This is a genomic window from Psychrobacter halodurans, from assembly GCF_017498075.1.
In the GTDB taxonomy this organism is placed as follows: Bacteria; Pseudomonadota; Gammaproteobacteria; order Pseudomonadales; family Moraxellaceae; genus Psychrobacter; species Psychrobacter celer.
The window spans coordinates 1-57671 of the sequence record NZ_JAGBKN010000010.1 but is presented as its reverse complement, the minus strand read 5'-3'; the positions used below and the strand labels follow the sequence as shown (position 1 = coordinate 57671).

Sequence of the window (57671 nt, the reverse complement as noted above, 5' to 3'; positions counted from 1 at the left end):
ATCGGGCGATGAGAAAGTTACGAAACTGAGTTGCGCTATCTTTAAAGACGTTTTTAGGATTACTATTGACTGGAGTAGAAGGCGTAGCAATTTCAAGAAAACTATCTTTCATACGCTCAGTTAAACTTTTAAACTGCTTCACATTACTATTACTAGAAGACACTCTAGCAAACTGCTCTGATTTATTTTGAAGAATTAGTATTTGTCTCCTAATGAAACTATGTTTTGATTTGCTTTCTTCAACATCTCTTCTAAAAAAATTATCAATTAAAAATATTAGATACTTTATAATATCTTGTATTTTCTTTGATATTGTAGTGTAGTTTACTTCTAATGGTTTTTTTATTCTTATCAGACCATCATCATGCTTGCTATTATTTTCAAGATATATAAAAAAACTATCAATCTCTTCAATAAATATTTCAGCATTATATTTACTTTTATAGAACGATAAACAAAAATTTTCGTTAAACTTTTCCTTCCAAAAAGCATACCAAAATTTCAATGCGTTTAAGTTACTCTGTTGAGTTGAAAGACTTTTAAGTCTCAATTTTGACATGACGTAAAGTAGAGGGTAGAGACATGGAGAGCGTGTTTCTTCATCAATCAAAATGTACCTTCGATTGTTAGATGGGTTAGATAGTTTGACTAGACTAACTAAAAACATATGGCTCTATCCTTATTCGAGACAGCTATATATAGTTTTTATATGAATTGAGAGCATCAGGTGCAATTTGTCAAACACCCTTCGATCCTACAGCTCAAAGATTATTATTGATAATTTTTGCAAGAATACTGTTATAAAGTTATGATTGACTTAGAAGGTTATTTAGGGTTTATAGGGTATAATACAGCTTTGTAAATTAACTGTATAGTTAACTATTGTAATTAGGGGCTTAATCAATTGAATAATATTTTTTTAGCTGAAGAACGTCTACGACTCGGGTTTAAAGCAAAAGAAGTGGCAGATTTTGCGGGGATAGCAATCCCAACGCAGTCTAATTATGAGAAAGGTAAACGCAGTCCTGACACAAGATACCTTTATGAAATATCAAAGCTAGGTTTTGATATTCATTATGTGGTCACAGGGAAACGTAGTGTCGATGGAGTATCTAAAGATGATAGATCTTTATTGGAATTATTTAATAATGCCCCTAAAGCTGTCCAAAATTATATAAGGTCAGGTTTGTATATGACCCAACCTCGCAAAATGCTTATCCCAAGTGTTATTGAACCCGATGTAGCTGATACTATTGAATACTCTGCCGATCAAAAGTTAATTGAGAAAGATTAAATGAGTATTCACAGCTCATAGGTTTTTCATGAAAAACCCTAAGATCTCTTTTTGGGAGAGTTTCTTAGTTCATCTATATAATCAGCCCAATTTTGCATCATTAGTACTCTGGTATTAATTTCATCTAATCGGTTATAAGCGCCACCATGTGTATCCTTTATTCGATGTCCTAATTGCAGTTCAGTCACGATATCTGAATAACGTAGCTCAGGTTGTTCCATAAGTAAGGTTTTGGCCGATGCTCGGAATCCATGAGCGCATTGAATATCTTTGTATCCAAGCCTATGGAATATCTGTACTAGAGTCGCTTTACTAATATAGTTATTGCTTGAGGCACGCAGTGATGCAAATACATATTCTTTATGACCTGTGATTACTTGTATTCTTCGTAAGCGTTCAATTACTTGACTTGCTAAAGGCACAACTAAGTGCGATACCATATCCTCACGGCCTTCGCCTTTAGTAGGAGAGAACGCCCACAGTTTATTATCCCAATCTATATCTTGCCAGCGCATAGAGCGCAAATCGATACTACGTACGAAGACATATGGTAGTAGATTCATTGCCTCCAATGTGATTTTACTTGCACCTTTAAAATTGGACATGTCATTTAGAAGGGTTGCAAACTGATCAGGCTTGGTAATGGCTGGTAAGTGATTGCCTGAGCTGGCAGGTGCAAGCTCACCTCGGGTGTCAATCGCCACATTTCTATCGCACAACCCTCGAGCAACAGCAAACGAAAAGACTTTTTCAGTATATAAACGAGTGCTTGCACCAACGAAAGTCGCTTGATTGTCATTATTCTGAATTGACTCACACACACTCAGTATCATCTCGCTGGTGATATCGTCCATTCTCAAGTCGCCAATTTCACGACACATATATCCCAGACATAAATCCCAAAACTTGAGGGTTGACTCACTAAATGACGGTTTTTTAGATTTGCCTTGATTGTGACCTGATGTTTTGTGTTCTCGCCATGCTTGGGCAATGTCAGAAAACGTAGCATTTTTTAGGTGAGTATACTTATTAGTTTGCTCTTTTTGCTGGATAGCTTTAGGGTCAGAACCTTTTGCGATCGTATTAAGGATGGCTTCTGCTTTATACTTAACTTCATGTAAACTGATCTCCTCAATCTTACCTAACATCATCCTAGGGCGTTTGCCCTCGATATGTGGATGGGAATATCGCAAGTAGTATTCCTTTTTACCATTTGGATAAATACGCAGACTTAAACCAGTCACACCTGAGACACTGACCGAATAATCCTTGTCTCGGCATTCAAGCTTATTGATATCGTTTGCATTATTGATAGTCATGATGTGTATCCGTAATTTCTCTAAGGTAAATGAGTTATGATTATTGATCTAATATCTATATGCTGAGGTCCAGAGCAATTTTTCAGTAGGTTTATCAAGTTAAGGAAAGCAGCATGGAATATTATTGGACACTGCTATGGACACTGGTGTTCGCTAATTTTTTTAGAAAAACCTTATGTAATAAAGGTTTTAACACTTAATTATCCCCAAGTGAGGGTTGGGGATAATTATATTATAGTGCAGAAGGAAGGAGTAAGCTATTTTTTTGTTAATATATATGGCGTTTGAAGGAATAAACTTCACATAGATTAAAAGTAAGAGTGCTGTTTGCTATTGCCAATAGAGTCCTTCGACATACTTGCACGAAAAACCGTGCTCCTGTACTTGCACAGAATACCTTAATCAGGGTGATAGTACTGTTCTGTGCAAATTTGGAAGGTATCAACTCAATGCTTTAGATTAAGATATCTCAGGAAGAACGAGAGATGGTGAAAAGACCAATGAATGTTTCACTAATCTGGAATGCTTTTTTAATGACTATAAGTAAAAGCGTATTACGACGTAGTTAGCTACGATAATAGCAGCTATAAGGTGTGTCTAGATTGGACCTACTGAGATGCCAAGTAGGCGCATTGTCAGAGCTTGTATGCGTGCTTATCAATGATATAGAGTAATAGGCATTCAGAAAGGTTGTTGCTTTTATTTTGAGCTGATTGTCACTTGGTGACGAATACTTCTGTACCTAACGTAGTTCAAGCACATTCGTATTAATAAGGAAGTCGGCTAAGCTATCAACAATCGATTGATGAGTGATTTGGTTATTAGGCGATAATTAGGAATGACAGATTATTCAAAGGGCTTATTGTGCAGGATGAAGGTAGTAAACTTAGCAATGATGAGTAGAACAAGTTCATCAAATAGGTTAACTAGCGACATGGTTTAATACGTTAAGCTCGATTACATATACAATAGGATCAGTGATAGCTCTGTACATTGATTCCTTAAGATAGCTCAGCTAGTAACTGTATTAGTGGTAATAAAGATGACTTTATGAATAGTTAGTACATATGAGAATTAATCAATCATCAACCAATCTTGATAAAGATTAATCATATAATTATAATCCCATGAACTTATCATCGGGTACCGTCCCTTTAACATAATATACATTATGCGAAAACAAACCAATGCTTTTAATAGGTTACCGATAAGCTTTTTATACGTCTTTTTTATACATATTGATTCAGTGATTCGACGATATTATTTTACCGACTCAACACCAGAAACCCTCTTTACTTTTTTTGATAATCCCAGCAAATCATCAATCCGTCACCAATCCATTACCATACTTTTCTCAAACTAACGGCAGGCTTTTAGCAAGTGCTCACGCAGCGATTTTCCTTGATCAGTTAATATCACGTCTGCCACTTGGCAATTTTTATTATTACAAGTCAAATCATAATAGACATCGCCGCCTTGTGCCAAGCTGACTTTAACCAGCCCTTTATCGGTGATAGCAAACTGCGTGTCTTGCTGATAATCAGGATCCTGTGAGTTCCATAGTACATCGTAACCCACATGACAAGACATTTGCGCTGTCTCAAAATATGTTTGCTCTAACTGCATGGCGTTTTGCAGCGCTGTATTGGCGTATTGTTGCAGGACGACTGGATTATCCATCCCTTCATTACGGATGTCTTGCTCATACATATGGCGAATGGTTTGTAATTTTTGCGCGTTATATGTCTGCACGCCTGTTGTCGTATTACTCTTTGTAACATTACTTGCTGCATGAGCAAACGTCGCAAATCCTGCTGCGAGCGATATCAGCATGGGTATCAATGATTTAGTAATCTGCATGGGTCAATTTATCCTATTTTTTTACACAAATAGATATTAACCATTACATCACACCCATATGAGGACTGTGCTGTCTTATCGTATCATTCAGGTTGAGATGATTAACGATTGTCGCTTTGCATGCTCCCAGTAACGGCTATCATAAGGACATAATATGACCCTATTTGCAGCGTTGAAGACCCCTTATTTTTCGATAATGACAGGTGGTATGTTCGCCTTTGTATTGGCAGCAACAGGCTGTCAATCCTCAGCTGAGTCCACTGTAAATGCATCGGCGCAATCCACCAACACCCCCATAACCACAGACATGAGCCAGCAAACGCTCAGACAGCAAGCGTTACGTATCCAGCGTGCACTTGCCAATAACGACTATGCCAGAATCACCAAAGACATTCATCCAACTCGTGGTGTGCGTTTCTCCATGTATGCCTATGTGCGCCCTGACTCTGATAAAGTCTTTAGCCGTAAACAGTATGCACAATATTTACAAGACTCAAAGATTCGCTTTACTTGGGGTGAGCGTGACGGCATTGGTGAGCCATTAATCATACCGCTACCAGAATACTTAGACACTTGGGTAAAGGCCAAAACCTTTAATGATGCTGCCCTTAGCATCAACGAGTTTCAAAAAAGCGGCAACAGTATCAACAACTTAAAAGAGATATATCAAAACTCTGATGTCGTTGAGTTTTACTATAAAGGTAGTGATGAGTACAGCGGCTTAGACTGGCGGGCATTGCGCTTGGTGTTTGATGACTATCAAGGTAAACGCTATCTGGTAGCTGTTATCACTGACCAGTGGACGATTTAGTGCATTTATAAGCAAATAGCAGCTAAAACAGCAGGATACTGACGCTCAATCATGGTGCCCTGCCCTTTTTTGCGGTAATTTTATCCGTATATTCATATTTTTTATATGTATTTTAAAGCTTGTATGGTCGACTCGCTTTAGAACAGATGCAGAGCAATTGACAATACCTTGTTATCCCGTGCTGGGCGTATCTCGAGGCGAATAACCAAAATATTGTTTATAAATGCGAGAAAAGTAACTTTGATCGCCATACCCGACCCTATGAGCGACCTCTTCAATGGTGACATAGCTCTTTGATTTTAAAATATGATTGGCCTGCTTTAAACGCAGCATCTTGACCCACTCTGAAAAGCTATAAGGTAGCTCAGCAAAAAGCTTGTGCAAGTATCTAACAGAGATATGACAAGCTGCAGCGACAGTTTTTGGGCTCAAATCAGGGTTTGCTAAATTTAAATTCACATAATGCTCGATACGTTTGAGATGCACAGACTGTATCGCTGACATCTCACTCATCATCACTTCTTTGGGTGCGCTTAATGTCAAGACAATCAGGTTTAGCAGCTGCTGCTCTAGTATCTTTATCTCCAAATCAGCCAGCTTTTGATGATGAATTAGCGTCAAAATTTGCTTCATCTGAAACACCAGTAACCTGCCTGCACCTTCATCGATAGACAAGCTGCGGGCAAACTGCCGCTCTATAGTAGGTATTTGCGCCGACAGTAAGGCTAACGGTACTTTTATCACATACAATGACGCCTCATACAGATGATAAAACTCATAAGGTAAGTTGGACAGCTCAATAAAAAACTGGCCACGTTTGGCGCTCAGTGAGCGTTTTTTTTGAATAAAGCGCACATCACCTGTCAGCGGAAACGTGATTAAAATACTGTCATCGTAATCAGCACTTTGGGCACCACGATCATAGTATACGGTATTGGCATGATAATGCGAGACACCGATATCGAGCAGCTTGGCATGCTGCAAAAACCCTAAAAACTTATTGGGCTGCCGAAAGCTCACGTTTAGATCAAAATAGGTGTCATTAATGGTGCGCTTCCAGTCAAAGGCATTTAGGCTCGTCTGCGCTTGAGAGGCGCTATCTGCTGACGTAGAGAGCATGGGCAACAAAGAAGGTGCTATAGCGGCATCAAGCGTGCTTGCAAGAGGATTCAGATGCGATGAGACTGGGCCGGTATGCTCATGCCAGCGTGAAAGGTTATCTGGTTGACGGTTTGCATTCATCCTTGAACACTCAATATTTGGTATACAACTGTACTGCTATCCTAGCAGCTAATAATGAAGGATCCTATTTTATATTATAAATACAGCCAAAAAGGCATCAAGTACTGAACCCAGTTCAATACTTGATGCCTTTACTAATGTTAAAAAATACTAAAAGAAAGTTAAAAGAAAGTTAGCCTTATGTTTTATGCAGCACGGGTGAGTTTATAGGTACCTGTTTCGTGCAGCTGGGCTTGCCAGCCATCCTTGATGACCACGGTGGTGGTTGGCTCTTGGATAAGCGCAGGACCTGTGACGATTGCGCCAGCTCCGAACTGCTCACCATCGTAGATAGGTGTGTTGATCCAATCATAAGACTGGTCAAACAGCATCTCACGATGGCCGATTTGGGCTTGGCTGATACCCCCCTGCTGAGGCGCAAGCGTCGGCAGCTTCGGTTTACTGATTTTGCCAATCACCGCCACCTCGATATTGACCAGCTCGACTTTACTATCACGCTCATCATAGGTATATAGCTCCTTGTGACGCTGGTGAAATGACTCTAAGATAGTATTTACGCTTTCAGCATCGAGCTTGCCGTTGGGTATCAGTACATTACACTCATGCACCTGACCGACGTAGCGCATCTCCATGGTACGCTCGATAGAGATGTCTTCATCGGTAAAGCCGTCTTCTAGTAACTTTTGCACGCCCTCTTCTTCAAGACCTTGTAAAGTAGCATTTAGACCTTGAAGATTTGCCTCTGGCGCTAAAATCATCATTTGCGTCGCCAAGTAGTTGTATTTAATATCAGAGATAATTTGACCAAAGGCGCACAAGCAAGACGCAATCTTAGGAATTAAGATAGTACCGATACCCATCTCTTCGGCCAGCGCAATAATATGCATACCACCAGCGCCGCCTGCACAGACAAGGGCAAAGTCACGAGGGTCATAGCCCTTTTCAATGGTAATACGGCGAATGGCATTAGACATGTTTTGGTTGACGATGGCGCTGATGCCAAAGGCGGCATGCGCCAGATCAATCTTCAGTGGATCAGCGATGTGGGTCTGTACCGCTTGCAGCGCTTTGTCTTTATCCAAGGTCACACTACCGCCCAACACCGCATTGGGCTGCAGATAACCCAATACCAAATTGGCATCGGTCACCGTGGGCTGCTCCCCGCCTTTGCCATAACACGCCGGCCCAGGGGTTGCGCCTGCACTCTGCGGGCCGACCTCAAGCATACCAAAAGTATTGACATGACCGATAGAGCCGCCACCTGCACCCAAGGTCTCGACATGAATCATCGGCACGCCAATACGGTTGCGCAAAAAGTCTATATCACGATTGAGGCTGGTTCTGCCTGACTTTGCCATGGTGATATCAAAAGAGGTACCGCCCATATCGACGGTGATGATATCGTCAATACCAAACGGACTGGCGATATACAGACCTGCTTGCGGCGCTGACGCTGGCCCTGAGTTGATGGCATTGACTGCCCGCTCACGCATAATCTCGCCAACCGCAAGCCCGCCGTTTGATTGAAAATAGCGAACGGGCTGCTCTGCCCCGAGCGCCTTAAAATAATCATCAATCTTATGCACATAAGAGGCCATAACAGGGCTTAGATAAGCATTGACTAGCGTCGTTGAAGTGCGGGTGTATTCTTTGATCTGCGGATAGACATCGCTGCCACAGCAGACAAATACGCCTGGCATATGCTGCTCGATCAGCTGCTTTGCGCGCTGCTCATGCTGGGTATTGCGAATAGACCAGACAAAAGAGATGGCCACTGCCTTGACGTCTTTTTCTTTCAATACTTTGATCGCATCGAGGACGTCTTGCTCATTTAGCGGCTCATGCTCGGTACCATCGGCTAAGATACGGCCGCGTATCGGTAGCCGGCAGTCACGAGTGGCTATCTGCGGTGCTGGCGGATAGCTGGCATCATAGCGATGCCCTTCTTCTTTATGCCCTAAGCGTATCTCGATACTGTCTTCGTGGCCTGCGGTGCATAACAGCCCGACTTTTACCCCCTTCATCTGAATCAGGGCGTTGAGTGCCACAGTGGTACCGTTGATACATAGGTCGCAGGCTTGGATAATATCCTCAATAGGACGGTCAAACTGGTCAGCAATTTGCTGCAATCCATTGGCGATGGCTAATGTGCCATCTTCTGGCGTGGATGGTGCCTTAAATAGATGTACATCGCCTGTTTTTTCGGCCAGTACAAAGTCAGTAAACGTCCCGCCAGCATCAACGCCAATTCGAAAATCATTTTTCATAAGTTATCCTTAACTCAAGTTATTTAATATTAGGTGGTTTATAATTTTATGCTGTTAGCTTCAACTGCTGGCGCTGCAAATGACGACGTAAAGCGTCCGTCTCTGCTTCATGAACTGTCAGCGTTTGTGGGTCAATAACCACCCCGTACTCAGTCTTAGCCGCTGCTACTGATATGATTCTTTCTTCTACATCTTTTAATACTGCGGGTATCGAGCGTGCAAATGAGCTACCGTAGCCGCCACCACCAGGATTGGTATTACGCGCCCGATCACCAGGCTGAATCTCAGTCACGGTATTTTGCTTATATAAGTCAGTGACACCGCCCTTATGGATAATCTCTAAGCGTCCTAATTTAAGCTCGGGTGAGATTTGCTCCGCACCAGCGGCCCCCATCGTTGGATGCTCACGGCCTTCACCAAAGGCGACTACCGTCATCTCATGACCCAATGGCTCAACTTCCCATACCGTGCCACAGCCGCCGCGATACTCGCCTGCGCCGCCACTGTCTTCTGCCAGACCATATTTATGAATCAAGATAGGATATTGATACTCAAGTAGCTCGATATCACCTGAGCTTAACGCACCAAAGCAGCATAAGGGGCCGCAAGCATGCCAGCCGTCCATTTGCTGAGTCGCGCCAGCACCAGAGATGATCGAAGCTAAAATCATAGTGACGTATTGCTCGCCCGTCTTTGGGTCGATACCTGAGATATTGATGCCAGAAGCATGACCCCAAGAGGCGATCACCCGATCTGGGGCAGCATCTTCAAAGGCCATACGCACCGCATCGGTTAAGGTTTCCATCGGCGTGGTGGTACAGTTGACATGTGGGGCTGGCTCTTTGGCATTACACAGGGTGCCATGCTCGCCCAAGTCCACCGTGACACAGCGGTACAACCCTTCGTTGTACGGCGGATCTACTTGCGCAAACATCATCAGCCCCAGCAGCACACCAGACATCGAGTTGCCTGCATAAGAGTTGATGAAGTAAGGCACTTGCGGCGGGCTGGTAATCTTGATATGTACATCGCTGTCTGTGATCTCAATATCGGCGCTGATGGTCAAGTCGCCCAGACCATGCCCGGAGTCCTCTAGCACCGCCTCGCCATGATACTGACCATCTGGGATAGATGAGATCAATGAGCGCATATGGGTATCCGCCATGTTTTTTAGCTCTTCGATTGCCGCCCGTACGGTCTCGACGCCATACTTGTCTAGCAGCGCAATCATGTTACGCTCACCGACCGCACAAGCGCCAAACTGGGCATTGAGATCGCCTTCTTGGTTGCGACGAGAGCGCATATTGCTGTGAATTAAATTGATAACGTCATGACGTTTGACGCCCTTTTCCCAGATTTTGATGGGCGGGATACGTAAGCCTTCAGCATAGATTTCTTTAGCATCTGGGTTGTAGCCTGCTGGTACTGGGCCGCCAATATCCGTGACGTGACCTTTACACACGGTCCAAAACACCAACTCGCCCTTATAGAAGACAGGCTTGTACATACAGCAATCTAGGATATGACTGCCCATCATCACTGGATCGTTGTGATAAATGACATCGCCTTCGTGGATGTCATCACCATAATATTCGGCAACGGCTTTCATGGCTGGCATGAGTGAGCCTAGATGGATAGGAATATCCTGCCCCTGCAAAATCATCTCAGGCAGATGATCAAACAAAGCGTTGCTGTAATCGTGAGCTAGGTTGAAGACACTAGAGCGGGCGGTTTTTTCTAAGGTGGTTGTCATCTCACGCTGTGCCGTTTCTAGGGCACCACGTACGACGGACAAGGTAATAGGATCAATTGAAGTGTGAGCGTTGCTCATGTGAGACTCCCTGTCTGATAAGTAATAAAAGATATGAACGGCTGTGCACGGCCAATGTGGCCTATAACACTGAAAAACCCTCATTCTTTGTCTGGCTGTCATCCATCCTAATGACTAAGCTTTTTTACTATAGCGGGGTTTTTAGCAAATAGATTGGCTGACAGTGCAGGGTTTTTGACTGTGAGTGCACATTTATTATCAAAAACATCATCCAAGGCATGTTTTATCTTATCGAGTCATTAAAATCTGAGAGAGGTTTTACGCATAAAAAAGCCATACATCGTAGGTGATATATGGCTTTTTTATGCGCGTTTTGCTGTTTATATTGATAGGATGAGTACACCTATGACTTACGGTTTTGCTATAAAGACTACAGCGGTGTTTGCTGAAAAAACTTCACCATAATGTCATAAATATCAGGATAAGCGTCTATCAGCTTTTGCGGGGTCTCAAAAAACACTTCGCTAAGCACCGCAAAGAACTCCGCTGGGTTGGTCGCGCCATAGCGATCCAGTCCTGACTTGCGATGTTTTTGAAAATCTTCAAAATCACGGCTCATAATCTCAGTCCAGCGCGTCGGATCCATATCAGGCTGCATGGGCGGAAAGCCATTGGCGCTACCATTTAACATATCGAGCTTGTGCACAAACTCATGAATGACGACGTTGTGACCATCGCGCTCGCCTGAGTGTTTGGCGTCCTTCCATGACAGAATGACAGGGCCACGCAGCCATGCCTCTCCGCTACGATGTTGAGCACCCTCATGGATAATGCCAAACTCATCTACTGTTTTAGCCTGGCTTTTGTACGAGCCAGGATAGATGATAATAGACGACCAGCCTTTGTACCATTCCAGCCCAAGGTTTAAAATCGGTAGGCAGGCCTGCAAGGCAATAGACAGTATGACTTTATCGGTAATCTCAAAACCCTGCGCACCGGTAATCGACTTGTCATCTAAGAATAACGTCGCCAGCTCAAACAGACGGCTCCTTTCGTCCTCATTTAGTCTATCAAGTATCACAATGCGCTTGGCAGCTTGGCTCCAGTCAGCCTCGGTAAATTCACTGTTGTCTAGTATGCGCTGCTCACGCCAGTCTTTTATTATCTCGAACATATTGATTTTCCTTAACGTTAAACGATATGCAATGATGATAATACTGCGCCAATTAACACTATATCAATAAAAACGGTGCAGTTTGGCTGGTCTTTGATGTTGCCACATCCTCAGGTATACCTTGAGCAACGACTTGCCCGCCTGCATCCCCTGCCCCTGGGCCAATATCGATAATCCAGTCGCTATTGCTGGCCACTTGCATATCGTGTTCAACCATAATGACGGTATTGCCTGCCTCGACGAGCGCGTCCAATTGCGCCATCAGCATCGACACATCGGCAGGATGTAGGCCAGTGGTCGGCTCATCAAGGAGATAAAGCGTATCGCCACGCTGGGTACGTTGTAGCTCGGTGGCAAGCTTGATACGCTGCGCCTCGCCGCCCGACAGTTCAGTCGCTGGCTGCCCCAGACGCAAGTAGCCAAGACCAACTTGCAAGAGAGCATCTAAAGCACGTAATATCGAGACTTCTCCATCAAAAAACGTATAAGCGGCTTCTACCGTGAGATCCAGCACTTCAGCGATGTTTTTATTTCGATAAGTGATTGCCAGCGTGTCATTATCATAGCGCTGACCGTGACAGACTTGGCAAGGCGCATAAACACTCGGCAAAAATAACAGTTCGACACTGACAAACCCTAGACCTTCACAGTTGGGGCAGCGACCCTTTGGCGTGTTAAAGGAAAAACGTCCCGCATCATAACCGCATGCTTTGGCCTTCGCCGTTGCTGCAAATAATTTACGGACATCATCGAACAGCCCTGTATAGGTGGCAAGGTTTGAGCGCGGCGTACGACCAATGGCTTTTTGATTGATATCAATAAGGCGGCTGACTTTGTCCATACCAGAAATAATTTGGCCTTTAGTGACCGTCTCAAACTCCTGCTCTAACAAATCCGCTTCATCAGTTGCGGCTTGGGTAACCACTTCTTTCCCTAAGGCTTCATTAACCAGCTCGACTAGCGCCTGACTGACCAAGCTCGATTTGCCTGATCCCGATACGCCAGTGACACAGGTCATCACCCCTAGCGGAAACGCAATACTTAACCCTTGGATGTTATTGCGCTCTATATCAGCAAGCTGTAGCCAAGCGCTAGGTTTTCTAAGCGGTTTTTTGTGCGCCGTCTCTTTATCGGTAAAGAGATATTGTGCGGTTTTTGATGCAGCAACCTGACGCAAACCCTCTACCGGGCCGCTATAGACAATTTCGCCGCCATGCGTGCCCGCCTTAGGCCCGACATCGACCACCCAATCGGCATGACGGATGACGCTCACATCATGCTCGACGACAAACACTGAATTGCCAGCGGCGATGAGCTCATCCAATGCCCCCAGAAGTGCCTGCGTGTCAGCGGGATGCAGACCAGCGGAGGGCTCATCAAGCACATACACCACACCAAACAGCTGCGAGCGTATTTGCGTGGCTAATCTTAGACGCTGCAACTCCCCTGGCGATAATGTCGGCGTGGTGCGCTCAAGCGACAAGTAACCCAAGCCCAGTCTCGTTAGTGCTTCAACACGCGCTAATATATCGCTAGCGATCCGCTGTGCGACGATGGCTTTTTCGCGGTTGGGGGTGTCATCTTTGATTTTTGCATGCGCTGTTTTTTGCAGCGTTAACGCCAGATCGGTTAAGGTAAGCTGTGACAGCTCGCCGATATCCAGCCCTGCAAACGTTACTGATAGCGATTCTTTTTTGAGCTTTTTGCCATGACATTCTGGGCATACAGATATTTGCATAAACTGCGAAACCCGTTTTTTGACCCGTGGGCTTTGCGTGGTGGTAAAGGCATTTAAAATAAAGTTTTTGGCGCTGATATACGTGCCCATATAGTTGGGCTTTTCACCTTTTTCAATCGCAGCACGCGTTTGCTCAAGGTTGTATTCAGGATAGACGGGGACTGTTGGCGTCTCATCAGTATATAAGATCCAATCGCGAGACTTTTTGGGCAATTTGTGCCACGGCGTATCGATATCATAGCCAAGCGTGGTCAATATCCGGCTCAAGTTTTGTCCTTGCCAAGCACCGGGCCATGACGCAATCGCCCTCTCACGAATGGACTTGCTACCATCAGGTACCATCAACTCTTCGGTTACATCAAACACTCGGCCAATACCCGAACACATCGGGCACGCCCCCTCTGGGGTATTGGGCGAGAATGCATCGGCGTAGAGCATCTCTTGATCTGCCGGGTACTCGCCAGCTCGTGAGTACAACATCCGCAGGCCGTTCGATATGGTCGTGACACTACCAACGGAGGAGCGTACAGAGGGCGTGCCCCGCTGCTGCTGTAAGGCGACTGCGGGTGGCAGGCCTTCTATGGCATCGACATCTGGCTCGTCCACTTGATCGATCAGACGCCTTGCATACGGCGACACCGAATCGAGATAACGGCGCTGTGATTCGGCGAACAAAGTCCCAAACGCCAGCGATGACTTGCCTGAGCCTGATATACCCGTAAACACCACCAGCGCATCACGTGGCAAATCAACGTCGACGTTTTTTAGATTATGCACACGTGCGCCTCGGACTTGAACGTGGCTGTTTGGTGGCTTGTTGCGCTGATAATTGGGAGGGCTATAAAGGTCGCGCGAGATTGTGTTATTGTACTTGGCCATACCGCAGTCTTTCCTCTTAACTCATTATTATTATAAGATTTGATTCACAAGAGGTTAACACACCTTGGCTTTAGGCTAGAGCTAGGCTTACGTATTCATAGTATAGAGAGACAAAACGATAACTTGATACTTAAAAGAGTATAAAAATAGCGCGCTAAAGATGTCCTTAGCGCGCTATTTATTGACCAGTCAATACGTTTATAACTTATGACGCGTAATTATTAATCACTATTAATAATCATGAGTACCACGAATAGGATAATCTTTATCTCTGATAAACGCCAAACCTTCTGCAAGTGTTTCAAGATCGGGTCTTACAAAAGGATTGTTTGAGATGTCCACGACTTGGATATCCCCTTTGTCATTGACCACGTAGATACCAGGCTCAGCAAACGGATGATCGGTTTCGTTTTCTGAGCGCGGGTCAGAGATATAAAGCCCCAGCGTTTTCATTTGCTCAACACTCAAACCATAAGCGATCGGAAAATCGATATCTATATCGTCAAAATGGCTTTCTAGCTGTTCTTTACTGTCGCCAGATACCGCAATGATATCGACACCTGTCTTATAAAAAGACGCTTTTCTGCTCTCAAGCTCGTTGAGGTATTTGGTACACATCGGACAATGCTGACCGCGATAAATGACGACCAGTTTCCAATCATGGCCATGGGCTGGTTTCCCCAATGACTGCATCTCGCCGTTATACAGCTGTACCTGTATCTCAGGAAACTTGGTGCCAGAAAGTAGTTTTTGATTGTAAGCTGCTTGCATAATTTTATCCTTGTATATTCTCGTTATTGTGACTTTTAAGATTGATTTTGACCAATCGTTCAATATCTTACTAACGAGGGTATAATTAAAAAGCCGACAATTAAGTCGACTTTTTGTTATGAAATGATACCTGTTAGCAACCTAGGGATATTTTTAACCTTAACCCACCACCAGCCGCATCATCTGCGTGCTGATATAGCCGCCAAAGGTACCGACTGCATAGCCAAGAATACCCAAAAACACTCCCACTGGTGCGAGTGATGGATGAAAGGCGGTAGCGACAATCGGAGCTGAGGATGCGCCGCCAGTATTGGCATTAGAGCCCACAGCCAAAAAGAAAAACGGCGCACGAATGAGCCTTGCGACAGCAAAGATAATGACGACGTGAATACTCATCCATAAGAGACCGATGAGTAATAGCCGCCACTGCGAGACAATACCGGCTAGATTGATTTGCATGCCGATAGCCGCGATAAGTACAAAGATAAATACTGTACCGATTTTGGAAGCGCCCACATGATCAAGCCGGCGAATTTTGGTAAAAGAGAAGATCACCCCTATGATGGTAATGATGACCACCATCCAAAAGAAGCTACTGGCAAAGCTGTACTGCACCGCCCAGCTATAAGGCGCGAAAAACCCTGCGATTTGGCCGCCCAAAAAGTGCGCCACGCCCACCATGGCAAAGCACAGACCAAACATCACCATGAGGTCATTGAGTGTCGCAGGCCGCGCATGGTGACGCTCATAGTTCTCAACTGCGGTGATGACTTTGTCGATACTGCTGCTATCGGCTTTTAATAATTTATCAATTTTATCGCTGTGCTTGGCCATAATAAGTATCGCGAGTAACCATAGCGAGGCGTTGGTGGTATCGACCAGAATCATCATGCCAAACAAGTCATCACTGACCCCAAACAGCTCTTTCATCGCCGCTTGGTTGGCCGCGCCGCCGATCCAGCTGCCCGCCACCGCCGAAAACCCACGCCACAAGGTATCATTACTAAACATACTGGGTGACACCCATTTGGCGATGCCTAAGCTGATCGGACCACTGATGATAATGGCGATACTGGCGGCAAAAAACATGGCAATGGCTTTCCAGCCTAGACCCAATATCTTGGGCACATCCATCGACAGGGTCATCAGCAGCAAGCTGGCTGGCAACAGGTAAGTGGCGGTAAAGCCATAAATCTGCGAGCCGACACCGTCTGCAAACACCCCTAAGCTGTTAAGCGTTGCGGGTATAAAGCAGCATAGAACGATACCGGGCAGTACGGCATAAAAACGTCGCCAAAATTTACCAGGCAGCCCTTGGGTATAAAATACCAAACCGATAATGGCCATGATAATACCAAAGGCTAATGGCAGGCTATCGATTGCTAAACTTGAGGTGGCGGGCATCAGAGGCCTCCGAGTGTACGATTAATCAAAGCCCGTCAGTATAGACAAGGCAAAAAATAGGTGCAAGCAAGGATTCTGCATTCACCCGCGTTTATCCTATTTGTTTGATGATGGGTGGTTATTAAATAGCCAACACCATTTAGTCCTTATCTATAGCCACAAAAAAGCCAGATAACACGTATCTGGCTTTTTTGTATTGGGCGAGTTTTATACCGCTATATATCACAGTGTCATCAACGCCAGCAATATTATGGCGCTGTATTACGAGTTTTTACCACGGTTGCCGCCGTTTGGACGACCTTGGCCACGGTTATCAGAGCGACCCGCTGGGCGGCCTTGACTACCACTTGGACGACCACGGCCTGTGGCTGCACGGTCACCGCGTGGGGCGCTATTGCCATCGCCGCGGCTTGGGCCACTACGCTTGCCCTGATATGGCTTACCGCCTGAGCGCTCATTTGGTTTGCCAGATGAGCTGCGCGGCTTGCCTTGGTAGCCACTGTCATTGCTGGCGCGCTGGCCTGTTGCTGCGCGATCGTTTGAGCGACCACGGCCACCGCCAGTAGATTTGCCAGCATAGCCACCGCTTGAGCGGCCACGGCCTTGACCACCACCGTTAGAGCGTCCGCGACCACGGCCACGACCGCGTCCTTTGTTTTCGCTTGGTACGTAGGTTTTCTTAGGCTCCATGCCTTCGATGACGCACACTTCCATCTGACGATCTAAGTAGCGATTGATGGCGTTTAACTGTGGGCGATCATCCATACTGCATAGGCTGATGGCAACACCGGTACGACCTGCACGGCCACAGCGGCCGATACGGTGCACGTAGTCTTCTGTTTGACGCGGTAAGTCGTAGTTGATGACGTGTGAGATGGCTGGCACGTCAAGACCACGGGCAGCAACATCAGTCGCTACTAGGATTTTGCATTTACCATTACGCAAGTCTTGCACGATACGGTTACGCTTGCTTTGTGGCAAGTCGCCATGTAAAAAGCTGGCTTTGTGGCCTTGCTCTTGTAGCGATTTGGCCAGTTTTTCTGTGCTGCGTTTGGTCGCGGCAAAGATAATGATTTGGTCCATCTCTGGTTGGCAAACCACTTTATCAAGCAATCTGTTTTTGTGATCAAAATCATCACAGTAGTATACTTTTTCTTCGATATGTGCTGACTCTACCTTGATAGACACGCGCTCAGGGTTTTTGGTAAAGCTGGCAGCGATTTTGCCGACAGGACCATCCCAAGTGGCTGAACACATGATCGTCTGACGATCGGTTGGCGCGGCGCTTAAGATATCACTGATGTCATCAGCAAAACCCATGTCAAGCATACGGTCCGCTTCATCTAATACCAACACTTCAAGGTTTGATAAATCCACACGGCCTGCTTTGATATGGTCAAGCAAACGACCAGGCGTGGCGACGATGACCTGTACACCTTTACGTAGGGCGGTGATTTGACCGTTGTAAGGCGCGCCGCCGACCAATGGCACGCAGAACAAACCGCGCATGTCTTTTGAGTACGTGCGCACGCTGTCATGTACTTGCTGAGCAAGCTCGCGCGTTGGCGTTAGGATAAGGGCTTTGGTGAGCTTATCAAAGCTGGTGGCACGGCTTAGGCGATCGAGTACAGGGATAACAAAAGCGGCGGTCTTACCACTACCGGTTTGCGCAGACAACAATAGGTCGCGACCTTGTAGGGCAAAAGGAATGGCTTGTTCTTGGATAGGTGTTGGATTGGTATAACCGATGCGATCAAGCGCGGTCAAAATCGGCTTGGCAATATTAAGATCGCTAAAAGTTGTTTTGTCTTCTGAGGCCGCGTCTGTTGCTGCTTGAGCAGTAGCGTCCGTGTTAGAGGTGTCAGTGTTTGGCGTATCGGTGCTTTCGATGATGCCGTTTTCAGCGGCGATGGCAGATAAGATATCAGTCATGAGAATCCTTGGGTAAGTATAAGATGCTGTACATTCAGCAAGCTTGATGCATACCACTGATAACCGTTCACCACACCGCCTTTATGAGCTACCATCGAATCATATAACGATATCGATCGTTAGAAGCTAAGCGATTCAAGCCAAGCTTCTATCATAAATGCGTGCGTGCTGTCTGACGTATTTTGGTGGTAGTGCCGAGTGTCTTATCCTTGCTTGCTATCAGCGTATTATCAATGCTTTGTCCAAAGCAGATAATCGAAAACAACAACCAATCCAAACCATCGTGATGATTCAGTAGATAAGATATGAGTCAAAAACAACGATAAAAACGTTATTTAAGTACACAAAATCATCGGCAACAATTACTCATGGTCAATCCTAGACCCAAAATCGCAGGCGATGTTATCAATCTCATAATTCACAAAAGCCTAAGCTTTCGTGGCGACGTAGTATAGCACAATAAAAAACTATCTGTAGCTATTTTTTGCAATATCGTATTATTTGCCTATTTTTACCTCCGTGACATAGGTCGGCAGCTGCCACGCGCCGCCCGCCTCGATCATACGGCACAGTCCGGTGGTGCTTTCATGGCTTTTTTCAAACGCCCTGCCCGTCCATAGCCAATCAACCTGACTGATACAGTCGCCGATACCGCGGCCTTTTTGTACCGAGCTTAGCTTGCCTTTGTCATAGCTGGTGGCACTGGTGGTCACCAAGGTCGGCTTATAAGGTTTTTTGTCATTAAGGACCCAAACGCCGCTGCCTGCATTATAGGCACTCACCCAGCAATCATGCTGCGCGAGTAATTGAGAGTTGTTTAAGCGGCTGACCCGCCATGGCGACTTATCATCTAAGTGTGGGCAGTCGCGATCAGCATCTTTTAAGGTCTCTTTCATCAGCGCGGTAAGCTGGGACGATCTCATGACGAATTTTCGTTGACGGCTGGGCACAGCTTTCGGGTTGGGAGCGACAAACCTTAGCTTTGGTGCAGGCTTGGGCGCCAAGACACTGCTATTGGGTTTGGCGGTGCCTTCAGCCTTAATAAAAGCGCTCGGCGTCCCCACTCGCCCCTGAAACTCATCGGCCTTGAGCATGACAGCGCTGGCCCCTTTATCCGACAACTGCCAGCGGGAGTTGCGCAAAACCAGCTCAATCTTACTCGATTTGGTCAATGCCTCTAATAGCGCATTGACTTGCGTGGCGGTCAGCTCAGCGTTGCCAGCGGCAGCAGAAAAAGGCCGAGTCTCGCCATAATCTCTGCCATTGATCAGCAGTGATATACGGTGACGGCTGCCAAGCTGCATCAACGCCTTTGAGGAGCTTTCTTTGGCGCCGCCCAGCTTGATTTTGCCATCGACATCTGCATTTGCCCCAGCGCGGCGTACCAGTAGCACCGAGACTGGAAACTCACTGTTGTTTTCTGCTTGATAGCCTGCCAGCCGGCAAGTGCGGGTGTTATCACAAGATACCTGCCAGTCTTGACTGGTAAACTCGATACCGCCGCCTGCCGCCATGCTGGCTGTACTAACGACAGCGGCACCGATAGCAGCGACCAAGGGTATAGGAAGATGAATAAACTGAGAAAATGAGAGGGTGTTTTTTATCATAAATAAAAGTATCTTTGTTATTTTTTTAAAAAGTTTTGTTGTTTTAGGAATGAGATAATGTCTGGATATAGGCAGCTCACTACCTAACATAAGACCAGTCACGCCAGCCACAGGGTTTGGTCTGCTGTCTTGCTCGCTGCTATGTAACATACGCATATGCAACATCCGCCGCTGCTGAGCTTGGCAGAAGTTGCTAAAGCCTCCTAGCTTGATATCATCCTTCATAGTCGCTATCCATTAATAGACGATGTCTACGCACCTGTTATAAATGTGGCGACATGCTATCTTAACGTATCAATGTTTCTATCTGTTGTACTAATGTACCATTATGTAATTAGATAAATATACTGCTATTACAATATAAGCATATATGAATATAGAATGACAAGTGCTATCTAAAACAGCGTAGTAAGTATTGAGAAATCGAAAAAAGGCCGATAAGTCATCACTTATCAGCCCTATTGCTCTAACAATAATCAATTTGGCATAAAATCGAGATGCTGATATGCTCTGTGTTACTGGTATAAATACGGTTATTGATTGATAGGTTTTAAGCTCAAGTCTACAGCGCGCTTGACCGCTGGACGCTCAGCGATATTTTGAGCCCAGCGTTTGACATGCTGATATTCATCGACTTGTAAGAATTCAGCCGCATCATAGAGCTTGCCAAGCACCAATTGTCCATACCATGCCCAAATAATCATATCAGCGATGTTGTAATCGCTGTCATCATTACCGCACATATAGCTGTGGTCTTTTAAATGCTTATCTAGCACATCAAGCTGCCGTTTGGTCTCCATCGTATAGCGGTTGATCGGATACTCTAAAGGCTCAGGTGCATATGCGTAAAAATGCCCAAACCCGCCGCCTAAAAACGGCGCACTGCCCATCTGCCACATGACCCAAGACAGACAATCGGCGCGCGCCTTGCCTAAAGATAGCGGAATAAACTTGCCAAATTTTTCGGCTAGATACATCATGATAGCGCCCGACTCAAAGATAGCGATAGGCTCGTCCGCCTCATCATGCAAGCGATCGACCAAGGCGGGAATCTTTGAGTTTGGGTTTATGTCTACAAACCCTGAGCCAAACTGATCGCCCTCAGAGATATCAATTTTATACGCATCATACTCAGCACCTTTGACGCCCAGCTCAGCCAGCTCTTCTAAGAGGATGTTGACCTTGACGCCGTTAGGGGTGTTGAGTGAATACAGCTGCAACGGCGCGCCGCCCACCGGCAGCACTTGCTCGTGGCGCGCGCCAGCGGTCGGCCGATTAATACCGGCAAACTTGCCGCCATTGTCTTTGTCTTGCACCCATACTTTGGGCGGGACGTAGGCGGCGGTTGCTGTACTTGTGCTGTTGTTATCAGCATGCGTGCTATGGTGATTGTTTTGTTTCATCATATCTCCTTACTATCGAATATTGATGTCTATTATTTATTGGTACTGAGGTAATTGGTACTGAGGTATTAGTCCCTAGGTGGTTAATGGGTTGTTCAGTTCCTATTATCTCTCCATTGGGTGTCGGCTATTTTTATTTAAGATGTATCAGTCATTACTATAACGACACTCTGCCTTGATATTAAAGCCCTCTCTTGTAAATAAGCGCTTTTTGACCATACCAGCGCCTAGGTTCTAAACTTGTGGTTAGCTCTGAATGCAGTTTTTGATGGTTGCTTTTTGTGCGGCGATGTCTGTTTTTTATCGCCTTCTTTTATTGCTACTGTTTATCGTTGCTATTTATCGTTACTTTGATTCACTGTTATTATATGCCGCTGTTTCTTATACTACCCAGCTTGTGCCACTTATCGGCTGTGGCTGCTTCGCTCGCGAATAAACAGATCATTTGCTGATTAACACCCAATATCCAATGAGAGTCACATGGTAACGCTAACCCCAACGCAAGATAAATACCTACCCTACGTGTTAGCGGTGGCGCTGTTTATGCAGATATTAGATGCGACTATCTTAAATACCTCGCTGCCGCAGATGGCACAAGCTCTCGGCGAGTCGCCACTAAAAATGCAATGGGCGGTGATCAGTTATGCGCTGACGTTGGCGATTTTTATCCCTATCAGTGGCTTTTTGGCGGACAAATACGGTACGCGGCGTATATTTTTGACTGCCATTGTTGTTTTTTCTATTGGCTCGCTACTGTGCGCAGCCTCGCCCACGTTGGATTTTCTGATAGGCTCACGGGTGATACAAGGTATTGGCGGGGCGATGATGACGCCTGTTGCGCGCTTGATATTAGTCAAGTCTTATCCGCGCAACAAGCTACTAACTGTCATGAACTTTGCCGTGATACCGGCCTTGGTCGCGCCGCTCGTGGGGCCGGTGCTGGGCGGCTATATCGTCCAGTATGCCAGTTGGCATTGGATATTTTTGATCAATATTCCGATGGGTGTTTTAGGGTTTGTTATGGGCAAAAAATTGGTGCCTGCGTTGTTTGAAGACACCCAGCGCCTTGATTGGTTAGGCTTTGGGCTGTTTGCCGCTGCGGCATGCGGATTTACTCTCGCCGTAGAGTTTGGCTCGCAGGTAGGCCGCGGCATGTATGGTCTGCTGCTAGCGGTGGCCGCCAGCGTATTGCTAGGCGCTTATGTGGCACATGCCAAACGCCGCCCCGCGCCTTTGTTTCCACTGAGCCTATTTGATATTCGCACCTTTCGTATCGGCATCACGGGCAATTTATTTACCCGTTTGGGCATCAGTGCTGTGCCGTTCTTACTGCCATTATTATTACAAGTGGTGTTTGAGTATTCGCCCTCACAGGCAGGCTGGCTGCTTGCGCCTATCGCTATTGGTGCTATCGGTATTAAGCCTTGGGTCAGCAAAATCATCCAGCGTTTTAGCTATCGCAAAGTTTTGGTGTTAAACACCCTACTCATCGGTATACTCATCATCTTATTGGCGCAGTTCAACGACCCTGATAATTGGTTATGGTTTATCCCGCTGCTTATCTTGATGGGCGCGTGTAACTCTATGCAGTTTAGCGCGATGAACACCATTACCATTGGTGATTTGGAAGGCGCGCAGACCAGTAGCGGCAATAGCCTTATGGCAGTCAATCAGCAGCTAGCAATTGGCTTTGGTATTGCCTTTGGGGCAGCGGTGCTCAACCTATTACGTGAGCGCTTTGGACTAGACACGCTGGCGGCGTTTCAAACGACTTATTGGATACTGGGAATTTTGACCATTTTATCAGGGCTGTATTTTTTACGGCTCAAACCTGAAGATGGTCGCGGTTTATATTAGGGCTTATGTTAGGTACGTCTCACAGGCAACAAGCAATCGATAGTTGTCTTAGCGCTTTATTATTATAAACACCTGTTTTATAGACATAAAAATACCAGCTTGCCCTTTGCTATATCTTAAAAGATACTCAAAAAACAAGCTGGCAAGTGTCAGTCAAGAGTGGCTAACTATAGTGCGTCGTCGTCATGCATTTGTGACTGGATATAACGCTCAACCCCGATACTTTGTATTAAGTCTTCTTGAGTCTCCAGCCAGTCGTCATATTCCTCATTACCATCTTTTAGCGTGACCAATAGCTGGCGTGATACATAATCGCGCTTTTCTTCACATAAGGTAATTGCCTCAGTGATAATAGTGAATTTTTGCTTTTCTAAACGCAGGTTGCACTCAATCATCTCAGGCACGTCTTCTGCAAGGAACATCTTGCCATAATCTTGCAAGTTTGGCAGACCACCTAATAATAAGATACGCGCAATCAAATCATCTGACCACTTCATCTCAGCGATAGACTGCTTATAAAGATGCTCGTTTAATGCTTCAAGCCCCCAGTGACGAGCAATACGCGCATGCAAAAAATACTGATTGATAGCAATTAATGACTGTCCGAGTACTTTATTTAAGGCGCGAATGACCTCTTTATCCCCTTTCATCTTCTCTCTCCCTACTCTATTCAATCTATTGATAGGTGCTCTAAATATTGCAGCTTAATATAGCTGTGACGATACTAGACAATATCAGGAGACACTTCTGCCATCTGGCTTTGTAGATAATTTGGCAGACCGATCATATCGATAAGGCGCAGCTGCTGCTCTAACCAATGTGCATGATCTTCTTCGGTATCTTTGAGCTGCTCGACCAACATCTCGCGGGTGACATAATCGTGCTCTTCTTCACACAGCGCAATACCGTCTTTTAGGTGCTGCTGTACTTGATACTCTAAATCAAGGTCAAACTGTAGCATCTCAGGGACGGTGCTACCGATGTTGATCTCATCAACGCTCATCTTTGGCGTGCCGCCAAGCATCAAAACACGGCGGATAATGGCCTGCGCGTGCAAGGTCTCATCTTCCATTTCATGATGAATGCGGTCGTATAGCTTGCCGTAGTGCCATTCAGCATACATTTCTGAATGAATAAAATACTGATCACGCGCAGCAAGCTCGCCGCCCAATAAAAAATTTAAATAATCAATGACTTTCTGGCTACCTATCATCACCCATACTCCTATTGTTGTCTCGCAGATTACATTCACAATATTGCATATAATAAAAGCGTTATTGGTAAACTGCTTAGTAAAGATTAAAGTCCGTCAGACTTCTTACAATATCAGACAGATATAGTAGCATATAGAGGTGCTAGCGCTTGTAATGTTATGAACTAAGAATAAGATGCTAATTGAGAATCATAATTAACTAGCATGGCTGATGAGCGCGTCATCAACCAGTATATTAGATAGAGGCAGTACGTGAGGTAGAGATTGCGTGAAAGGATGGTGGTGCAAGAGGTATACGCAGGAAAAAAATGGAGTGGTTTCTGGGGCTACCCTACACTGCATAAGCCAGCGCATCGAGCTTGGCATGATGTTCGTCTAGAAAGTCGTTGACCATAGGCTCACAGCAGCCGCAACAAGTCGCCACATCGAGCGTGTCTTTTAGGCCTTCGAGCGTATCGACACCCGAAGCGATCGCTGCTTTGATTTGCTTGTCTTTTACGTCATTACAGATACATACGTACATAGATTGGCTCCTTTACGTGATAGGTATATCATAACGATAACTATTATCATTTTCAATAGTGTTTGCTGCATTTATCACCCTATCTTTGACTACGCAGTAAATAAATACAGACAGATATCCTGAAAAATAAATTCATGTAACTAAATATAAGTATCGATGTAACCGAATGGTATCAAAGGTAGTAAATTAACGACGAACTGTAATTTGGCTCAATTTTTAATCGATTTTATTGACGACTGCTGTTATATTGACCCCCTATTAACAACGCCCTATTGGAATTATGCTATGTCTGATAATAACTTTATGATACGACCTATTGATTTGTTTAAAGTCTTATCTGATCCGACTCGTCTAAAAATATTTCAAATTCTTTTTAAAAAAGAAGCACGCTGTGTGGGCGAGTTGGTTGAGATATTGGATCAGCCGCAGCCAACCATCTCACGCCATCTAAATCACCTAAAAAAACTGGGTATCTTAAGCTGTGTGCGTGATGGGACTTGGATGTGGTACGAGGTCGCGGATGACTTGCCAGAGTGGTGTCAAGAGATCTTAGAGATCACGCATGAGCAGACATCGTTGGATGCAGATATGAAGCTTGCCTAGTAGATAAGATGGGCATGACGCCATAAAAAAAGACCTATAATTGTATAGGTTTTTTTATGGCGTTTTATCGCTTATGCACCAACTGGTGCGCAGATACTGACGTGTTTGCCGTATCCAATTAAGCCAGATCTAAAAAGTCGCTGACAAAGGCATTGGCCGGCTGGTGTATCAATGCCTCTGAGGTGCCCACCTGCTCTACTCGTCCATGGTTCATCACCACGATCTCATCTGACACCGCCCTTGCCTCTTCTTGGTCATGAGTGACCATGATGCTGGTGATACCCAGCTCATGGTGGATATTTTTTAGCCACGTGCGCAGCTCTTTACGTACCTTGGCATCGAGTGCGCCAAATGGTTCATCAAGCAATAATAACTTAGGCTTGACTGCCAAAGCTCGTGCCAGTGCAATCCGCTGGCGCTGTCCACCAGAGAGCTGATGTGGATAGGCGTTGGCGACTTGGGGCAATTGCACCAACTCTAATAGCTCATTTACACGCTTATTGATATCGGCATTGCTAGGACGCTTGTTTTTTGGTAACAGCGTCAAACCAAAAGCGACGTTGTCGGCGATGTTTTTATGGCGAAATAATGCATAGTGCTGAAACATAAAGCCGATATGACGCTTTTGTACTGGGGTGTTGGTCACATCCAAGTCATCAAATAATATCTGCCCTGAATCGGCATACTCAAGACCGGCGATGATACGCAGCAAGGTGGTCTTACCGCAACCTGATGGCCCAAGCAAAGTGGTTAGTTTGCCAGTCGGTACGGTGATATTGATATTGTCTAAGGCGGTAAAACTGCCAAATTTTTTATTAACGTTGCGAATCTCAATACTCATAATCGTGTCTCTTATTCACTTTTGCTTATCGTGGCAGCCTCTATGCTGGCGACAGCGTTGTGGTAATCAATCTTTCGTATAGGCCGTCAGCTGTTTACACGTTTCCCGAGCTCTTAGCTGCCTGCGCCGCCGTCTTATAGGTGTCGGCCGCATTGGTAGCATTGGCGCTCACTGGTAGCTCAGGCGCAGCCGCAAGACGTGCCGATTTGGCAAACTTGCGCGCTTGCATCTTGGTCATGACCTGCTGAATCAGTAGTGTCACCAGCGCCAGTGCCGCAAGCAGGCTTGATAAAGCAAAAGCGGCGGTAAAGTTATAATCGTTATAAGCAATCTCGACCAGCAGCGGCATGGTATTGGTCTCACCGCGAATATGACCGGACACTACGCTGACTGCACCAAACTCGCCCATCGCTCGAGCATTGGTCAAAATCAAACCATAAAGCAGTGCCCATTTGATATTGGGCAAGGTGACATGCCAAAAAGTCTGCCAACCACTTGCGCCCAATGTCAGCGCCGCTTGCTCCTCACTGTCGCCTTGCGTCTGCATCAATGGAATCAGCTCACGTGCCACAAATGGGAAGGTGACAAATAATGTCGCCAATACAATGCCTGGCACCGCATATATCACCTGAAAACCCATACTCTCAAGCCAGCCGCCCACAGTAGAGTTGAGACCAAATAACAACACAAACATGAGGCCTGCGACCACAGGTGATACCGAAAATGGCAAATCAAGCAAGGTGGTGACCAGCTGCTTACCTTTAAACTGATAACGTGTCACCAGCCAAGCAATTGCGATACCCATCACCATATTGATCGGCAACACGATACCGGCAGTGATCAAGGTCAGCTTAATCGCTTGTAAAGCCTCAGGATCGACCAAGGAAGCAACATACAGCTGCCAGCCGTTTTTAAAGGCTTCATAAAACACCGCAAGTAGCGGCACGACCAGCATCACCACCATAAACAGCACAGCAATAGTGATAAAGGTGCGACGTATCCACGGTGTGTCTTTGGTCGCAGGATTGCTTTGGTAATCATAGCTATTGGATATCTGCATATCAGCGAGCTCCTACGCGGCGAGACAGTTTCCACTGTACGATATTGATGGTCAATAAGATGGTAAATGAAATCAGCAACATAAATAGTGCCACGGCTGATGCGCCCCCAACATCGAACTGCTCCAGCTTACTGATGATAATCAGCGGCAAAATTTCAGTTTCCATCGGGATGTTGCCGGCGATAAAAATCACCGAGCCATACTCACCTGTCGCACGGGCAAACATCATCCCAGCGCCCATCAGTAGGGCTGGCATCAGCTCAGGCAAGATCACTTTGCAAAACGTGGTCAAGCGATTGGCGCCCAGTACCGCCGCCGCCTCTTCAAACTCAACCGACAGCTCAGCGAGTACCGGCTGCACCGCCCGCACGATGAACGGAAAGCTGACCACCACCAAAGCCAGCCAAATACCTAAAGGCGTAAAGGCCACTTGAATATCAAACTTGGCAAACCATTGGCCGATTAGGCCGTTGGGCGCATACAGAGTGGCAAGCGAGATTCCAGTGACCGCTGTTGGCAGTGCAAACGGCAAATCAACCAAGGCATTGATTAAGGATTTGCCCCAAAACTCATAACGCACCAGCACCCAAGCGACCAAGGTACCAAACACCATATTGGTCAGCATCGCTGCAAACGCCATCCATAAGCTCAGCTTGATCGCAGACGTCACCTGCGGTTGGCTGATGGCCTGCCAAAATCCCGTCCAGCCCATTTGCGTCGTGGTATAGGCCATCATGGCAAACGGCAGTACCACCAATAGCGATAAGCTAAAAACCGTGATACCCATGCTCAGCCCAAACCCTGGCAGCACGTTGCGCTGACACATACGGGTCAGCCAGCCTTTTTTGGCAGGAGCTTTGTGGGCGGATGAAGAGGTTGCACTCATAGTGATGTCCTATTGCCTAACGAATGGTACGTAACAAAATATTGAGCAATCTACTTAATGATGATTATGCTAGGTCAGCTGAGCTTACGGTATAAAGGACATGGTGTAGATGACCATGTCCTTTTTTTGTTTACCACGGCTTCTCTTGCGCTAGAGTATCGCTCTAGGTACTGTGCTGCTCATTGTTTACTGCAGTGCTTACTGTTTACTGCGGTGCTTACTGTTTACTGCGGTGCATTGATCGCTAATTGATCAAAGACGCCATTGTCACTAAAGTAAGTGCCCATGATCTCATCCCATGAGCCAAAAGTATCATTTGGACGGAAAGTCTCAACCGGTGGCAGTTTGTCACTGTTTTTATCGAGTACGCTTTGTACGCTTGGACGCAGATATAAGTCAGCAGCCAATTGCTGGGCCGGCTCGCTCCACAAATAGTTCAAGTAGGCTTTTGCTGCATCAGTGGTGCCTTTTTTGTCCGTGACGGCTTTTACAATGGCCACAGGGCTTTCTGACTTGATCGAGTATTTTGGATAGACGATGTCCACTTGACCGGCACCAAAATCAGTCGCTGCCAAGTTGGCTTCGTTTTCAAAGGTTACTAAAACATCGCCAATACCGCGCTGCACAAAGGTTGTGGTTGCCGCACGGCCACCATTTTCGTAGACTTTGACGTTTTTGAGCATCTCTTTTACGTAGTTTTTGGCTGGCGCCTCTTCGTTATTAAACGCATGCAGACCATAACCATAAGCGCCTAAGAAGGCATAGCGACCATTGCCCGTGACTTTTGGATTGGCCATAACGATCTCAAGACCGTCTTGAGTCAAATCTTCCCAGTCATTGATGCCTTTTGGATTGTCTTTACGCACCAAAAACACGATGGTGCTGGTAAAAGGTACCGCATTATCAGAAAACTTCGATTCCCAGTCTGACTCAACCAAGCCCTCTTTTTCTAGTAGCTCAATATCCGAGCCTTGGTTCATAGTGGCAACGTCGGCTTGTAGACCATTGGCCACCGACAAGGCTTGCTTACTTGAGCCGCCATGCGACTGCTTGACTGTGATGGTGCTATTTGGGTGCTCGCTTTGGTAGTGCTCTACAAATAGCGGGTTGTAATCTTTATAAAAATTACGGGCAACGTCATAAGAGACGTTGAGCAGCTCGATGTTTTGACCATCTGTAGCCGCCGTATCATCAGCGTTTGCGGTGGTGTCGACTGCATCATTATTGCTGCAGCCAGCCAGACCTAAGCTCAAGGCTATACCTGCAATGCTTAAAGCGCTACGTGTTTTACTTTTTTGTTGATATGGGGCGGCGTATGTCATATTTTCCTCAAAAATGTCTATTAAGTAATGCAGCTATGCTAACAGCGCCATCTTATTATGTTTAATGATGAATATGCGTATGGTATTGCCAAAAGGGAATAACCAAAGGATAAAAGCAGCCTTATCAAGCGTTTATAAAATATAGCTGAGCACAGAACAAATAGAGCAATTAGCAGATACTGTTAAGTAAGTTATGGTATTGCTTGAGCTATAGACGAGCCAGTCGCTAAGCGCTACTATCTTTATTAAATGTTTACCCACTCTTATCACAGCCTTAAAAGGTACTTAAATGACCGCATCTTCGACTCGTTTTTCTCGTATATTGGCAGCAGGGACAGCCGCCATCACCATGCTGGGCTTAAGCGCCTGCAACAACGTGACACCCGTCATGCCAAACACGCCCATCACTCAGCCCGAGCAAGCAGCTGCGCCTATGATGCAGGCAGTAGTTGGCGATTATGCCGATGCAGGTTATGAAAATCGCAGCCAAGGCTATGACTGGGTGGGCGTGATGGTAAGGTCGGCGGGCAATGAGCAGATCGATATCAAGGTGCGTGCACGTAGCGATATAAAAAACCCGACCTGCCATTTTAATGGCACCGCCAGCTTAATGGGTCAAGACAAAGCGCACGGTGTGATTTTTCAAACCAAGGTCAATGACAGCACGGCGTTTTTTCAGTTTAAAGATGGGATGTTGACCATTGATAGCCAAAACAAATACGCACTCAATCAATTTTGCTCAGGTGGCGGTACGCTAGTTGGCGACTATCAGAAGCTTTCAAGCGATTTGGATCTGACCTAAACGTATTATTGTTGAACTGCCAATCTTTAATAACGAATAAAAAAAGGTGCCAGATTTATACTCTGCCACCTTTTTTTATGAGTAATGTTTATCAACAATCAATTTTGCTCTATACCGCAGATGCACCAGTTAACTTGACCTCAGCACGTTGGTCTTTTGCGATACCGGCATAGTAATTACGCAAAATCTCTAGCACTTCTGGACGGCTGAAGTTGTCGGGGACTTCGAGATCCTCTGATAGCGCCTTACGCAGCTTGGTGCCTGATACTTTCACATGCTCAGAGGCATCATGCGGGCAAGTCTTATCGGACGCCATAGCGCTACAAGCATTACACCAAAACGTCCAGCCAATTTTTAATGGCTGAGTAATGAGGTCGTCTTTACCGACATATTCAAAGATCGTCTGCGCATCAAAGGCGCCATAATAATCACCGACACCAGCGTGATCACGGCCGACAATAAGATGGCTACAACCGTAGTTTTGACGGAATACCGCATGCAGAAGCGCCTCACGTGGCCCAGCATAACGCATATCGAGCGGATAGCCTGCCTGAATGACGGTATCTTTCTTAAAGTAATTGTCAATCAAGGTTTTGATGGCCTCTTGGCGTACCTCAGCTGGGATGTCGCCAGGCTTTAAGGCACCAAGTAGTGAATGAATCAATACCCCATCACAGATTTCAATGGCAATCTTGGCCAAATATTCGTGTGAGCGGTGCATTGGGTTGCGAGTTTGGAAGGCGGCGACCGTCTTCCAGCCTTTGGCGTCCAAGATAGCACGAGTTTCCGCTGGGGTTTTATAAATCTCAGGGTATAAGGTTGGGAACTCGCCTTCACTCAATACCTCGACACTACCTGCGATATTGACCTCGCCTTGATTGAGCACTTGCTGTACACCTGGATGCTCGCTGTCGGTGGTGGTAAAGACTTGCTGGCATTCATGGGCTTTGTCAATGGTATAGCTCTCTTCTACCGTCAAGATACCCATAATCTCGCCGTCTTTTGCCACCAGTGCTACTTTATCGCCTTGACTCAAGCTATCGGCCGTCGCCTTCGGTGCCGACAAAGTGATCGGAATCGGCCAGAACAAGCCAGCATTGTCACCGCTTTGCAGACGCATGTCATCGACCACCCCTTGCCAGTCGGCCTGATTCATAAAACCATTTAGCGGCGTAAAACCGCCAATACCGAGCATGATCAAATCGCCACGCTCACGTGAGCTTAACGTAATCGTCGGCAAGGTGCTGGCAAGTTTTAGTGCTTGATGGCGCGCCTCACCTTTTAGCAATAATGGCTTAAGCTCCTTGCTGCCATGTGGCGGTACAAGTTTTGATGTCTGGTTAGGTGTAGTAGTACATGTCATGTTTTTAACCTTATAGCAGCGAATAAATCGAATAGGCATAGGCTACCGAACTTTGATTATGAAAATTTATGCTGACTTTGGATATGGATATGTCTTAAAGGAATTTATGTTTATAGAGGCAAACTTATATGATGTGACACTCAATGATTCAATGATTGACCTTGCGACACCTTTTAGTTTAGGGCACAAAAAAACAGTACACACGCAAATCATTTTCGTCGCCGCATTTATGTTTAAAACAAAATTGAGATTACGTCATGTATCAATATAATTACGCTGACCAAACCTTGGTAGAAGAACGAGTCGCCCAGTTTCGTGACCAAACCGAGCGATTTTTGGCAGGCGAGCTTGCCGAGGAGCAGTACTTACCGCTGCGTCTACAAAACGGTCTGTATATCCAGCGCTATGCGCCTATGCTGCGTATTGCCATTCCTTATGGGCTACTTGCCAGCTACCAGTTGCGCAAATTGGCTGAGATTACCCGCAAATACGACAAAGGCTACGGCCACTTTACCACCCGTACCAATATGCAGCTAAACTGGCCAAAGCTAGAAGAAGTGCCCGATATTTTGGCGGAGCTGGCCTCAGTACAGATGCATTCTATCCAAACCTCAGGCAACTGTATTCGCAATACCACCACCGACCCTTATGCTGGTATTCATCAAAATGAGATTGCCGACCCACGTCCGTATTGCGAAATCATTCGTCAGTGGTCGACCTTTCATCCTGAGTTTGCTTTTTTGCCGCGTAAATTCAAGATTGCCGTCATTGGCACGGAAAATGATCGTGCGGCCACCCGTGTACATGACATTGGTCTGCATCTCAAGAAAAACGAAGACGGCGAGCTTGGCTTTGAAGTCTTGGTCGGCGGCGGTCTTGGTCGTATTCCTGTGCTTGGCAAAGTCATCAATAAATTCTTGCCCCGTCAGCATCTACTTAGCTATCTAGACGCTATTTTGCGGGTTTATAACCTGCATGGTCGCCGTGATAAAGGCAGTAAATACCGCTCACGTATCAAAATTTTGGTTGATACCTTGGGCGGCCCTGCCTTTGCCAAATTGGTCGATGCTGAGTGGGAGGCGCATACCAAAGACGGACCATTAACGCTGACAGATGCCAACTTTGAACATGCCAGCAGTTTTTTTAGTGAGCCTGATTATAAAGAATTTGATGCACTGCAAGCGCAATCTGATTTGCAGCAGCAATTAAGTGCGGATAAAGACTTTGCCAATTGGTACAACCAAAACACCGTGGCCCATAAAATCGCAGGCTACCGAGCGATTGTTATCTCCCTAAAGGCAGGTCTCGTCGATGGTAAATACGTCCCATCAGGTGATGTCACCCATACCCAAATGGACGCACTCGCTGACCTTGCGGACCAATACAGCTTTGGCGAGCTGCGTGGCACTTATCAGCAAAACCTGGTCTTCGCTGACGTGCAAACCAATCAGCTGTATGAGCTATGGCAAAAGCTGACCGACCTGCATCTGGCGCGTCCCAATATCAATACCTTAACCGATATGATCGTCTGCCCAGGCTGGGACTATTGCTCACTGGCCAATGCCACCACCCACAATATCGCTGAGCAAATCGAAAAGCAGTTTAGCGATTTGGACTACCTCTACGATCTTGGTGATATTCGTCTGAATATGTCGGGTTGTATCAATGCTTGCGCGCACCATCATACCGGCGATATCGGCATCCTCGGCGTCGATAAAAAAGGCGAAAACTGGTATCAAATCAGCCTTGGCGGTAATTCAAGCAACGATGCCAAGCTGGGCAAAATACTTGGCCGCTCCGTCCCTACCGAAGCGGTGGCGGATACCATTCAACAGATCGTCGATGTCTATGTCGAGCTGCGAGCCACCACGGACAATGATGTCGAGAGCTTTGGCGAATTGGTCGAGCGTGTCGGTATTGATCCCTTTAAGGAGAAGGTCTATGGCTAATCACCATATTTTGGATAGTAGCGGCGTCGATATTAGCGCTCAAGACAGCTGGCATGCTCTCGCCACAGATACGCTGCCAGATGGTATCGCTTCGATAGAGCTTACGCTACTTGAGCTGCTGCAAAAACAAGAAAAACCTGATGTGCTTGTGCCGCTGGCCGATCTGTTGGACGGCTCAGGGGCGATGGCAACGGGGTTGGTGAAAGAAGTGTATGATCTGATTGCCCAGCACAGTAGCCGTACTGGCCTATGGGTGACTGCGGATAGCGACACAGAGGCGCTGACCGCACTGAGTGAGCTGCTATTAAAGCAGACGCTTATCGTCATACATGTGCCCAAATTCGCGGATGGTCGCGGCTTTAGCTTCGCTCAAACGCTGCGCCAGCTGGCCTATCAAGGTGAGATTCGGGTCGCTGGCGCATTTGGCCGTGATCAAATTGCTTACTTATTGCGTGTGGGCGTCGACAGCTTTGTGCTCAGTGAACACGACTTACAGTCGGACTTTGATATTTCTCAAGCATTTACCGCCCTTGCTAGCAGTTATGGCGGTCGTAACGCTGCCGACTTACCAATGTTTGCCGGTGCTTAGTTTTTGAGTCCTTTATTAAGTTTTCTCTAAATTTTTATTACCTCCATCCCATTTAAGGAACGTATTATGAGCCAGTTACACCCAAACCTAGACATTGACCAAGCCAATCAAGACTTAAAAGGCAAATCACCAGAAGAAATTGTGGCATGGGCACTGACGCAAGCGAAAAACCCAATCATCACCACTAACTTCCGTCCATATGAGTCTGCTATCTTGCATCTGGTCGCCAAACAAAAACCTGATATCACTGTACTGTGGGTAGACTCTGGTTATAACACCGATGCCACTTACCGCTTTGCTAATAAGGTGATCGAAGATTTAGACCTCAATGTCATTACTTATATCCCTAAGCAGACAGCTGCCCACCGTGATGTCACGATGAATGGTATCCCAGGTGTCAATGACGAGCAGCACGACAAGTTCACCGAGCAAGTCAAACTTGAGCCGTTTCGCCGTGCACTCGATGAGCTAAAGCCTGACGTCTGGTTCAATGCCATTCGCAAGGATCAAACCGAGTTCCGCCAAGGTCTTGATGTGCTTAGCCTATCAAAAGATGGCGTGCTAAAAGTAGCGCCGTTATTTGAAAAAACCGATAGCGATTTAGACGATTATCTGCTTGAGCATCATCTGCCAAACGAGTTTGATTACTTTGATCCGACTAAAGTAGAAGAGCACCGCGAGTGTGGCTTGCACACGCAGTTATAATCAAGCGTTACCGTAACTCATCGTTTAAAAAGCTCTGTTTAAAAGGCTCTTTTACACTTGTAAGAGAGCCTTTTTGTCGTAAGCGCTCTTATCACTATTCCCTTCTCTATTCCACATTCCATCAAAAACTATAATAAATATGACAAAAACGACTATGCTAATGCCAATTCACTGCATGAGACGTAGCGCCTGATACCTCATAATGGAAGCATATTTTACGACATTGAATACATAATTGGTGATGCTATGAACACCTTTCCATTATTTTTTAAACTAGAAGACCGCAAGGTACTGATCGTGGGCGGCGGTGATGTGGCGCTGCGTAAGGCAGATTTGCTTAGCCGTGCTGGGGCTGCCATTACCATTCTAGCGCCTGATATCAGCACTGAGATACAAGCCTTGCTATCGGACGATAAGCACGAGATGATTTATAAAAATTATAATAAATCCTATATGACAGGTGCACGAGTCATCATTGCGGCGACTGATGATGAGACGCTCAATCATCAAGTGCATAGCGACGCCACCGCGCTTAATATTCCAGTAAACGTGGTTGATACCCCGCATTTATGTGACTTTATCTTCCCCGCTATCGTCGATCGTAATCCCATTATCATTGGTATTTCATCGAATGGTAAAGCACCAGTGCTGGCACGTCTACTACGTGCACGTCTTGAAACCCTCATTCCGCAAGGCTATGGCAAACTGGCTAAGCTGGCTGGTGAGTTCCGTAGCGAGGTAAAATGTAAAATACCAACCCTGACAGGCCGTCGGCAGTTTTGGGAGCGTGCCTTTGAAGGTCAGGTCAGTGAGCTGATGTTTGCCGGTAATGAGCGTGAGGCCACTGCGCAGTTACAGAAAGATTTAGACAGCACAGTAGCAGCGCTTAAAAACAGTACTAATCATAGCGTTGTCCATGATGCCCATAGCCCTGCTAATAGTCCTGCTACGACGACTAGCCAGCATTCACAGAACCACAGTACAGAATCACTATCGGCCTCTGCCCCTGTAGCAACAAATAAGTTAACGACTACTCAACATACTGCTATTGTTGGTGAGGTCTATATCGTCGGTGCAGGACCTGGTGATCCAGAGCTGCTGACCTTTAAGGCGCTACGTCTGATGCAGCAAGCAGACATCGTCTACTATGATGCGCTGGTCTCTCCGCAAGTATTGGATCTGTGCCGCCGCGATGCTGATAAAGTGTTTGTCGGTAAAAAACGCAGCAATCATGCGGTAGCGCAATTGGGTATCAATGAGCTGCTCATCAATAGCGCCAAACAAGGTCGCCGTGTGGTACGTCTAAAAGGTGGCGATCCCTTTATCTTTGGGCGTGGCGGCGAAGAGATTGAAAGCTTGCGGGCGCATGGGGTTCCTTATCAAGTGGTACCAGGTATCACCGCTGCTAACGCTGCCGCCAGCTATGCTGGTATTCCCCTTACCCACCGTGATCATTCGCAGTCGGTGCGTTTTGTCACTGGGTTTTTAAAGGCGGGTGCGCCCAATGAGAAGTTTGAAAACTTACTTGATACCAATGAAACCGTGGTGTTCTATATGGGCCTACATTCGCTGGCACGGTTGACGACAGGTTTGATAAACGCTGGCCGCTCGTCTGAGACACCGATTGCCATCGTCTCCAATGCCAGCATGCCCAATCAGCAAGTATTAACTGGCACACTTGAGAGTATCGTGGAGCTGCAAGAACAAAACCAGCTGCCCACGCCCGCCTTACTTATCATGGGAGATGTGGTGGCGCTGCATGATGATTTGGCATGGTACAACAAACATAATAAAAATACTGGCGCTACAGAAGATAATTGGTTACGTACAGGAACAGCTATCACGGACCAAGATGCAAAAAAACCGATAGACCAGCAAGCCCATGCGCTCTCTATGGTCGCTAATTTGGCTGCTCAGCAAGAAGAAAGCTTAGAGCAATTGGTAATTGGATAATGTTTGCTTGATTTCGAACGGACTATAATATAGCCCTGTCAATATGTTATTGGCAGGGTTTTTTATGCGCTTGTAACAAAGCAAACCACAACAATTCTTGCTAGAATGACAGCTTTCTATTAAACACCCTTAAGCTTAACTATGCTCATACCTGCCGATACCAAATCCATGCCTACTAACCCGCTCACCATCCTACATACCTCAGATTGGCATTTGGGGCGCAGGCTCTATGGCCGTATGCGTTATGACGAATTTGCAGCGTTTTTGAGTTGGCTTGAAACCACCATTAGCGAGCAACACGTAGATGTACTGATTGTCGCTGGCGACATCTTTGACACCATGACCCCAAGCAACCGAGCGCAGGCGCTGTATTATGAGTTTTTGGGGCGAGTCTCACGCTCCTGCTGCCAGCATATCGTTATCGTCGCCGGCAACCATGACTCCCCGACTTTTTTGGATGCACCAAGTCATGTGCTTAAATTTTTAAACGTTCATGTCATTGGCACCGCTTGTGAAGATTTAAACGATGAGGTCTTGGTATTAGATGACACGGACGGCGCGCCGCACTGCATTATCGCCGCTGTGCCCTATCTGCGTGATCGTGATGTCCGTAGCAGTAGCGCTGGTGAGTCCGCCGATAGTAAAGACGCCAACGTCATCAAAGGCATTCGTACCCATTATGATGACGTGGCAAGTATCGCTAAAGCTAAGCAAGCTCAATTAATAAAATCCCACCAACGCCATATTCCGATCATTGCCACAGGGCATTTGTTTGCGGCTGGCGGCACAACAACCGAAGACGACGGCGTACGTGAGCTTTATGTCGGCTCACTCGGCAAGATCTCTGCTGATATGTTTGATAAGGGCTTTGATTATGTCGCCCTTGGGCACCTGCACGTCCCGCAGCGAGTCGGCGGTCGTGAGACTATTCGCTATTCAGGTTCGCCGATTGCCATGGGTTTTGGTGAGGCACGCCAGCAAAAACAAGTGTTGCTCATACAGTTTGGCGCAGTAGAAAATGAGTTTAATGATAAAAAACCAACGTCAAACAATACCGCCAATACTGCTGCTCGTACCATTGCAAGCAATGTGCCTCAGATCCCCAGTACAGTTGCCACAATTGAAAAATCGGTAGAAAAAGCCGCTAAAAAAGTAGCCAGTCAGTCGAATGGCTTTATGGATGATTTGTTTGGATTTGACGAACCGTCGGCCAATGACAATAAAGATGAGGTGGCAAAAGTTGCTGTCATAGAAAGCGCTTCTGCTAGTCAAGACGAACACAATCAATTACTGCCTATTGATGTCGCTACTACTAATAAAATGCTGTACCGTAATGATTCTAATCAGATGCAAGTGACCTCCCTACCCATTCCAAAATTCCAAAGATTGGCACAAATCTCAGGTGATCTACAGTCTATCCAACAGACGATTGATAGCACTGCTCAGACTTTAGATGACACGGAGTCTGTTTGGCTCGAAGTGATTTACACAGGTGACGAGCTGGTCAGCGAGTTACGTGAGCATATTCAGGCGATGGTAGATGGGTTGCCGTGTGAAGTATTAAAAATAAAAAATACCCGTACTTATAATAAAGTGCTAAATCAGCAGCAAACCTCTGAGACACTACAAGACTTGGATGAGGAAGAGGTGTTTGAGCGCTGTTTGCTTCTTAACGAGGTCGCAGATGAACAAAAAAACGCCCTACGAGAAGCCTATCAGCAAATCATATATAACCTGCGTCATGAAGACACTCAGGCGGAATAACAGCCGCTCATGTCAACTACTCACTGCTTTATTGCTTCTTACTATCATTTTGATAACCACTCTATAGACCTATCTAAAAATAAGACCTGCCCATGCGACTGATTGAACTGCGACTAAAAAACCTCAACTCCCTAAAAGGCGAATGGCACATTGATTTTAGTGACCCCGCTTTTCTGAATGAGGGCATCTTTGCCATTACTGGGCAAACGGGCGCTGGCAAGACCACCATCTTAGATGCGATTTGTTTAGCACTCTATAGCCAAACGCCACGATTGGGCGACATTACTGGTTCAACCAACGAGATCATGACCCAAGGTACGGGTGAATGCTCAGCAGAAGTCATCATCGAGATCGACTCTACACGTTATCAATGCTACTGGTATCAGCACCGCGCGCACAAAAAAGCCAAAGGTAACTTATTACCGGTTAGACATGAGATCAGCGAGGTCAAAACTGGCAAGATTTTAGAAGAAAAAAAATCCAAGACATCCGCCTATATCCAAGACCTTATCGGTATGGATTTTAATCAGTTCACCCGCTCCATCATGCTGGCTCAAGGCAGTTTTGCCGCGTTTTTGAAGTCGGATATCGGTGATAGAGCAGCTATACTGGAAAAAATCACCGGCACTGCCATCTATGCCAAAATATCGCTCAATGTCCATGAGAGACACCGTACTGAAAAAGAAGCGCTTGGCAAACTACAGGCAGGCGTGGATAGCCTATCTTTACTGAGTCCTGAGGATGAAAAACGACTGGCAGCAGAGCTTGAGGCGCTTAACCAGCAACAAAGTAAGCAGCGACAACGCTTTAAAACCGTAAGTGAGCAGCTGCAGTGGCTGGAGCAGGTTGAGCAGCTACAGCAGAGCCTTGCGAGTTATCAAGAAGATTTTTCCGCAGCACAGCATGCACAGATAGAATTTACTCCAGAGGCCAAACGCTTGGAGCTGGCCAGTAAAGCTTTAGAGATTGACAGCCAGTTTCATAAGCTTGGCTATAGCCGAGAGACGGTCAATCGGCTTAGCAGTGAACAACATCAATTACTCAGTAATATTCCATCTCAGCAAGCAGTGCTTGCACAAGTTACGACCCATTTAAACGATATCACTACCATTGAAAAGCAGGCAACAGATAATCTACAAACTACTCTGCCTGTTATTGCAAAGACACGCGAATTGGATGCTGAGATAAAACAGCAATTTCACTCTTTGGCAAACGACAAACAACGTAAAGACGACTTAGTCAATAATACGCAACGATTACATCAAGAAATAGCCAGACACAGCCAAACAGAGCAAGAGACGAAGACTCAGCTTGGCAGTCTAGAAAAGTATTTTGATGATTATCAAGAGCTAAACGACCTCGATACAGACATGGCCACCTTTGATAGCAGCTGTGGCCGACTAAAGACGCTGCTAAAAGATAATGTCGGCTTGACTACGGATAAACTTGCGTATGACCATCGAGCCAGCCAGCTACAAGCTGATTTCGATAAGCTGTCTAAGCAACAAGATTCAGATAGTTTATTAATAACCAAGCAACGCGAGCAACTTGCCAGCGTACAACAGCAGCAAGCCGCACTTGTCGAAGCACAATCGCTTGCGAGTATGCGCTTTGAGCAGGAGCAAGTCGACCAAATCAACACCCAGATTGCCCAAGCCAGCTTTAAATTACAGCAGCTGTCCGATCTTGCCTGCCAAATCAAAAATACCAAACGTTCACTACCGACGCTCAATGAAGAATTAACGACCTTAGAAGGACTCATTGCTGATCATCGATCAGACATTCAAGACGCCAAACTCAAGCGGCAAGAGAAGCAAGAGCATCTGAGTCTACTACAAAAGGTCGCTAAGCTTGAAGACTACATCGCAGAGCTTGAACATGGATCGCCCTGCCCGCTTTGCGGCGCCACTGAACATCCTTATGGTAAGCATCATCCATTATTAGACCGCAGTCACCAGGATACCAGCCAACATAAACCCTCTAAGACGCAACAAACACAGCAGCAAATAGCGGAACTAGAGACCGTTATTGATAACCTTGAGCAAGCTTTATCAAAACACAATATCGAATATGCCACTAAAAAACAGACGCTGAATAACCAGCAGCAACAACTGGCGCCACTACAGCAACAATCTAAAACCTTACATGAGGATATCCAGTCTGACCTACATTCGCTATTTGAGACTAAAAACAATCACTCTGAAGCAATCGCAGCAATTATCGACCCACTTACGCAGATAAACGATAACATTGATGCGGTTACTGCGAACCTAGAGCCTAGCTTATTCTTATTAGATACCGCCAAACACGATCTAACTGAACATAAACAGTCTCTTAAAACCATAGTAATCGAATATGACAATTTAACTGAAAGTGCGACAAAACTCAGTACGGCTATTGAAGCTGATGAAAAAAAGCAACAAGCGGTCAGTCATGACATTAACAACCTGACAACTGACATTAAGCTTAACTCACAAAAAATTAATGGGATAAAAGATAAGATCACTGCTAATTTCTCAGAATTAACGCCTCTGCTGAGCACCATTTCAGCCCTGGTAAATAAGTATCCCATGGACCAACATAAAGCATACTTAACCACAGCGCTCAATACGGCAGACTTATCTGACGCACTTACGCAGCTGGGTCATAGTTTTGATAAGCAAACCGTAATAGACAGCGCAGCATATGACCGTCATATTGAGAAACTGCGACAACAGCGCAGCGCTTTAAGTCAGTTAAAACGACAATTCAATGAGCAAAAAAACAGCAAACAGCAGCTGAGCAACACCTTGAGCGGCCTGACTGCGCAGATTGAAACCAAGCAAGCACAGCTGCACAGTGATGAAACAGCGCTCAACGAGCTAGAGCGCTTAATTGCTCATAAGACCAAGACCATCGAACAATTAAAACAAGATAGAACAGAGATTTTTGCAGATAAAGATACAGATGATGAAGAGACTCAATTACGCAATGCTGTCGATGCTGCTAAAGATAAGCAAAGAGTAGCGCAAAGACAGCTAGATACCGTACAACAGGCATTAGAACAATTAAAGAGTAGAGAGGAGCAACTAGCAACAGAGCTACAGTCGGCGACGACCACGCTGAATACGCAGCAAAGTATCTTTACAGACTTACTCACAGCGTCCGATTTTGTCGATGAAGCCGCTTTTGTCAAAGCCCGCTTGCCCAAAGAGGAGCGTGACGCCCTACATAGACGTAAAGTAGCGATCGATACTGCGCTGCATCAAGCTCAGCTGCAGTTGGACAGTACGCAGCAAGTACTGACGCAAAGTCTTGCTGCGCCTATGACGGATGCAAGCCGAGAGCTCCTTGCTGACCAATATCAGCAGATACAAACAGATATCGACGAATTAAACCAAAAAATCGGTGCCATTGATCAAAAGCTTAAAGACAACGAGCAGCAAAAAAGTGCACAAGCGGCGCAGCGGATCGCCATTGATGAGCAAAGACAAAAGCTGCAAGTATGGCAACAGCTGCATATGTTAATTGGCTCGGCTGATGGCAAAAAATATCGTACCTTTGCCCAAGGCCTAACGTTTGAAGTCATGATTGGCCATGCCAATACGCAATTGCAAAAAATGAGCGACCGTTATTTGTTGATTCACGACGACAGCAACCCGCTTGAGCTGAATGTCATTGACAACTACCAAGGCGGTGAGGTTCGTAGCACCAAAAACCTCTCCGGCGGCGAAGGCTTTATCATCAGCCTAGCACTGGCACTTGGGCTGTCGCAAATGGCCAGTCATAATATCCGCGTTGATTCGTTATTTTTGGATGAAGGTTTTGGTACGCTTGATGAAGACTCACTTGATATCGCACTCGACACTTTAACCAATTTGCAGCAAGAAGGTAAATTGATCGGAATCATCTCCCACGTACAGGCGTTAAAGGATCGTATCTTGACGCAAATCAAAGTCGAAAAACTCTCAGGCGGCTTTAGCCAAATCAGCGGACAAGGCTGCTATCATCTTGGCCATTAAGCCACACACCAGCAATTTATAGTAGGTTTTAAAATGAGTGCAACACCAACTCAAGCCAACAAGGATGATCGCTTATCCATCAAAAGCATGAGCCTCAAAACAGCGTGTGCTTCTTTTATGATCGCTTTCGGTATGCTCACTTCTGCTCACGCCACCATCAGCTGTGCCGGTTATTTACCCAACAGTTATTTTGAGCGTATCGAAAACAATGTTAAATTCGCTGGCAAACTGACTGAACAAGCCGATGGGTCGCAGCAGCTACAAGACCTAAACGGCAACGTTATCTTAGACAGTCTCACCGATGCGTATATAGTAATGGATACTTATTTACTGGCCAAACAGCAAGGTAAACATGGTGTGGCAAATGCTGCTGGCGAGATTATCGTGCCTTTTGAATATGATGAAATTCACATCGAGCCAGATATTGCCACCAGCTTTATCGTCAGTCTTCACACCTCAGACGATGCCAGCAATACTACCAAACAAGGCATTATCAATCGGCATGGTAATTGGATTTATCCATTAGCTGATGCTCGTATTCAGCATGCGCATTACGACCCTGATTATGATCAAGACTTCTTTACAATCACTGATGATAAAGGACTGACAGGGCTGCTGGATGATAGAGGGTATTGGGCAGTGATGCCGCAGTACGATGCAATTAATCCGTTAAATACTTGTACTGGTGACCCCTTATATATGCAAGTCAGCTCACAAGATAAAACGGCACTTATTGATCAAAATAACGATGTCATCATTCCACTGGCAACCAACCAACACATTGAGTTGTTTAACAGTTATGGTGAGGTGCCATTATTTTTGCGCAGTACTTTGGTCGCTGGTAGTACCGCAGAGGGCATGAGCGAGGATATTCAAGATGATATCGAGAGTGCCCAAATTATTGATGCCAATGGCAAACTGATTCTCTCATCAGACGCCCCGATTAAAAAGCTGTTATATCATCAGCTCTATATCTATAAACAGGCTGGCAAGATTGGTCTGATCAATGATAAAGGCAATGTCGTATTAGAGCCACAATTTAACAGTTGTCGTGATGACGCAGATGAGGTATGGCTTGAAAAGCAAGGTAAAATGCTGCGTTTAAAACATCTTATTAACCCTGAGTGAACTCAACTAAGTTCAACCAATAAAAAGCCACCGCTAATCATTAGCGGTGGCTTTGGTTTAAAACATAAGACTGTTTTCGGGTTATCTTCTTAACTCTTCATTAATTTCTTGTTGCACCAACTCTATCTGATTACGCAGTCTATCAGAGATTTTATTGGGCAGATCATTCAGCTTTTTGAGCTTGAATGAAAAATAAACACTAAAAACACCACTAGTGATTAACGCCAAACCTGTCCAAATAAGCCCCGTCATGCCAGAGAGGATAGGATTCCAGATTAATAAAAAAGCGAATATTAATCCCAACACCCCGATCAGCATCAACACGCCCCAGTCTGAGATGCCATAGCGCTTCAAGTCAACGGCATAACCGATGGCGCTAATAGAACGAAATAGAATTAAAAACCCGACATAAAACGCTAAAGTGATCATAGAGATGGCGGGGTTGATGAACAGCAATATACCAACGGCCAAGGTCAAAACACCAAAGCCCAGTGTCCAGCCCCAGTTGTCTAACACGTCTTTATTGGCGATAGAAAACACGATCTCAAATATGCCTGAAAGCAGAAACGAGAGACTAAATAATAAAGCCAGTGCTAAATAAGACGCTTCTGGCGAAACAAAAGTATAAACCCCCAACCCAATGAGAATCACCCCAACGATAAGCGGTATATACCAGTGTTTGACTGAATTTCTAATGGTTCTAAAGATATGTGTACTCATGACCTCCCCTTTATCACTCTTTCTTTTATGATGTTATAAATAATAAGAGAATGATAAAGGATAGCAGCGACTGCTGTGTCCATCCTTTACCAAATAGCCTATTTTGTCACCAAGCCACTCAACTCGCTCATCAGCACGGACAACGTTGATAAACTAATGTCACCATCGATGGCGTCAAGCTTATCCATTTCAGCCTCAATCGCTGCCAATTGATCTAGATGACGCGAGCGCCATTCACCAAAGGCTTGCTTGGCATCTGGTTTTGAGAGTATCGCATCCATCAGCATACGCAAACTGCGTGACAGCTCATTGACTAACGCATGACGCGCGCGGCGATCCCAATAGTCTTGCTGTGGTAAGGTGGCGATATTATCCATCATCCAATCGAGCTGCAAGACATGATACGCCTCAAAGTACAATGTGGCGATTTCATCGACAGGGCGCTCATATTGCTCAGCGAGCAATGCTGCATCTAGCGCATCCACGTGATATGGCAACATCGCAAACATCGTCGCATCATTTTCGGCCAAATCTTCTTGCATCAAGCTTGTGGCATCTTCTTGCAAATACTCGGCAAATTGCTGCTCAATAAACCCACCAGATTTGGTCAGTTTTTCCACACTGTCGCTAAAGCGGCCAATCATATCAGCGACTTGTAAGTCCTGACCAAAGGCATTGATGAACCAGACCACGCCATGCTCTAGTGCATCACGCAGACGCAGCTCTAGATTTAATAGCAACGTGGCATCCACTTGATTGTCTAACACTTCAAGCGTTTTCCATGCTTTGGAGATATTAAAGACATCACGGCTGATGGCGTAACCGCGCACGATGGTTGCCAGTGACTGCCCCGTCTCTTCATACAGGCGGAACAGCGCCTCGATACCCAACCGGTTGACCACACTATTGGTCAGATAGGTACTGATGATCTCACGGTGCAAGCGGTGCTGGGTCATCTCATCAAAGAAACGCGTCGCCAGCTCATCAGGGAAGTATTTGCGTAGCTCATTGATAAAATATGGCTCATCTGGCAAATCAGACAATAGCAAGTTGTCATACACCCACATTTTTCCATACGCTAAGACGACTGCCAGCTCAGGATTGGTAAGGCCTACCCCAGCTTTTTGGCGTTTAGCAATCTCTTCATCCGATGGTAAATACTCAATAGCGCGGTCCAGACGACCTTCGCCCTCTAGCATTTGAATAAACCGCTGATGATCGCTTAAGTTGGCGGCTGCACGGATATGACTGAGCTCAATCGCTTGGGGCTGTAGGTAGTTTTGGCGCAGTACCAGCTCGGCCACGGTATCCGTCATGGACTCTAGCAGCTCATTACGCTGCTTTAGGGTCATATCACCTTGCTCAACGACTTTGCCAAGCAATATTTTGATATTGACTTCATGGTCTGAGCAGTTGACCCCGCCTGAGTTGTCGATCGCATCGGTATAGATGCGCCCGCCCGTCTGTGCGTACTCGATACGCCCTTGCTGGGTAAAGCCTAAGTTGCCGCCCTCACCGACGACCGCCGTGCGCAGCTCACCACCATTGACCCGAACAGCATCATTGGCGCGGTCGCCGACATCGGCGTGCGTCTCGTTTTCACTTTTGACATAGGTACCAATACCGCCGTTCCAGATCAGATCGACAGGTGACTTTAGTAATGCGCTGATCAGCTCATTGGGTGCCAAGCTATCTTCGCTGATATCAAACAGCGCTTTCATCTCAGTACTGATAGGGATGCTCTTATCGGTACGCGAAAACACGCCGCCACCTTGGCTAATAAGCGATTTGTCATAATCATCCCACGTCGAGCGCGGCATCTCAAACAAGCGCTCACGCTCTGCAAACGACGTCGCAGTGTCTGGGTTGGGGTCGATAAAGATATGCAGATGATTAAAGGCGGCGACCAGCTTGGTATGGGTGGATCTGAGCATGCCGTTACCGAATACATCACCGCTCATATCACCGATACCGACCACAGTAAAGTCATCGCGGTTTTGGATATCCATGCTGCGCATACGGAAGTGACGCTTGACCGACTCCCAGCCACCGCGGGCGGTGATACCCATAGCTTTGTGATCATACCCAACCGAGCCACCAGAGGCAAAGGCATCATCGAGCCAAAAGTTGTACTCGCTTGCTAAGCTGTTTGCAATATCAGAAAAACTTGCTGTGCCTTTGTCAGCGGCGACGACCAAGTACGGATCATCTTCGTCATGACGCACGGTGTTGGTTGGTGGAACGATTTTTCCATCGACGATATTGTCGGTGACATCAAGCATACCGCGCAGGAATGTCTGATAGCAGGCAATCCCTTCTGCTTGGAAGGCATCGCGGCCATCAGCCATGGTTTTGGTCTTGACGATAAAACCGCCTTTGGAGCCGACAGGAACAATCACCGCGTTTTTGACCATCTGCGCTTTGACCAAGCCGAGCACTTCGGTACGAAAGTCTTCCATACGATCTGACCAGCGCAGACCGCCGCGTGCCACTTTACCGCCGCGCAGATGCACCGCTTCTACGCGCGGCGAGTAAACAAATATTTCAAACATGGGCTTAGGCTTGGGCAGATTGGGGATATCGGCTGCCAAAAACTTAAACGACAAGCGGTCTTTACGCTGACCCTCGCTATCGGTTTGATAGAAGTTGGTACGAACCATCGCTTTGATGAGATCCAAATACCAACGCAAAATACGGTCTTCATCGAGGCTATCGACATCGGCCAGCGCTGATAAGATCTGCTCTTCGATCTCAGCGGTTTTTTTGACGCGACTCTCATCATCATGCTTGGGGTTCATGCGCGCATCAAACAGGCTACCGAGTGCCACACTGATGTCACTGTTTTTGACCACCGTTTGCTGGATATAGGTACTAGAAAACGGCGCACGAGCTTGTACCATATAGCGTGATAAGGCGCGCAGCACCACCACATCAAAGGTATCTAGCTTGGTCGTGAGCACCAGCTCGTTAAACGAGTCACTCTCGACCCGCCCTGCCCAAATCTGCTTAAGGCTGTCCTCAAACTGACCGCGCACCACTTGCATATTGACCGCATCCACGTGTTCGAGCATTAGCTCATACTCTTGCATCCAGATGGGCTGCTCTGGCAAGTCAAACTCATATGTCTGCGCCGATATCACCGACACCCCAAAATTCTCAAGGATAGGCAGTACTTTTGATAAGATAACTGGCTGCTCGCGGCCGTAGAGCTTTAAGTGTAGCTGATTGCTAGCGTCGCCTGTTGATTGGTATAGGTGCCAAATCATCGGCTGCTCATCACTCAAGCCCGCCAAGCGTTTGATGTCCTCCACACCAGTGCGCGCATCAAAACGCTCTTGATACGCAGCTGGGATATGGCTCATAAAACGGCGGTTTAAGGCATTGGCCTGCTGCTCTCCGACATTATCTAGCAGCATTTTTTGGTAATTGTCGCTCCAAGATTGCATCAGCGCTGAGAGCTTGTCTTCAAACGCGGCGGTATTGACCTCTTTTACTTGACCTGGCACGGTGCGCACATGGACGTGTACGCGGGCATGGGCCGATTCGTTGAACTCCGTGGTAAAGCCAGATGATGTGCCGCCATAAGCTTCTTTTAGGACGTTTTGCACCTTGATACGCAGCTCAGTGTTGAACTTATCGCGCGGGATATAGACCAAACAGGAGACAAAGCGCTGATAATGATCGACGCGGCTAAATAAGCGTAGGCTTTTTTTGTCTTGTAGCTGACTGATGCCAGAGACGATAGGATAGAGCTCTTCTACGCTGGCTTGAAACAGATCATCGCGAGGCAAGGTGTTGATGACATGCATCATTTTGTGATGGGCGTGACCATCGCGCGGTAGATCCGCCATTGCCATAATTTTATTGGCTTTTTCGCGCAGTAGCGGTATTTGCTGCACAGTGAGCTGATAGGCTTGTGAGGTCAGTAGCCCAATAAAGCGATATTCACCGACCAGCTTGCCGCTGTCATCGAACTTATGAATACCCAAAAAGTCCATATAAACAGGGCGATGCACAGGCGAGACGCGGCTTGATTTGGACAGCATCAAGACGCGCGGCTCGGTCAGTAGCTGCTTTAGGACGGTGGGCAGTTGGCTAAAGCTTTCTGATAGCTTGTCTTCCTCCGCGCCGCGCAGTAGCCCAAGGCCACTATTGCCGATCGCAAACAAATCTAAGTCCGCAGGCTTATCATGAGAATTGACGTTGTCCTTATTATCGACACTATCTACCTCGATGGCTTGCCCGCCCTCCAGACGATACTCGCGGTAGCCCAAAAAGATAAAATGATCGTCCAATATCCATTCTAAAAACGCCTGAATCTCTTGCTGAGAATAAAACACCTCCGGCAAGGGCTTGCAAGCCAGCTCATTTTTGACTTCCATCAATTGCGCACGCATTTGTTTCCAGTCGCCAACGACTGTATCGAGTGTGTCGATTTTATTTAGTAGCATTTGCTGGAGGGCGGCCAAGTCTTCACTGTCCTGATAGGCGATTTCGCAATGAATCATCGATAGGTGCGAAGTGGCGCTTTCATGCGCGTTATGAATATGAGTGAGATTGCCCTCAGCGTCGCGCTCGACATTGATAATGATGTTGTACGTACGATGAACATCGATACCTTCGGACTCTAGACTCATCAAAATCGTGTCGACCAAAAACGGGCGGTCATAAGCGACGATTTGAATGACGGTATGTGAGCTATGAAAATGCTGCTCTTCGGCCTTTGGGTTGAGCACTGACAATTGCGGCTTGCTGCCATCATAAGCTTTGAGCAAAGTAAAGTGATGAAGCGCCATGCCAGCTAAGTCAGCATTGCTGATAGCCTTTGCCGTCTCTTGATGGAGAGGCTGATAATAGCTATGAATAAAGCGATCGAATGACGATTTATCCTTTTGTACATAACTGGTGGCGATATCGCTTATCTGGCTGATGCGCTCTTCGGCGATATTCAGAGAGTTTGGCATGTCCTTTGTCCTTTTTTATATATGTAGCATACTGATATTTATTTGAATTTATTAATCTGTGCTATTTCGCTGTCCATAACGCTATCGTTTTTTCTATCTGATTTGTGTGGATTTTCTCCTTTTTGACGCGTCTGTTTAAAAACATAGAGCCGGTCAGACTTAACACCGTTAATCTATGGCAGTTTAACGCACCTCAGGCATCAGCTAAAGTGTACAACATCATTTCATGAATCAGCGCGATGTCGATAACCTTTACTAATAAGACAGTCAGTGGTTTTGGACTCAGATGGTGCAATATAGGCTGGCGGGCGGATACTCATGGCAATCGCTGCGCTTTTTTTGTTAGAATACGGCAGTATATTTAACAGTGCGTCAATGATTCACATTTCTTGCTGAACACGGCGAATACTAAAGGCAATAATACTAAGGGCAAAATGTATGATGAATATTTTGGTGATTGGTTCAGGTGGCCGCGAGCATGCGCTGGCATGGCAATGTGCAAAAGACGACACTGTCAAAAATGTCTACGTCGCACCAGGTAATGCAGGTACTGCGCTAGAGCCTAAGTGCCAAAATGTCATATTAGATGACACCAATGGCGAGCACAGCGGTGTGATTGAGTTTTGTCAAGCCAACGCCATCGATATGGTCATCGTTGGGCCCGAGGCACCGCTGGTCACAGGCATCGTCGATGCTTGCCGCGATGCTGGTATCAAAGCGTGGGGGCCGACGGCATATTGCGCGCAGCTAGAAGGCTCAAAAACCTTTGCCAAAGAATTTATGGCGCAAAACAACATCCCAACCGCCGCCTATCAAGGCTTTACCGATGCCGCTGCTGCCAAAGCTTATATCGATGAGCAAGGCGCGCCGATTGTCATCAAAGCAGACGGTCTGGCCGCAGGCAAAGGCGTTATCGTAGCAGAGACGATCGAACAAGCCTACGAAGCCATCGATGATATGCTGGCGGACAACAAGTTTGGCGATGCTGGCAGCCGCGTGGTAATTGAGCAGTTTTTGCAGGGCGAAGAAGCCAGCTTTATTTGTATGATTGATGGTGACAACATTTTACCTATGGCGACCAGCCAAGATCACAAACGCGCTTATGAAGGTGATACAGGCCCCAACACTGGCGGCATGGGTGCATACTCTCCTGCCCCCGTCGTCACCCAAACGGTGCATGATAAAGTAATGGCAAAAGTGATTCAGCCTGTGGTTGATGCCATGAAAGCTGCAGGTCATCCTTATACCGGATTTTTATATGCTGGTCTGATGATTGACAAATCAGGCGACCCTTATGTTATCGAGTTCAACTGCCGTTTTGGTGATCCAGAAACTCAGCCAATCTTGATGCGCCTGCAGTCATCAATGGTCGACTTGGTCGCGCAAGGGCTGGCGGGTCAGCTGCCTAGTGCTGCCAAATGGGACGCGCGCCCTGCCCTTGGTATCGTCATTGCCTCTAAAGGCTATCCTGAAAGCTCATCGAAAGGCGATGTCATTGCAGGCTTGCCAAAGCTTGATACCGACAATGCCAGCTCAGTCAAAGTCTTCCATGCTGGCACCGCGTTTTCTGACGCAGAGGCGCAAGATCAAAACGCCAATCATCAAAAAGAAGTCGTGACCAACGGTGGCCGCGTCCTATGCGTGACCGCCTTGGCAGATAACATCTCGGACGCGCAGCAAGCGGCGTTGGCAGTCACTGGTGCGATTAGTTTTGATGGGGCGCAGTATCGCCGTGATATTGGTCATCATGCTATCGCTCGCGAAAACAGCCGCTCATAAAATGGCGATAAATGTGGGCCAAGTTTAGCCTACTACATTTACTGTTTTAGCTTATTATCGTAACTCTGATCAGATCTAGTGTCATACTAGATCTGATTTTCTTTATGCTGCATCGCTGAATCTGTGATGACTAACACCATGCACTGAGCTTACAAAGTAACTGCTATCAGAGCGCATCGCTTCATCAACCCAAGGCGGTTTCTATGATACAATTTTGTACCGACCATCGCATGTCCCTTGTATTGTAGGTTTTATGCCCGCAAATCAATAGCAACCGGATGAATGATTATATTTATGGCACACGATACGTCTAAACCCTCTAGTACCAAGCACTCTATCGATAACCTAAAAACCTCAGGGTTTGAGCGCCGGATGTCGATTGCCAAAACCTCCTTAAATATTGGGCGTCGTTGGGCGGGCAACAGCGTGTCTGGTATGTTTTTAAATAAAGAAGCACGCACCGCACGCAACCAAGCCTTTATGGAGACACAAGCAAACTATCTTGCTACCGAGCTTGGCAAACTAAAAGGCTCCGTGGTCAAAATCGGCCAGATGCTCGCAATATATGGTGAGCACATACTGCCTCCCGAGATTACGCGTGCGCTGCAAACGCTCAATGATGATACCGCCACACTATCATGGCCAACGATTGAGCAAACGCTTCATACAGTGTTGGGTGATAAAATAAGCGAGCTGGCGATTGATCCGACCCCTATCGGTACAGCGTCTTTGGCTCAAGTACACCGTGCCACCGTCATTGCCACAGGTGAGCAAGTCGTGCTAAAAGTCCAGTATCCAGGTGTCGCGGATGCCATCAACTCAGACTTGGCTTTGTTTAAACAGTTATTAAAGGTTAGTAACATCGTGCCGCAAACGCGAGCGCTTGATGCTTGGTTTGAGGAGATACGCGACCTACTCCATCATGAGGTAGATTACGAAGCAGAAGCGGCCACGACAGAGCGTTTTTATGAGCGTCTAAAAGATGATCCACGTTATATCGTACCCAAAATCAATCGCACGTATTCTAAAAAACGTCTGCTGTGCATGTCCTATGAGCCAGGAATCACAGTGGTTTCTACATCGCTGCAACAGTTGTCGCATCAGCGCCGTAACGCCATTGGTCAAGCCGCTATCGAAATCATGATGAAAGAGGTTTTTGTTTGGGGTGAGATGCAGACAGATCCCAACTTCGGTAACTATCTGGTACGCGTTAGTGAAAACGAAGACGATATCGACAAATTGGTGTTGTTGGATTTTGGCGCGATACGTCAGTTTGACAATCACCTCTTGAGCATCGCTCATGGTTTACTAAAAGCTGGCTATCACCATGACCATCAGTCCATGATGCGAGCCATGACTGGTTATGACTTCTTTGATAGCATGAGTCAAAAGGTCAAATCTGATATCGCTGCTCTATTCCTATTGGCCACAGAACCCTTTAGCAATCCTGCGACCAACCCTGATATTCCAGCGGAATGTCTAGATGCTGACAGCCGCTATATTTGGGCAAATAGTAAATTGCATTCTCGCCTCTCATCAAAGGCTAGTCGTGCTATGCAGTCTTTTGAATTCAACTTACCACCAAAAGAGTTCATGTTTATCAGTCGTAAGTTTATTGGTGCCTATACATTTTTGACAGTACTAGATGCTTATACTGATTCTGATAAATTGGTAAAGCCTTATTTATAATTTTAGCGATTTTTTGCTTAAATTTAAGCACCATTTTTTTGACCGCCTTCTTTTGGAGGCGGTTTTATTTTAGGTAATTTTATTTGCTTAGGCTATTTTATATAGTTTATTTAGCCTTCTAGGCTTATCTAGGCTTTGCTCTCTATTTTTGCTTAGGCTATTCTTAACTTTTATGAGTACTTAGATTCGCTTGCCATTGATCAAATCTGGTATTGTAGCCGGCAGGCTTACGCATACAGAGCTCCCAGCATATCTCACCGCGCGCCAGATACTTCACTTCGAAGTGCGTGCGCTGGCTATCTTGTGGTACCTTGTAGCGCTCATTGGGTAAGCACCATACTTTCGTCGCCTGCTGCTCGGCATTATCCATATAGCTCTCAATGTTGGTGGCCAATATGATCTCTCCACCTACCTGCAAACGTGATAATAAAAACTCAAAAAACGGCATGTTTAACCACTGCTGATTGGGGTTATGCTGCTCAGGATTGGGGTACAGAATAAAGATCTTGGCGATACTATTCGGCTCTATCGCATGGACAATCCAGGCGATCGCATCAGCATGTATCGCATCTAGGTTCGGCAATGCTTGGCGCTCGGCCAGTTTTGCAAAAGCATCGAATTTGTTGCGCGTACGCTCAATGGCAATCAAGTGCTGGTCTGGGTGCTCGGCGGCGAAGCTAAGCGCATGCTTGCCCTTCCCCGCTCCAATCTCTAAGAGTAAGGGCGCAGGGTTTGCCGTTTGTTGTATGATTGGAGGAATACAAAAGCTGCGCGGTGCTGAGAGCTTGTTTGGTTGAAAGGCACGCTGCTGTCGGTGCGTAAGCTCGATATGTTCGGTCATCTACTATCCTTAAAGCATTTGTCTTTTGCCATTATTCGGCCACATGCTATTATATAGTCAATCCGCGACAATAGTAATATAACGCTGGCAAGTCATGCTTCCCACCTCCCTGTTTTGGGAATGTCTTCTTATCAAAAAAGCGATAAAACTGAGATAGATAACCATCAAGCAAATAGCACTGATACCTTCATGCTATCTGGTCTAGCAAATATTTAGACGTTTTTTGCTATTTGTCGTTTACTCGGCAGACTGAGGACGCATTTTAGTAGCATTAGACTGGCCTCAATCAGCTTATGACTGACCCACACGCTTGCCAAGCTGATAATCATCAATTTAAGGATGCATGTATACCGACTATGACCGAATCAACCTCCAATCCAGCCAATTCAAGTAATCCAAGTACGCGCCCCAAGACTTATCCTTGCCCCCGCTGCGGCACGCAGACCGCTTGGCAAGACAATAAGTACAAGCCATTTTGTAGCAGTCGATGCAAACTGATCGACCTAGGCGCTTGGGCAAACGAAGAATACACCTTACCTGCAGAAACCACGCCTTTTTCTGACGAACTCTAACACTTACTTTTTTACTCACTTATCATCTTAAGGATGTTTACTATGTCTGCAACTTACCTGATGCCCACTTATAACCGTCAACCAATCAGCTTTACTCGTGGTTCAGGCAGTTGGCTGTATACCAAGGACGATACCCCGTATTTAGATGCGCTAACGGGCATTGCCGTTTGTGGCCTAGGGCACTGCCATCCACAAGTGACAGACGCCATTCAGCAGCAAGCCGCGACTTTGGTTCATACCAGCAACTTATTTGGTATCGATTGGCAAGAGCGCGCTGGAGAAGCGCTATGCACCGCCGCGCAGATGGACAGTGTGTTTTTTGCCAATAGCGGTGCTGAAGCAAACGAAGCCGCTTTAAAGCTTGCACGCTTATACGCCAACCAGCAAGGCTTTGCCCGTCCAAAAGTCATCGTCATGGAGCAGTCGTTTCATGGCCGCACATTGCTATCGTTGTCAGCCACCGCCAACCCAAAGGCTCGCGAAGGATTTTACACTTTAGATGAGGATTTTATCCGTGTGCCCTTCGGCGATATTGAAGCCATCAAACAAGCCGCGCAAAAACACGATGAGATTTGCGCTATCTTGGTAGAGCCTATTCAAGGAGAAGGTGGTCTAAATACCGCCGCAAATGGCTTTGGTTATTTAGAAGCACTACAGGCTGAATGTGATGCTCACAACTGGCTGTTTATGCTCGATGAAGTACAAACAGGTAATGGCCGTACTGGCAAATACTTCGCTTATCAGCACAGCAATGCCCGCCCTGATGTCTTGACGACGGCAAAAGGCTTGGGAAATGGCTTTCCTGTAGGTGCTTGTATGGTACGTGGCCGTGCCAATGGGCTGTTTGGCGCGGGCAGCCATGGCTCAACTTACGGCGGTACACCGCTGGCAAGTCGTGTGGTGCATAGTGTTTATGATGTACTCGCTAATACTGACATCATGAATAATGCTGTCACCGAAGGGCAGTTCATCCGTGAGACGCTAGTCGATGCACTAGGACAGTATGGCGTCAGTGCGCGCGGCGCAGGTATGATGATCGGTGTCGTGTTACCTGAAGACATGGACTGTACTCAGCTGGTGAATCGTGCACGCGATGAGCAAAAGCTTATCATCAACGTCACGGGTGGCCACGTGATACGCTTACTGCCGCCACTAAATATGAGACGTGATGAGAGTGCACAGGTCGCTGATCGTTTGATTGAGCTATTAAAGTCCTCATGGTAAAGCGATAAAACACGGCCTCAGACCATCAGTGATCATTGATTACTAAAATAATTGATTGTGATATGTTAAAAAAGGAGCCTATAGATAATCGAAATCTATAGGCTCTTTTTTATGATAAAGCCATCATCGCACTGATGATGCATCGCGCTTTAGTTGGCATGAAAATACTTCTTCAATACTTCAAGACAACGGGTTATTTTTGCAGGCTGCTGTTCGCGATTTAAAGTAACGGCATATAGCACAAAGCTTGGCAGCTGATAACCGGTCAACACCTCTACCAACTCGCCGCTCTCTAGCTCTTTTTTAACATCCATCTCCAGCATTCGCACCAGACCGTGGCCTTCTTTGGCCAATGTCGTCGCCATAAAGACGTTATTGGTATAGATACGAGAGTTCATTTTTATGCGGTTTTTTTTGCCTGTTTCTGTCTGAATCAGATCAATTTGATTGGCGTCTTTCATGATTTCGATACAGATCAGCTGGTGATCATTGAGGTCTTTTGGGCTTTGTATTTTGGCATGCTGACGCAAATACTGTGGTGAGGCAACCAGCATCTGGCGTACATCAGTCAATGGATGGCTACTCAGGCTCGAGTCATTGATGGATGGACTCATACGAACCGCAATATCAATACGCTCGTCGATCATATCGATATAATGGTTGTCTGCCAAATAGGTAATGCTCAAGTCATCGTGGGCGGCCATCCATGTCGAGAGCGCAGGCAAAATATGATTGACGCCCAGCTCAGGGGTGGTCGCCACTCGCAAGCTACCAGCAAGCTCATCTCGCAATTGATTGACTTTGATGCGCCCTTGCTCGGCCGCGCTGACCACATCTTTTGCCGCTTCATAAAAACTCTCGCCTGCCTCTGTTAAGCTAAGCTTTCGAGTAGATCGGTGCAATAACACCACACCCAGCTCGTTTTCTAATGAACGGATTTGCTGACTGACTGCACTGGTTGTAATACCAAGCTCACGAGCTGAGCCACTAAAGGAGCCATGTCCAACCACACTAGCGAACACAGCCATACCGCGTAAATTATCCAACATATTCTCACCTAACCTGCATTTGGTTTTTTAATATAACTTAACCATTATAACGAATTTTAATTTGCCTTACAGTGATTAAATACCATCCTTTTTTATCTAAAATGGCGCGTCACCCTTAATAAAAACAAAAATATCAAGGCGATAGCAATCATCACCTTGATATTTTTGGATAGCAATTGTGTCTAGTAGCTATATAGACTGTTAATCGGTTTTAATATAAAAAAATTTGACTGTTTAGTATAGCTGAACCTTACCCATTTTACCTTCGCCGCGCTCGAGTAGGTACTGCATCACAGGAGTGTTAAGCAATTTGGTTTCTGCCAGTGACTTTGCTTGCACCATACGCTTTTGTTGACGGCGCTCTGGGGTCTTGTCTTCAGCCTGCATGACACTGCTGTCAATTTTTAGGTCGATCTCGGCTTGCTCAAACTGCTGCTGCAGTTTTGACGCTAAGTGTTGAAAGGTGGCTTGTAAATGGCGGCTGTCCACACTGGTCACAAAGGTCGATTTGCCATTACACAGCCCAGTCATCATACCCTGACGCGCCAATGCTAGCTCGTCTTGCGCCAAGCTCTCAGCCTCGCGAGCGGTCTGTAGCCAATAATCCCATTTGTCTGGCGTCCACTCGCCAGTCAGCTCCTGTGGCGGGCAACGCAATAACGTGCGAGGATCATCCGCCGTCATAGTCAATTGAGAATCATTTCCGCCAGGCTCTGCAATTGGTTCAGGCTCTGCAATTGGTTCAGGCTCTGCAATTGGTTCAGGCTCTGCAATTGGTTCAGGCTCTGCAATTGGTTCAGGC

The 57671-nt window shown here is 46.3% G+C and carries 40 protein-coding genes and 2 pseudogenes (1 of these 42 running past the window's edge); 16 read left to right on the top strand and 26 right to left on the bottom strand.

From position 1 onward, the window contains the following. Window positions 1-610, bottom strand: the beginning of a protein-coding gene (locus J3491_RS06315; RefSeq protein WP_207969550.1) for a site-specific integrase. Its footprint begins 632 nt before the window's first position; 610 of the gene's 1242 nt are visible here — the first part of the coding sequence; the start codon lies at window positions 608-610; its stop codon lies off the left edge, out of view. Between the two features lie 294 nt (window positions 611-904). Between J3491_RS06315 and J3491_RS06310 the strand changes: the two genes are divergently transcribed. Next, the gene (locus J3491_RS06310; RefSeq protein WP_207969549.1) at window positions 905-1294 is read left to right on the top strand and encodes a helix-turn-helix domain-containing protein; all 390 of its coding nucleotides are present in this window, start codon (window positions 905-907) and stop codon (window positions 1292-1294) included. 38 nt (window positions 1295-1332) lie between these two features. Here J3491_RS06310 and J3491_RS06305 read toward each other — a convergent pair whose 3' ends face one another. Together J3491_RS06305 and J3491_RS06300 are read right to left on the bottom strand one after the other, a co-directional pair. After that, the gene (locus tag J3491_RS06305) at window positions 1333-2613 is read right to left on the bottom strand and encodes a tyrosine-type recombinase/integrase (protein WP_207969548.1); all 1281 of its coding nucleotides are present in this window, start codon (window positions 2611-2613) and stop codon (window positions 1333-1335) included. 1359 nt (window positions 2614-3972) lie between these two features. Beyond that, window positions 3973-4473 carry a hypothetical protein gene (locus J3491_RS06300; protein WP_243456185.1) on the bottom strand — a complete coding sequence of 167 codons (501 nt, stop codon included), beginning with the start codon at window positions 4471-4473 and terminating at the stop codon, window positions 3973-3975. 154 nt (window positions 4474-4627) lie between these two features. On the opposite strand from J3491_RS06300, the gene J3491_RS06295 reads away from it, so the two are divergent. Continuing rightward, window positions 4628-5284, top strand: a complete 657-nt coding sequence (locus tag J3491_RS06295) for a hypothetical protein (RefSeq protein ID WP_243456183.1) — start codon at window positions 4628-4630, stop codon at window positions 5282-5284. A 171-nt stretch (window positions 5285-5455) separates the two neighbouring features. Here the strand turns inward: J3491_RS06295 and J3491_RS06290 are convergent, their stop codons facing one another. The 10 genes from J3491_RS06290 to yghU all read right to left on the bottom strand — a co-directional run bounded on the left by J3491_RS06290 (window position 5456) and on the right by yghU (window position 21472). After that, window positions 5456-6526 (bottom strand): helix-turn-helix transcriptional regulator, encoded by a 1071-nt coding sequence (locus tag J3491_RS06290; RefSeq protein ID WP_207969547.1) that lies wholly within the window; start codon window positions 6524-6526, stop codon window positions 5456-5458. 185 nt (window positions 6527-6711) lie between these two features. Continuing rightward, window positions 6712-8793, bottom strand: a complete 2082-nt coding sequence (gene capA, locus J3491_RS06285; protein WP_207969546.1) for a caprolactamase subunit alpha — start codon at window positions 8791-8793, stop codon at window positions 6712-6714. A gap of 46 nt (window positions 8794-8839) precedes the next feature. Beyond that, window positions 8840-10624 (bottom strand): caprolactamase subunit beta, encoded by a 1785-nt coding sequence (gene capB / locus J3491_RS06280; RefSeq protein WP_207969545.1) that lies wholly within the window; start codon window positions 10622-10624, stop codon window positions 8840-8842. Window positions 10625-10994: 370 nt separating this feature from the next. Further along, window positions 10995-11738, bottom strand: coding sequence for a M90 family metallopeptidase (locus tag J3491_RS06275; RefSeq protein ID WP_207969544.1), 744 nt, complete (start codon window positions 11736-11738; stop codon window positions 10995-10997). Between the two features lie 58 nt (window positions 11739-11796). After that, window positions 11797-14355: an excinuclease ABC subunit UvrA gene (gene uvrA, locus J3491_RS06270; RefSeq protein ID WP_207969543.1), complete on the bottom strand. Its 2559-nt coding sequence runs from the start codon at window positions 14353-14355 to the stop codon at window positions 11797-11799. 231 nt (window positions 14356-14586) lie between these two features. Continuing rightward, window positions 14587-15126 (bottom strand): redoxin domain-containing protein, encoded by a 540-nt coding sequence (locus tag J3491_RS06265; protein WP_100749620.1) that lies wholly within the window; start codon window positions 15124-15126, stop codon window positions 14587-14589. A 159-nt stretch (window positions 15127-15285) separates the two neighbouring features. Beyond that, entirely contained in the window at window positions 15286-16530 is a 1245-nt protein-coding gene (locus J3491_RS06260) for a DUF819 family protein (protein WP_207969542.1), read from the bottom strand. Between the two features lie 261 nt (window positions 16531-16791). Continuing rightward, window positions 16792-18462 carry a DEAD/DEAH box helicase CsdA gene (gene csdA / locus J3491_RS06255; protein WP_207969541.1) on the bottom strand — a complete coding sequence of 557 codons (1671 nt, stop codon included), beginning with the start codon at window positions 18460-18462 and terminating at the stop codon, window positions 16792-16794. A 497-nt stretch (window positions 18463-18959) separates the two neighbouring features. Beyond that, the gene (locus J3491_RS06250) at window positions 18960-20069 is read right to left on the bottom strand and encodes a DUF1176 domain-containing protein (RefSeq protein ID WP_243456181.1); all 1110 of its coding nucleotides are present in this window, start codon (window positions 20067-20069) and stop codon (window positions 18960-18962) included. Between the two features lie 533 nt (window positions 20070-20602). Beyond that, window positions 20603-21472: a glutathione-dependent disulfide-bond oxidoreductase gene (gene yghU, locus J3491_RS06245; protein WP_207969540.1), complete on the bottom strand. Its 870-nt coding sequence runs from the start codon at window positions 21470-21472 to the stop codon at window positions 20603-20605. A gap of 480 nt (window positions 21473-21952) precedes the next feature. Between yghU and J3491_RS06240 the strand changes: the two genes are divergently transcribed. Continuing rightward, window positions 21953-23329 (top strand): DHA2 family efflux MFS transporter permease subunit, encoded by a 1377-nt coding sequence (locus J3491_RS06240; protein WP_207969539.1) that lies wholly within the window; start codon window positions 21953-21955, stop codon window positions 23327-23329. Between the two features lie 167 nt (window positions 23330-23496). Here the strand turns inward: J3491_RS06240 and bfr (J3491_RS06235) are convergent, their stop codons facing one another. The 3 genes from bfr (J3491_RS06235) to J3491_RS06225 all read right to left on the bottom strand — a co-directional run bounded on the left by bfr (J3491_RS06235) (window position 23497) and on the right by J3491_RS06225 (window position 25065). Then, entirely contained in the window at window positions 23497-23979 is a 483-nt protein-coding gene (gene bfr / locus J3491_RS06235) for a bacterioferritin (protein WP_207969538.1), read from the bottom strand. Window positions 23980-24053: 74 nt separating this feature from the next. After that, a complete protein-coding gene (gene bfr / locus J3491_RS06230) occupies window positions 24054-24542 on the bottom strand; it encodes a bacterioferritin (protein WP_100749627.1) in 489 nt (162 codons plus the stop codon). 331 nt (window positions 24543-24873) lie between these two features. After that, window positions 24874-25065: a (2Fe-2S)-binding protein gene (locus J3491_RS06225; RefSeq protein WP_075100851.1), complete on the bottom strand. Its 192-nt coding sequence runs from the start codon at window positions 25063-25065 to the stop codon at window positions 24874-24876. Between the two features lie 285 nt (window positions 25066-25350). Between J3491_RS06225 and J3491_RS06220 the strand changes: the two genes are divergently transcribed. Further along, the gene (locus J3491_RS06220) at window positions 25351-25668 is read left to right on the top strand and encodes an ArsR/SmtB family transcription factor (RefSeq protein ID WP_100749628.1); all 318 of its coding nucleotides are present in this window, start codon (window positions 25351-25353) and stop codon (window positions 25666-25668) included. A 121-nt stretch (window positions 25669-25789) separates the two neighbouring features. On the opposite strand, the pseudogene J3491_RS06215 reads toward J3491_RS06220, so the two are convergent. The 4 genes and pseudogenes from J3491_RS06215 to J3491_RS06200 form a co-directional block, all read right to left on the bottom strand. Then, window positions 25790-26509, bottom strand: a pseudogene (locus J3491_RS06215) (sulfate/molybdate ABC transporter ATP-binding protein); the annotation flags it as partial. Between the two features lie 94 nt (window positions 26510-26603). After that, complete coding sequence (cysW, locus tag J3491_RS06210) at window positions 26604-27569, bottom strand: sulfate ABC transporter permease subunit CysW (RefSeq protein ID WP_075100854.1); 966 nt, start codon at window positions 27567-27569, stop codon at window positions 26604-26606. A gap of 1 nt (window position 27570) precedes the next feature. Next, the gene (gene cysT / locus J3491_RS06205) at window positions 27571-28455 is read right to left on the bottom strand and encodes a sulfate ABC transporter permease subunit CysT (RefSeq protein WP_243456179.1); all 885 of its coding nucleotides are present in this window, start codon (window positions 28453-28455) and stop codon (window positions 27571-27573) included. Window positions 28456-28679: 224 nt separating this feature from the next. Beyond that, window positions 28680-29777: a sulfate ABC transporter substrate-binding protein gene (locus J3491_RS06200; RefSeq protein WP_207969536.1), complete on the bottom strand. Its 1098-nt coding sequence runs from the start codon at window positions 29775-29777 to the stop codon at window positions 28680-28682. Between the two features lie 289 nt (window positions 29778-30066). On the opposite strand from J3491_RS06200, the gene J3491_RS06195 reads away from it, so the two are divergent. Continuing rightward, window positions 30067-30579 carry a hypothetical protein gene (locus J3491_RS06195; protein WP_207969535.1) on the top strand — a complete coding sequence of 171 codons (513 nt, stop codon included), beginning with the start codon at window positions 30067-30069 and terminating at the stop codon, window positions 30577-30579. A gap of 109 nt (window positions 30580-30688) precedes the next feature. On the opposite strand, the gene sat is transcribed toward J3491_RS06195, so the two are convergent. Continuing rightward, window positions 30689-31942 (bottom strand): sulfate adenylyltransferase, encoded by a 1254-nt coding sequence (sat, locus tag J3491_RS06190; RefSeq protein WP_207969534.1) that lies wholly within the window; start codon window positions 31940-31942, stop codon window positions 30689-30691. Window positions 31943-32199: 257 nt separating this feature from the next. On the opposite strand from sat, the gene J3491_RS06185 reads away from it, so the two are divergent. The 7 genes from J3491_RS06185 (at window position 32200) to J3491_RS06155 (ending at window position 44031) form a co-directional block, all read left to right on the top strand. Beyond that, window positions 32200-33891, top strand: a complete 1692-nt coding sequence (locus tag J3491_RS06185; protein WP_207969533.1) for a nitrite/sulfite reductase — start codon at window positions 32200-32202, stop codon at window positions 33889-33891. Next, window positions 33884-34480: a DUF934 domain-containing protein gene (locus J3491_RS06180; RefSeq protein ID WP_207969532.1), complete on the top strand. Its 597-nt coding sequence runs from the start codon at window positions 33884-33886 to the stop codon at window positions 34478-34480. Before J3491_RS06185 ends, J3491_RS06180 begins: the two co-directional genes overlap by 8 nt. A gap of 66 nt (window positions 34481-34546) precedes the next feature. Continuing rightward, the gene (locus J3491_RS06175; RefSeq protein WP_207969531.1) at window positions 34547-35185 is read left to right on the top strand and encodes a phosphoadenosine phosphosulfate reductase domain-containing protein; all 639 of its coding nucleotides are present in this window, start codon (window positions 34547-34549) and stop codon (window positions 35183-35185) included. A gap of 246 nt (window positions 35186-35431) precedes the next feature. Next, window positions 35432-37138, top strand: coding sequence for a uroporphyrinogen-III C-methyltransferase (cobA, locus tag J3491_RS06170; protein ID WP_207969530.1), 1707 nt, complete (start codon window positions 35432-35434; stop codon window positions 37136-37138). A gap of 141 nt (window positions 37139-37279) precedes the next feature. Further along, complete coding sequence (locus J3491_RS06165; RefSeq protein ID WP_424108350.1) at window positions 37280-38902, top strand: exonuclease SbcCD subunit D C-terminal domain-containing protein; 1623 nt, start codon at window positions 37280-37282, stop codon at window positions 38900-38902. A 92-nt stretch (window positions 38903-38994) separates the two neighbouring features. Beyond that, complete coding sequence (locus J3491_RS06160; protein WP_207969529.1) at window positions 38995-42903, top strand: AAA family ATPase; 3909 nt, start codon at window positions 38995-38997, stop codon at window positions 42901-42903. A gap of 33 nt (window positions 42904-42936) precedes the next feature. After that, window positions 42937-44031: a WG repeat-containing protein gene (locus J3491_RS06155; protein ID WP_207969528.1), complete on the top strand. Its 1095-nt coding sequence runs from the start codon at window positions 42937-42939 to the stop codon at window positions 44029-44031. 81 nt (window positions 44032-44112) lie between these two features. On the opposite strand, the gene J3491_RS06150 is transcribed toward J3491_RS06155, so the two are convergent. Further along, window positions 44113-44751 carry an HdeD family acid-resistance protein gene (locus J3491_RS06150; RefSeq protein ID WP_207969527.1) on the bottom strand — a complete coding sequence of 213 codons (639 nt, stop codon included), beginning with the start codon at window positions 44749-44751 and terminating at the stop codon, window positions 44113-44115. Window positions 44752-44849: 98 nt separating this feature from the next. After that, window positions 44850-49715 carry an NAD-glutamate dehydrogenase gene (locus tag J3491_RS06145; protein WP_207969526.1) on the bottom strand — a complete coding sequence of 1622 codons (4866 nt, stop codon included), beginning with the start codon at window positions 49713-49715 and terminating at the stop codon, window positions 44850-44852. A gap of 441 nt (window positions 49716-50156) precedes the next feature. On the opposite strand from J3491_RS06145, the gene purD reads away from it, so the two are divergent. Then, a complete protein-coding gene (gene purD, locus J3491_RS06140) occupies window positions 50157-51494 on the top strand; it encodes a phosphoribosylamine--glycine ligase (protein WP_207969580.1) in 1338 nt (445 codons plus the stop codon). Between the two features lie 294 nt (window positions 51495-51788). Continuing rightward, window positions 51789-53183 (top strand): ABC1 kinase family protein, encoded by a 1395-nt coding sequence (locus J3491_RS06135; protein WP_207969525.1) that lies wholly within the window; start codon window positions 51789-51791, stop codon window positions 53181-53183. A 163-nt stretch (window positions 53184-53346) separates the two neighbouring features. Here the strand turns inward: J3491_RS06135 and trmB are convergent, their stop codons facing one another. Next, a complete protein-coding gene (trmB, locus tag J3491_RS06130) occupies window positions 53347-54024 on the bottom strand; it encodes a tRNA (guanine(46)-N(7))-methyltransferase TrmB (protein WP_207969524.1) in 678 nt (225 codons plus the stop codon). 356 nt (window positions 54025-54380) lie between these two features. On the opposite strand from trmB, the gene J3491_RS06125 reads away from it, so the two are divergent. Both J3491_RS06125 and J3491_RS06120 read left to right on the top strand, forming a co-directional pair. After that, complete coding sequence (locus J3491_RS06125; RefSeq protein ID WP_075100869.1) at window positions 54381-54596, top strand: DNA gyrase inhibitor YacG; 216 nt, start codon at window positions 54381-54383, stop codon at window positions 54594-54596. Between the two features lie 42 nt (window positions 54597-54638). Continuing rightward, the gene (locus J3491_RS06120; protein ID WP_207969523.1) at window positions 54639-55820 is read left to right on the top strand and encodes an aspartate aminotransferase family protein; all 1182 of its coding nucleotides are present in this window, start codon (window positions 54639-54641) and stop codon (window positions 55818-55820) included. Window positions 55821-55969: 149 nt separating this feature from the next. Here the strand turns inward: J3491_RS06120 and J3491_RS06115 are convergent, their stop codons facing one another. Together J3491_RS06115 and J3491_RS06110 are read right to left on the bottom strand one after the other, a co-directional pair. Beyond that, complete coding sequence (locus J3491_RS06115) at window positions 55970-56869, bottom strand: LysR family transcriptional regulator (protein ID WP_207969522.1); 900 nt, start codon at window positions 56867-56869, stop codon at window positions 55970-55972. Between the two features lie 234 nt (window positions 56870-57103). Next, window positions 57104-57671, bottom strand: a pseudogene (locus J3491_RS06110) (DNA polymerase III subunit gamma/tau); the annotation flags it as partial.

Bases quoted from the DNA above. Each gene is read 5' to 3' on its own strand.
- cobA (WP_207969530.1), top strand. From the start codon at position 35,432: ATGAACACCTTTCCATTATTTTTTAAACTAGAAGACCGCAAGGTACTG.
- J3491_RS06225 (WP_075100851.1), bottom strand. From the start codon at position 25,065: ATGTACGTATGTATCTGTAATGACGTAAAAGACAAGCAAATCAAAGCA.
- J3491_RS06300 (WP_243456185.1), bottom strand. From the start codon at position 4,473: ATGCAGATTACTAAATCATTGATACCCATGCTGATATCGCTCGCAGCA.
- sat (WP_207969534.1), bottom strand. From the start codon at position 31,942: ATGACATGTACTACTACACCTAACCAGACATCAAAACTTGTACCGCCA.
- cysW (WP_075100854.1), bottom strand. From the start codon at position 27,569: ATGCAGATATCCAATAGCTATGATTACCAAAGCAATCCTGCGACCAAA.
- capA (WP_207969546.1), bottom strand. From the start codon at position 8,793: ATGAAAAATGATTTTCGAATTGGCGTTGATGCTGGCGGGACGTTTACT.
- J3491_RS06220 (WP_100749628.1), top strand. From the start codon at position 25,351: ATGTCTGATAATAACTTTATGATACGACCTATTGATTTGTTTAAAGTC.
- J3491_RS06290 (WP_207969547.1), bottom strand. From the start codon at position 6,526: ATGAATGCAAACCGTCAACCAGATAACCTTTCACGCTGGCATGAGCAT.
- J3491_RS06275 (WP_207969544.1), bottom strand. From the start codon at position 11,738: ATGTTCGAGATAATAAAAGACTGGCGTGAGCAGCGCATACTAGACAAC.
- trmB (WP_207969524.1), bottom strand. From the start codon at position 54,024: ATGACCGAACATATCGAGCTTACGCACCGACAGCAGCGTGCCTTTCAA.
- J3491_RS06160 (WP_207969529.1), top strand. From the start codon at position 38,995: ATGCGACTGATTGAACTGCGACTAAAAAACCTCAACTCCCTAAAAGGC.
- J3491_RS06175 (WP_207969531.1), top strand. From the start codon at position 34,547: ATGAGCCAGTTACACCCAAACCTAGACATTGACCAAGCCAATCAAGAC.
- J3491_RS06120 (WP_207969523.1), top strand. From the start codon at position 54,639: ATGTCTGCAACTTACCTGATGCCCACTTATAACCGTCAACCAATCAGC.
- J3491_RS06115 (WP_207969522.1), bottom strand. From the start codon at position 56,869: ATGTTGGATAATTTACGCGGTATGGCTGTGTTCGCTAGTGTGGTTGGA.
- bfr (WP_207969538.1), bottom strand. From the start codon at position 23,979: ATGAAAGGGGATAAAGAGGTCATTCGCGCCTTAAATAAAGTACTCGGA.
- J3491_RS06240 (WP_207969539.1), top strand. From the start codon at position 21,953: ATGGTAACGCTAACCCCAACGCAAGATAAATACCTACCCTACGTGTTA.
- J3491_RS06295 (WP_243456183.1), top strand. From the start codon at position 4,628: ATGACCCTATTTGCAGCGTTGAAGACCCCTTATTTTTCGATAATGACA.
- J3491_RS06135 (WP_207969525.1), top strand. From the start codon at position 51,789: ATGGCACACGATACGTCTAAACCCTCTAGTACCAAGCACTCTATCGAT.
- J3491_RS06185 (WP_207969533.1), top strand. From the start codon at position 32,200: ATGTATCAATATAATTACGCTGACCAAACCTTGGTAGAAGAACGAGTC.
- J3491_RS06145 (WP_207969526.1), bottom strand. From the start codon at position 49,715: ATGCCAAACTCTCTGAATATCGCCGAAGAGCGCATCAGCCAGATAAGC.
- yghU (WP_207969540.1), bottom strand. From the start codon at position 21,472: ATGAAACAAAACAATCACCATAGCACGCATGCTGATAACAACAGCACA.
- J3491_RS06195 (WP_207969535.1), top strand. From the start codon at position 30,067: ATGACCGCATCTTCGACTCGTTTTTCTCGTATATTGGCAGCAGGGACA.
- bfr (WP_100749627.1), bottom strand. From the start codon at position 24,542: ATGATAGGTAGCCAGAAAGTCATTGATTATTTAAATTTTTTATTGGGC.
- J3491_RS06250 (WP_243456181.1), bottom strand. From the start codon at position 20,069: ATGATAAAAAACACCCTCTCATTTTCTCAGTTTATTCATCTTCCTATA.
- uvrA (WP_207969543.1), bottom strand. From the start codon at position 14,355: ATGGCCAAGTACAATAACACAATCTCGCGCGACCTTTATAGCCCTCCC.
- J3491_RS06155 (WP_207969528.1), top strand. From the start codon at position 42,937: ATGAGTGCAACACCAACTCAAGCCAACAAGGATGATCGCTTATCCATC.
- J3491_RS06305 (WP_207969548.1), bottom strand. From the start codon at position 2,613: ATGACTATCAATAATGCAAACGATATCAATAAGCTTGAATGCCGAGAC.
- csdA (WP_207969541.1), bottom strand. From the start codon at position 18,462: ATGACTGATATCTTATCTGCCATCGCCGCTGAAAACGGCATCATCGAA.
- J3491_RS06165 (WP_424108350.1), top strand. From the start codon at position 37,280: ATGCTCATACCTGCCGATACCAAATCCATGCCTACTAACCCGCTCACC.
- capB (WP_207969545.1), bottom strand. From the start codon at position 10,624: ATGAGCAACGCTCACACTTCAATTGATCCTATTACCTTGTCCGTCGTA.
- J3491_RS06200 (WP_207969536.1), bottom strand. From the start codon at position 29,777: ATGACATACGCCGCCCCATATCAACAAAAAAGTAAAACACGTAGCGCT.
- purD (WP_207969580.1), top strand. From the start codon at position 50,157: ATGAATATTTTGGTGATTGGTTCAGGTGGCCGCGAGCATGCGCTGGCA.
- J3491_RS06265 (WP_100749620.1), bottom strand. From the start codon at position 15,126: ATGCAAGCAGCTTACAATCAAAAACTACTTTCTGGCACCAAGTTTCCT.
- J3491_RS06260 (WP_207969542.1), bottom strand. From the start codon at position 16,530: ATGCCCGCCACCTCAAGTTTAGCAATCGATAGCCTGCCATTAGCCTTT.
- J3491_RS06150 (WP_207969527.1), bottom strand. From the start codon at position 44,751: ATGAGTACACATATCTTTAGAACCATTAGAAATTCAGTCAAACACTGG.
- J3491_RS06180 (WP_207969532.1), top strand. From the start codon at position 33,884: ATGGCTAATCACCATATTTTGGATAGTAGCGGCGTCGATATTAGCGCT.
- J3491_RS06125 (WP_075100869.1), top strand. From the start codon at position 54,381: ATGACCGAATCAACCTCCAATCCAGCCAATTCAAGTAATCCAAGTACG.
- cysT (WP_243456179.1), bottom strand. From the start codon at position 28,455: ATGAGTGCAACCTCTTCATCCGCCCACAAAGCTCCTGCCAAAAAAGGC.